This window comes from Rhizobacter sp. (genome assembly GCF_035702065.1).
Taxonomy (GTDB): domain Bacteria; phylum Pseudomonadota; class Gammaproteobacteria; order Burkholderiales; family Burkholderiaceae_C; genus Rhizobacter.
This window is the reverse complement of record NZ_DASSRA010000463.1, coordinates 1-41,059: the sequence shown is the minus strand read 5'-3', so window position 1 is coordinate 41,059 and position 41,059 is coordinate 1. Positions and strand designations below refer to the sequence as shown.

Genomic DNA, 41,059 nt, shown 5'->3' with positions numbered 1-41,059 from the left:
GTTGACCGGCACCACCAGTGGGTTGTCGACCTTCAGCAGGTAGTCGTCGCCCTGTGGATGGCCCGAATCAGCCATCTCGCGGTGTGTGACGTCGAGCGTCGACAGAAAGCCGACGCCCTCGCCCTCGCCCTTCAGGTAGTCGTAGCCCCACTTCCACTGGATGCCGGTGGCCTTGATGGTGAGGTCGGCGGCGCTGGTGTCCTTCATCGCCACCACGGCCTTGGTGGCCGGCAGCGCCATCAGGATCACGATGATGAAGGGAACGACCGTCCAGGCGATCTCGACCTTCACGCTCTCGTGGAAGTTGGAAGCCTTGTGGCCCTTGGACTTGCGGTGCTTGAAGATCGAATAGAACATCACGCCGAAGACGGCGAAGAAGATGATCAGGCAGATGATCATCATGAAGTAGTGCAGGTGCTGCTGCTCGGCGGCGATCTTGGTGACCGGCGGATGCAGATCCAGCTGATTGACCGCCGGACCACCCGGCAGGTTGTTGACGGCCATCGCAGCGGAGGTGGCCAGCGCGGCGCTCATCGCCAAGCTGAACTGCCCCACTCTCTTGCAGAGAGACTGGCAAAGTGATTTCGTCATCTTCATCATGGTCGTTTCAGTTTTCAAGATTCGCATCGATGCCAGCACGCGGCGCTGCCGAGGGCGCAAAAAACGCCGGCAGTGGACTGGATGCATGTGTGCTGTCGCGTCGGTGCACCCAGTTCACGGCCATTCGGCCCGACCTTCGACCCGCGTTACCGACAGCGAGCCCCGGGTGAACCTGCATTTTTCAAGCCCACAAGTTTAACGCAGGCTTTTGGGCGGACGAGCCCGGCTCAACCCCGGGGTGACTTTGTCCGCACCATGGCGCGCATGTCGTCGAGCGAAACCGTGGTCTCTGCGCTCAGCGGAACTCGCGGCGCCGCCTTGAAGGCATGGCCATAGGCCACCTCGAACTGCATGTGAATGCGGCCGTCGGGCGCCGCCAACCCAGCCAGTTCCGCCAGCAGGCGCTCACGCCAGCGCGGGGTACGCAGACCAGCGAAGCGCTCGGGCGAGGCATTGGCGCCGAGGGTGCGCAACTCGCGCAGAAAGGCCTCCGGGCCATCCCAGCTGAGGCTCAGCACCTCCTGGTCCATCACCGGGTCGGCAAAGCCGGCGTGCACGAGCATGTCGCCCAGGTCGTGCATGTCGACCAGCTCGGCCATGGCCGGCGGCCAACCCAGGCGCTGGTACAGATTGCGCAGTTCATGCAACGTCCCCGGGCCCAGGCAGGAGAACATGACGAAACCGTCGACCGCCAGGGCGCGCTGCCAGCGCGCGATGAGGGCCGCCGGGTCGACCGAAGCGTGCAGCATCATGTTGGCCCATACCAGTTGCACGCTTCCCGCAACCACCTCATCGGGGCCCAGCACCTGCGGTGCCGCTCCACGCCACCGCTGGGGTGACCACCAGGGCGCCTTGGCCGCCTGCCGGCTGCGCTCACGCAGTGCATCGGTAGGCTCGACGATGAAGCGGCCCGCTTCCGGGTAGGCCTTGGAGAGCGCAGCCCCGCCGGCCCCGCCGAAGGACCACCACTCGAGCACCGCCTGCGGTTGAAGGCGGATGATCTCGAGCCGCTCGGCCATGCGGCGCGCCACTTCGGCATGCAGCCAAGGTGCTTCGTCGGCAAGGGCCAGCCGCCTCAGACACGCACGCACGCTCATCACATCGAGGTGTCGTGTCGTGGAGGCGGAAGGCTCGCTCATGGGAGGCGGAAGTATATTGACCCGATGCTTTTCACGCGCCTCCTTCAGCACGTCCCCAGCCTCTGCGCGGTATGCCGCAGCTGGGGCAAGCAGGCGTTCTGCTCCGCCTGCACGGCCCGCTTTGCGCAAACGGTGCCACGCTGCGAACGCTGCGCACTTCAGGTACCTGCTGGCGTGCGCCTGTGCGGCGCCTGCCTGACCGACCCGCCCAGCTTCGACCAGGCGCTGGCCGCCGTGGACTACGCCCATCCGTGGTCCACCCTGATCCCCCAGTTCAAGTTCCACGAAACCCTGGACCTCGCACCCGCACTCTCGGCCCTGCTCGCCGACGCGCAGCGGCGCAGTGGCGCGCTTCCACCACCGCTCGTACTGCCCGTGCCACTGAGCCCGCAGCGCCTGCGCGAGCGCGGGTTCAACCAGGCCTGGGAGATCACGCGCCGATTGGCGCACGTTCTGCACCTGAAAGCCGACGCAGGCCTGCTGTTGCGTGTGAAGGACTCGCCGCACCAACTCGCGCTGCCGCCCGAGCAGCGTGCAGCCAACGTGCGCAATGCCTTTGCAGTCGAACCGCTGCGCCTGGCTGAACTGAAAGGCCGCGCAGTCGCCGTGGTCGACGACGTGATGACCACCGGCGCCACCTTCGGCGAGATCGCGCGCGTGCTCAAGCAGGCCGGCGCGTCACGCGTCGAAGCCTGGGCCCTTGCGCGCACGCCGCGGCCGGCAGGGTAGCGCCGACAATCCGGCCCATGTTCAACATCGTCCTGGTTCATCCCGAGATCCCGCCGAACACGGGCAACGTCATCCGCCTGGCGGCCAACACCGGCTGCAGCCTGCACCTGATCGAACCGCTGGGCTTCTCGATGGACGACCGCCTGCTGCGCCGCGCCGGCCTCGACTACCACGAGTACGCGCCGGTGCAACGCCATGCGTCGTGGGACGCGTTCCTGGCCGCCGTCCGGCCCGACACCACGCGCCTGTTCGCTTTCACCACACGCGGCAGCCAGCCCTTCTCGGCCATGGCCTGGCAGGCTGGCGACTGGCTGGTGTTCGGGTCGGAAACAGCCGGCTTGCCCGCCGCGCTGCGCGACAGCTTTGCCCCGGCCCAGCGGGTGCGCCTGCCCATGCGTGCCGGCCAGCGCAGCCTGAACCTCAGCAACACCGTGGCTGTCGCGGTGTTCGAAGCCTGGCGTCAGAACGGCTACGAAGGCGGCGCCTAGGACAGGAGCGAAGCGACTGGGGGTTCAGTTCTCGCGTCGCGCGTCGCGCGACATCAGCTCCTGGATCGCCTGGCGCGGGCTGATGCGGCCTTCGAGCACACGCACCACCGCATCGGTGATGGGCATGTCGACGCCGCAGGTCTGCGCGCGGTGCAGCACCGTCGCGGCGCAGGCCACGCCTTCGGCCACGTGGCCCAACTCCTGAAGGATCTGCGCCAGCGGCAGACCTTGCGCCAGCAGCAGGCCGACCTTGCGGTTGCGCGACAGGTCGCCGGTGGCAGTGAGTACCAGGTCGCCCAGGCCGCTCAGGCCCATGAAGGTCTCGGCGCGTGCGCCGAGTGCGGTGCCCAGGCGCGTCATCTCGGCCAGCCCGCGGGTGATCAAGGCAGCGCGCGCGTTGAGCCCGAGCTGCATGCCGTCGGCGATGCCCGTGGCGATCGCCATCACGTTCTTGACTGCGCCACCCACTTCCACGCCCACCGGGTCGCTGGAGGCATAGATGCGCAGGCTGTCACTGTGGAAGGCCTCGACAGCGCGCTCGCACAAGGCGGCATCGGTGCTGGCGGCCACCAAAGCGGCCGGCTGACCGCGGGCCACCTCCAGCGCAAAGCTCGGCCCCGAGAGAATGCCCACGCTGGCGCCACCCGGGTGCACCGCACGCGCCACCTCGTGACCCAGCAGACCGGTGCCTTCCTGGAAGCCCTTGCACAGCCAAAGCACGCCCTCGGCATCGGCGGGCAAGCGCTGCAGCATCTCGGCCAGGCCGGCCATGGGTGTGGCGATGACGATCAGGCCGCCGCGGGCATGTGCCACGGCGGCATCGAAATCGCTCGTGATCTGCAGGGCGGCCGGCAGCTTCACGCCAGGCAGGTAGCGCGCGTTCTCGCGCGTGTGCTGCATCTGGCGGCCTTGCTCTGCATCGCGCACCCACAGCATGGTGCTGTGGCGTGCCGCCGTGCTCACCGCCAGCGCCGTGCCCCAGGCGCCGGCACCCAGCAGTGTGAGGTTCATCGCGTGGGAGCGACGATCAGTTGAGGTTGGCAGGCGCGGCGCCACCGTTGGCGGCGGCTGCTTGCTGCTGTTGCTGTGCCTCGTACATGGCCTGGAAGTTCACCTCGGCCAGCACCACCGGCGGGAAGCCGGCGCGCGTGCACACGTCGGAGACGATGGCACGCAGATAGGGGTAGACGATCTGCGGGCAGGCAATGCCGATGATGGGCTGCAGCTGCTCATCGGGAATGTTGCGGATCTCGAAGATGCCGGCCTGCTTGGCCTCTACCAGGAACAGGGTCTTGTCGTTGACCTTGGTGGTCACGGTGGCGGTCACGCTCACCTCGAAGATGCCGTCTGCCACCGGGTTGGCGGCCAAGCCGAGGTTGATGTCGACCTGGGGCTGGGCCTGCTCCAGCAGGATCTGCGGCGAGTTGGGTTGCTCCAGCGACAAGTCCTTCAGGTAGACGCGCTGGATCTGGAACACGGGAGTGGCGGGGGTCTGGTCGGCCATGGTTGTCTCGCTGATTGAATGTGGGTGCCGCGCACCGGTTGTGCGGGCTGAACCGCGGATTATGTCCGACGGGCACGACTGCCCCTCGCCCATGGATACATGGTCGATCCCCCGAGGGGACCCGGCCTGGCTTGGGGCGGCCCGGCGCGGCGGCCGGAACCCGGTTCAGGCGCCCTGCAGCAGGGGCATCAGGCCTCCCCGCTGGTCGAGCGCCACGAGGTCGTCGCAGCCGCCGACATGGGTGTTGCCGATGAAGATCTGCGGCACGGTGCGCCGGCCGGTGATCTCCATCATCGTGGTGCGCTGCGAGGGATCGAGGTCGACACGCACTTCCTCGATGCTCTCCACGCCGCGCTGCTTGAGCAGCGCCTTGGCCCGGATGCAAAAGGGGCACACGAGCGTGGTGTACATCTTGACCGCTTGCATGAACTCGAACTCCGCGTCAGGCCGACTTCTCGACCGGAAGGTTGGCTTCGCGCCAAGCCTTCAGGCCACCTGCCAGGGCCCTTGCGTTCTCGAAGCCCAGCTTGCGCAGGATAGCCACGGCCCGCGTGGCGCGTGCGCCGGTGCTGCACACCACCACCAGCGGCAAGGCCTTGTTCTTGGGCAGATCGTTGCCCGATTCGAGCTTGCCCAGCGGCACGTTCTTGGAGCCACCCGCATGGGCAGCAGCGAACTCGGCGGGCTCGCTCACGTCGATGATCACCGCGCGCTCGCGGTTGATCAGGTTCACGGCCTCGGAGGGCGACAGCGCACCACCCTGCCCCGCCGCACGCAGGCGCGGCCATGCGAGCAAACCACCCGAAATCAGGGCCACGGCGATCAGGTACCAGTTGTCGAGAAAGAATTTCACGGAAGTAGCCCAGGGGTTGGAGGCAAAGGGCGAATTATAGAATTAGGCCCTTTCCCGACTGCCCTGCGCTGCGCGCCCTGCCCTGCCATGTACAAACTCGTGCTCATCCGCCACGGCGAATCGACCTGGAACCTCGAAAACCGCTTCACCGGCTGGGTCGACGTGGAGCTCACCCCCACCGGTGTCGAGCAAGCCAAGCAAGCCGGCCGTCTGCTCAAGGAAGCCGGCTACGACTTCGACGTGGCCTACACCTCGGTGCTCAAGCGCGCCATCTGGACGCTCTGGCACACGCTCGACCAGATGGACCGCACCTGGCTGCCCGTGGTGCACCACTGGCGCCTGAACGAGCGCCACTACGGCGGCCTGCAGGGCCTGAACAAGGCCGAGACCGCCAAGCAGTACGGCGACGAGCAGGTGCTCATCTGGCGCCGCAGCTACGACACCCCGCCGCCGCCTCTGGCCGCCGACGCGCCGCTCAGCCAGCGGGGCGACATCCGCTACGCCAAGCTCAAGCCCGAAGAGATTCCGCTCACCGAGTGCCTGAAGGACACCGTGGCCCGCGTGCTGCCGGTCTGGAACGACAGCATCGCCCCCGCCATCAAGGCCGGCAAGCGCATCGTGGTCGCCGCGCACGGCAACAGCATCCGCGCGCTGGTGAAGTACCTGGACAACATCGCCGACGACGACATCGTGGGAGTGAACATCCCGAACGGCATCCCGCTGGTGTACGAGCTGGACGCCAACCTCAAGCCGATCAAGAGCTACTACCTGGGCGACGCTGAAGCGGCCGCCAAGGCCGCCGCGGCAGTGGCCAGCCAGGGCAAGAAGGGCTGACGAAGCTCAGTGCAGCAGGCGGTGCCGCGTCCACGCGGTGCCTCGCATGCGCTTGCGAAAGAGGATGTTGCGCACGATCCAGTCGGCGAACATCCCCAGCCACACACCGACCACGCCCAGACCGCACACGATGCCGAGCACATAGCCGGCACCGATGCGCAGGCCCCACATCGTGGAGCTGCCCACCAGCAGGCCGTAGCGCGTGTCGCCCGCGCCGCGCAGGCCGGCAGGCAGCACCCACGAACCGGCCCAGGCCGGCATGAACACGCAGCTGAGCGCGATCAGCCAGGCGGCCTGGCTGGTGACTTCTGCGTTGTTGCCGAACAGCCCCGCCAGCCACCACGAGAACGGCAGCACGATGGCCGCCAGGGCCGACAAGGACCAGTTGGCGCTGCGGATCACGCGGCGCAGCACGAGTTGCGCCGCCCCCGCCCGCCCCGCACCCAGGCGCATGCCTACCAGCGTGGTGGCCGCCACGCCGAGCGCCGTGCCCGGCGTATTGACGAAGGCGCTGACGTAGAAGGCGATGAAGTTGGCCGCCATCGCCGTGGTGCCGAGGCCCACCACGATGGTCTGGGTGACGATCTTGCCCAGGTGGAAGAACGACGACTCCAGCGCGGCCGGCCAGCCCACCTTGAGGATGGACTGGATGAAGCCCTTGCGCACCGGCCAGCCGGCCGCATGCTCGGCGCCCTGCTTCAAGGTAGGCCACAACGCGAGGAGCACCAGCGCCACGCCGGCGCAACGCGCCAGCAGCAAGGCCGCACCGGCGCCATTCACGCTGCCGCTCTCGCCGCGCATGAAGATCGCGGCCATGACGATCTGCGACACCGCCATCACCACCTGCACCCGCATCGCAGTGTCGGTGCGGGCCATGCCGCGCAGCACGCCACAGCTCACGAGCACCAGCGACGTCGCCATGCCGGCCACGATCACCCAGCGGAAGTAGCGGTCGGCCTGCACCTTCACCGCCTCTTCGGCACCGGGCAGCACCAGGGCGATCCACAGGCCGCGGGTGTTCCACAGCAGCAGCGCCACACCCACGCCGGCACACAAGGCCAGCGAGAGCGCACTGAAGGCCACCGAACGCAGGTCATCGCGGCGACCTGCCCCCACGCAATGGGCGACCGTCACGGTGGCACCGATGGCGAGCCCCCCGTAGATGGCGATCAGCAGGAAGTTGAGCGCGTCCATCATGCCGATGGCGGCGACAGACGCAGGCCCGAGGTGGCTCGCCATCGCCATCACCACGGTGCCGGTGAGCACCAGGGCCATCTCCTGCAGCAGCACCGGCCCGGCCAGGCGCCACACGCCACGCGGGCGGTCGAAGCGACGCCGCCACTGGTGGCGGACCCAGCGCAGGTGCGAAGCGATGGCAGGCGAGTTCAAGCGGATCAACTTAGCTCAAGCCCGGTGACCCGCGCTGTCACCTGGAGCAACCGGCGTCAGCCGGCGTGCGATTCGTACACCAGCACCGCCGCGGCCAGGTCTTCCAGGGCCGTGCCCACCGACTTGAAGACCGTGCGCTCCGTCACGGACAGGCGCCCCGGTGCTTGGCCGCGGCACAGCCGTGCGAGCGTGCTGCGCACCTCGGCCGGCGCGAACACCCCGCGCGAGATCGGCCCCAGCAGTTCGCCGCTCTTGTGCCACGCCTCTTCGGTGTCGACGTGCAGGCTGGCACCGCGGAAGCAATCGTCGTCGGCCTCGCGCATGGCCGGCGTGAAGCTGCCGATGAGGTCGAGGTGGCTCCCGGCGTGCAGCCAAGCGCCGTGCACCACCGGCTCGGTGGCCAGCGTGGCACAGCTCACGATGTCGGCCTGCGCCACGGCGGTGGCCAGGTCGCCCACCGCGCTGGCCGCGATGCCATGTTCGCCGAGGCGTGCGGCCAGTTGCTGCGCCGACGCTGCGTTGCGGCTCCACACGGCGAATTGTTCGATCGGCAACACACTGCGATACGCCTCGGCCAGCAGGCTGGCCACGCGACCGGCGCCGATCACCAGCAGGCGGCGCGCATCCGGCCGTGCGAGGTAAGACGCCGCCAGCGCGGACGCTGCCGCGGTGCGCCGCGACGTGATCTCGTCGCCGTCCATCTGCGCCAGCGGCACGCCGGTGCGGGCGTCGTAGAGCAGGTAGGTGGAGTGCAGGCCGGGCAGGCCCTGGCGCGAGTTGCCGGGCGCGATCATCACGGTCTTGAGGCCGAAGTAGCGGCCCGCTTGCCAAGCCGGCATGACCAGCACGGTGAGATCGGCGGCACCATCGACCGGCAGCGTGTGCACGCCACGCGCGGGCACCTCGCAGCCCTCGGCGAACATCTTCGCCAGGGCCGGCACCAGGCGGTCGAAGCCCAGTGCAGCACGGGTGGTGGCGGTATCGAAGAGTTTCATGGGTGGCGCTCAGCGAAGTGACTGTGACACACTGCCCGCGATGCACGTGAAGAAGACAACCACCACCCGCAAACGCGGCTTCACCCTGACCGAAGTGATGGTGGTCGTGGCCATCATCGCCATCCTCGCGCTGATGGCCGTGCCCAGCATGCAAGGCAAGTACGTGCGCGAGCAGATCGCCGAGGGCGTGCAACTGGCCAAGATCGCCAAGGACCCCGTGGCCCTGGCCTGGACGGCCACCAAGACCCTGCCCGACGACAACACCAGCGCCGGGTTGCCGGCACCGGACAAGATTGTCAGCAACGTGGTGAAGTCGGTCACCGTGGAAGGCGGCGCGATCCACATCGTGTTCGGCAACCGCGCCAACGGGGCACTCAAGGGCAAGACGCTGTCGCTGCGGCCCGCCGTGGTGGAAGACGCTCAGATCGTGCCGGTCGCCTGGGTCTGCGGCCACGCGCGCGCACCCGAGAACATGCGGGCGATGGGCGCGGACAGGACCGACATCACCAACAACTACCTGCCGCTCAACTGCCTTTGACGCGCGCCTTTCAGTGCGCGGCGGCCGGCTTCTCGCCGAAGGCCAGTTCAGCCGCGATGCGCCCGCGCACCAGATCCGACAGCTCGCGCCGTTCGTGCTCCGCGGTCGACAGGGCCGGCAGCAGCGCCACGCGCACCCGCAGTCGCCGAGCCCGCACCACCTGCCACAGCGAACTCACGAGCGTCGTGTCGCCCACCCACACCACGGCGCGGCTGGGTTGCGAATCGGCATCGGCGTAGCTGAGTGCCACCGGCTGCACCGGCGTGCGCGTCGACACCGCCGACTGCAGCAGGTTGGCATGGAAGGGCAGCAGCGAACTGCCGTCGCCGGTCGTGCCCTCGGGAAACATCGCGACCGTGTCACCGCGCGTGAGCGCATCGGCAATCTGGTGCACCACACGCAAGGCATCGCGCTTGCGTTCGCGCTCGATGAACAAGGTGCCGCCGCAGGCGACCAGCCAGCCCAGCACCGGCCAGTGCCGCACGTCGGCCTTGGACACGAAGCGCGCCGGGCTCACCGCATTGATGGCCAGAATGTCGAGCCAGGAGATGTGGTTGGCCACCAGCAGCACCGGCCCGGCATGCGGCACGCCGCTGCCTTCGACCTCCATGCCCAGCGCACGGGCCATCTGCGCGCACCAGCGGCCGGTCTGCTCCATGCGCTTGTCCGGGCCAATGAAGGGAAAGATCAGCGCACAGCGCAGCAGGCCGGCGCCGATGCGCAGCACGCACCAGCCCAGGCGCCACAGGCCTCGCAGGGTTCTCAGCACCGTGTTCAGTCCGTCTCGTGCGCGACGTGGCCGCCCACCAGCGTGTAGCGCACACGGCCCGGCAGTTCATAGCCGGCAAAGGGCGAGTGCTTGCCTTGGCTCTTCAGGGCGGCCGGCTGCACCGTCCAGTGCGCCTTCGGGTCGAACACGCACACGTCGGCCACACCCCCTTCGACCAGGCGGCCGGCGCTCGACGCCAGCGAGCCCAGCGCATCGCCCAGCACGCGCACCGGGTCGCAGCTCACGGAAGCGATCGCCTTGCGCAGGCCCACCCCCTGCTCCTCGCCCCACTTGAGCGCAAGGCTCAACAGCAGCTCCAGGCCGGTGGCCCCGGGCTCGGCTTCGGCAAAGGGCAGGTTCTTGGCGTCTTCGTCGACCGGCGTGTGGTCGCTGACGAGTGCATCCACCGTGCCATCGGCCAGCGCGGCACGGATCGCATCGCGGTCGCGCTGCTGGCGCAGCGGCGGCGTGAGCCGCATGGCGGCGTTGAAGTAGCCGATGTCGACGTCGGTGAGGTGCAGGTGGTTCACGCTCACGTCGCAGGTGACGGCCAGGCCCTCGGCCTTGGCCTGGCGCACGAGCTCGATGCCGGCGGCGCTGCTGATGCGGCACAGGTGCACGCGCGCGCCCGTCACGCGCATCAGCTCGAAGATGGTGTGCAGAGCAATCGTCTCGGCGATCACCGGAATGCCCGCCAGGCCCAGGCGCGTAGCGAGCGCGCCGCTGGCGGCCACGCCCTTGCCGAGGTAGGCGTCTTGCGGCCGCAGCCACACGGCGTAGCCGAAGGTCGATGCGTACTGCAGCGCGCGTTGCAGCACCATGGTGTCAGCAAGCGCCACGTCGGCCTGCGAGAAGCCCACGCAGCCGGCTTCGGTGAGCTCGGCCATCTCGGTGAGCACTTCGCCGGCCAGGCCGCGCGTGAGCGCACCCAGCGGGTAGAGGTGCGAGTGGTTGAGGTTGCGCGCGCGGAACTTGAGCATCTCGACGAGGCCAGGCTCGTCGAGCGTCGGGTCGGTGTCGGGCGGGCACACGAGGCTGGTCACGCCGCCGGCCACAGCGGCGGCCATCTCAGACTCCAGCATGCCCTCGTGCTCGTGCCCCGGCTCGCGCAGGCGAGCGGCCAGGTCCACCAGGCCAGGCGCCACGATCAACCCACTGGCGTCGATCGTGCGCGTCGGGCGGAACTCGGGGCTCACCGCGCCCAGCGAGACGATGCGGCCCGCGGCCACCGCGACGTCGGCAATCTCATCTCGCCCGCTCGCCGGGTCGAGCAAGCGACCGTTCTTGATCAGGAGCTTCATGTGTTCTTGTCTCTCCTCAGGCGTTGTTGCCGGCGATGGTGGACATGACGGCCATGCGCACCGCGATGCCAAAGGTGACCTGCGGCAAGATCACGCTCTGCTTGCCGTCGGCCACCGACGAGTCGATCTCCACGCCGCGGTTGATCGGGCCCGGGTGCATCACGATGGCGTCGGGCTTGGCGTGCGCGAGCTTCTCCTGCGTGAGGCCGTAGTTCTTGAAGAACTCGCCGGCGCTGGGCAGCATGGCGCCGCTCATGCGCTCGTTCTGCAGGCGCAGCATGATGATCACGTCGGCACCCTTGATGCCTTCGACCATGTCATGGCACACGCGCACGCCCATCTCCTTCAGGTCGCCCGGCACCAGGGTCTTGGGGCCGACGGCGCGGATCTCTGGCACGCCCAGCGTGGTGAGTGCGTTGATGTCGGAACGCGCCACGCGCGAGTGCACGATGTCGCCGACCACCGCCACCGTGAGGTTGGTGAAGTCCTTCTTGTAGTGGCGGATGGTGTACATGTCGAGCAGGCCCTGCGTCGGGTGCGCGTGGCGGCCATCTCCGGCGTTGACCACGTGCACGTGCGGCGCGCAGTGCTGTGCAATCAGGTAGGGTGCGCCGCTCTCGCTGTGGCGCACCACGAACATGTCGGCGTGCATGGCCGACAGGTTGGCGATGGTGTCGAGCAGGCTCTCGCCCTTGGCGGCGCTCGACTTGGCGATGTCGAGGTTGATCACGTCGGCCGACAGCCGCTTGGCCGCGATCTCGAAGGTGGTGCGCGTGCGCGTGCTGTTCTCGAAGAAGAGGTTGAACACGCTCTTGCCGCGCAAGAGCGGCACCTTCTTGACCTCGCGGTCGTTCACGCTCAGGAAGGTGCCGGCGGTGTCGAGGATGTTGTGCAGCACCTGGCGCGGCAAGCCTTCGATGGAGAGCAGGTGGATCAGCTCGCCGTGCTTGTTGAGTTGCGGGTTTCGCGTCATCAAGCCTCCTTGTGTTCTTGAATGTCGAAGCTGAAGCGGCCGTCGTCGCTGCGCGCCAGGCGCAGCTTGTGCTCCTTGGGCAGGGTGATGCGTGCGGCGGAATAGGCCGGGTGGATGGGCAGCTCGCGACCGCCGCGGTCGACCAGCACCGCCAGCGTCACGCTGGCCGGCCGGCCGAAGTCGAACAGCTCGTTGATCACTGCACGCGTGGTGCGGCCGGTGTAGAGCACGTCGTCGATCAGCACGATGGGCCGGCCGTCGATCTCGAACGGCAGCTTGGTCGGGTCGGCACTGCTCATGCCGCGGGAAGAAAAGTCGTCTCGGTGCAGGGCGCTGGAGATGACGCCGATTTCGCCGGGCAGCTTCAGGTCACGCTGCAGGCGCTCGGCCAGCCAAGCTCCGCCGGACCAGATGCCCACCAGGGCCGAACCGGGTTGCAGCAGGCCGCGCACGCCGGAGAGCAGGTCGGCGTACAAGGCCTCGGCGTCTAGGTGCAAGGTCGTCATGGCAAGTCTTTCAGGAACTGCTCCAGGATGATGGCCGCCGAGGCGGCGTCCACATCGCTGGCGCCTTGGGCGTGGGCCTCGGTGGTGGTGTAGCGCTCGTCCACCTCGTGCACCGGCAGCTTGAAGCGGCCATGCAGCTGGCGGGCGAAGCGTTGCGCGCGGGCGGTATTGTCGTGCGCCGCACCATCGGGATGGAAGGGCACACCCACCACCAGCGCGTCGGGTTGCCATTCGGCAATCAGGGCGCCCAGCGCGGCGAAGCGGGCGTCGCCCTCGGCAGCCACCGTCTTGAGCGGCGTGGCCGTGCGCGTGAGGGTGTTGCCGCTGGCCACACCCACGCGCTTGGTACCGAAATCAAAAGCGAGAAATGAGCGGGGGGTTTGGTAGGGCTGAGCCGCAAAGCTCATGCGTGCCCCGCCTCTTGACTCAGCATGCGTGGATCGATCCCCAGCAGCGACAGCGCCTTGTCGTAGCGCTGCTCCACCGGGGTGTCGAAGATGATGCCCGGCTCGGCGCTCACGTTGATCCAGCCGTTGCGGCCGATCTCTTCTTCGAGCTGGCCGGCGCTCCAGCCGCTGTAGCCGAGCGTGACCAGGATCTTCTTCGGGCCTGCGCCGTTGGAGAGCGCTTCCAGCACGTCCTTGCTGGTGGTCATCTCCAGCCCGCCGGGGATCTGCAGCGAGGAGTTGTAGTGGCCGCCTTCGTCGCCATCACCACCCAGGCGCTCGTGCAGCACAAAGCCGCGCTCGGTCTGCACCGGGCCGCCGAAGTAGACCGGGGCCTCGGCCAGATCGGCGCGGTCGAGCGTGAGCTCGACCTTCTCGAACAGGTTCTTCAGCTTGATGTCGATCGGCTTGTTGATCACCAGGCCGAGCGCGCCCTTGTCGGTGTGCTCGCACATGTAGATGACCGCACCGGCGAAGGTGTCATCGGCCATGCCGGGCATGGCGATGAGGAACTGATTGGTGAGGTTGATCGCGGCACCGGGCATGGGGCGCATTTTATTCCTGCGGCACACTGCTCCGATGGAAAAGGTTTTGGATTCGGCCCTGGTCTGGTTCCGGCGCGACCTGCGCGCCTGCGACCACGCCGCCCTGTTTCATGCATTGAAGGCCGCCCGCAAGGTGTGGTGCGCTTTCATCTTCGACCGCGAGATCCTCGACGCCCTGCCTCGTGCCGACCGGCGTGTCGAGTTCATCCACGACAGCCTGGCCGCGCTCGACGCCGACCTGCGCCGCTTGCAGCCCGAAGGCGGACTGATCGTGCGCCACGGCCTGGCCATCGACGAGCTGCCGCACCTGGCCGCCCAACTGCACGTGCAGGCGGTCTACGCCAACCACGACGACGAGCCCGCGGCGCTTGCACGGGACAGCCGGGTGCGCGGCGCGCTGGCCAACATCGGCATCGCGCTGCACACCAGCAAAGACCACGTGGTCTTCGAGCGCAGCGAAGTGCTCACCGCCAGCGGCACGCCGTTCAGCGTGTTCACGCCCTACAAGAACGCCTGGCTGAAGAAGCTGGAGCCGTTCTATGTGAGCGCCTACCCCGTCGAGAAGTACGCCACCAGCCTGGCCGCATTGCCTGACGGGGTGCGCGCAGGCGTGCCCCTGCTGACCGAGATCGGCTTCGAGGCGACCAACCTGCACGAGATGAAGCTCGGCGCCGGCAGCGCAGGCGCGCACGAGATGCTGGCCGACTTCCTGCCGCGCATGGACCGCTACGGCGACACACGCGACTTCCCGGCGGTGAAGGGGCCGAGCTATCTGTCGACGCACCTGCGCTTCGGCACGGTCTCGATCCGCGAACTGGCGCGGGAGGCAGCCACCCGCATGCACCACGGCTCCAGCGGCGCGGCGACCTGGCTGTCGGAGCTGATCTGGCGCGACTTCTATCACCAGGTGCTACACCACCACCCGCACGTGGTGAGCGCGAGCTTCAAGCCCGCCTACGACGCCATCCGGTGGGAGCACGGCAAGCAGGCCGAGGCGCACTTCAGCGCCTGGTGCCAGGGCCGCACCGGCTATCCGCTTGTCGACGCGGCCATGGCGCAGATCAACCAGACGGGTTACATGCACAACCGCCTGCGCATGGTCGTGGCGAGCTTCCTGGTGAAGGATCTCGGCATCGACTGGCGCTGGGGCGAGCGCTACTTCGCCGAGAAGCTCAACGACTACGACCTCGCTGCCAACAACGGCGGTTGGCAATGGGCCGCCTCCACCGGTTGCGATGCGCAGCCGTACTTCCGCATCTTCAACCCGGTGAGCCAGAGCGAGAAGTTCGACGCCACCGGCAAGTTCATCCGCCGCTACCTGCCGCAGCTGGCGAAGCTGCCGGACAAGGCGATCCATGCGCCCTGGCTGGCGCGGCCGATCGAGCTGGCAGAAGGCGGTGTGCGCCTGGGTACCGACTACCCCGAGCCCATCGTGATGCACGAGGAAGCGCGGCAAAGAACGCTGGAGCGCTACGCCGTGGTCAAGCAAACGAAGTGAAGCGATCCATCAAGCAACGCCCGTGGATCCGGCTCTGCCGGTCCACCAGGCGGCGCCCCTCGGGGGCAGGAGCGCAGCGCGCTGGGGGCTAAAAGAGCTCCACGTCGCCGATCTTGGATTCGTCTTCCAGGTCACCGCGCGCCACCAGCTCCGCATGGCTTTGCACCTGGTTGCGGCCGTGGCCCTTGGCGAAGTACACCGCCCGGTCGGCGCGCTCGAAGGCCGCGCTGGGCGCGTCGCCCGGCTTGACCTCGGTGAAGCCGATGCTGATGGTGATCTGCCCCACCTGCGGGAACGGGTAGCTGGCGGTGTTGCTGCGCATACGCTCCAGCGCCAGCGCCGCATCCTGCTCAGAGGCGCAGCGCATCAGCACCACGAACTCTTCGCCACCGAAGCGGTAGAGGCGGTCATGGAAGCGGAAGCTGCTGCGCATCAGGCGCGACAGCAGCAGCAGCACTTCGTCGCCGATCAGGTGGCCATAGGTGTCGTTGACCGACTTGAAGTGGTCAATGTCGATCACCCCCAGCCAGTGCCGGTGCACGCTGGGCTCCTGGCGGCGGCTGTCGTTGACCACCGCGACGGCCCCGCTGGGCTCGCTGGTGGCCTTGAGGAAGCTCTCGTCGAAGGTCTTGCGGTTGAGCAAGCCGGTGAGCGTGTCGCGCTCGCTGTAGTCGAGCAGCGCCTGGAAGTTGCGGTAGATGCGCAGGATGCTGCCCACCATGCGGCGCGACTCGTCCTTCAACGGCTCGGCGGTCTCGATCTCCATCACACCCACGACCTCGCGGTCGGTGCTGACGGGGAACAGGCTCAGGCTGTGGCGGCCCGGCACGGTGACGACCACGGCCTGGCCCTTCAGGGCCTGCATGCGCTCGGGGAAGAGGTCCAGCGGCGGCAGTGTCTCCACGTCGGCCCACACGGGGTCGGCGGTGGCCACCGCGTCGTGCTCGCCCAGGCGGGCGCGGGTGATCCAGCGTTCGTTGCCGGCCTCGCCCACACAGCGGAAGATCGTGACGGCGCGCGGGTGCAGCATGTCGCGCAGGGCCCCCACCAAGGTCACGTCGAGGATGTCTCGGTCCCGAAAACCTGTCAGTTCGGCGAGATGTTCGACTAATTCAGACATTGGAAGGGTACCGCCAGGCGAGACATGCGCTCGCCTAGACCGCCGTTGGCATGGCCGTGTAGCGGCCGATCAGTGCCAGCAAGTCTTCTTCGGAGTACGGCTTGCCAAGGTAGTGATCAACGCCCAGTTCGGCTGCGTAGTCGCGGTGCTTCTGCGCGATGCGCGAGGTGATCATGATCACCGGCAGGCCACGCAGGCGCGCATCGCCGCGGATGTTGCGCACCAGGTCGAAGCCGTCCATGCGCGGCATCTCGATGTCGCTCAGCACCACTTGCGGAAGGTCTTCAGCCAGGCGCTCCAGCGCTTCGATGCCGTCCTTGGCCAGCACGACACGGTAGCCCTCGCGCACCAGCAGGCGCTGGGTCACGCGGCGCACGGTGAGCGAATCGTCGACCACCAGCACCAGCGGCGCGAGTTGCACGGCCGGCTCTTCCTCGGCGACCGGCAGCAGCGGCTCGTGCGACGACGCGCCGAGCGAGGCAACCGTGGCGGCTCGGGCGCTTTCGCCATACAGCGTGGCCAAGGCCACCGGGTTGTAGATGAGTGCCACCGAGCCCGAAGCCAGCAGCGTCATGCCGGCGAGACCTGGCAGGCGCGACAGCTGCGGCCCGAGGTTCTTCACCACCACTTCCTGCGTGCCCAGCACTTCGTCGACGTGCAAGGCAATGCGCTGTTGCGCACTGCGCACCACGATCACCGGCCGGGTGCGGCCAACCATTTCCTGGCTGCGCGGCCCTTCCTGCAGGAGCGAGCCGAACCAGAAGAACAGCAGCGAGCGCTCGCCCAGCGGGTAGGAGCCGCTGGCGTAGGCCGCCTCCAGTTCCTTGGTGCTGGCACGGCGCACGATCTCGATCAGCGTGGCCGGCAAGGCCACGACGGTGGTGCCGCAGCGCACCATCACGACCTGCGTCACGGCGGTGGTCAGCGGCAGCACGAGCTTGAAGCTGGTGCCCTGGCCAGCGGCGGTGGCAGTCTCGATGCGGCCGCCCATGGCGTTCACTTCGGAGCGCACCACGTCCATGCCCACGCCACGGCCGGCGAGTTCGGTCACCGTGTCGGCGGTCGAGAAGCCGGGAGTGAAGATCAGGTTGGCCAGGTCGCCTGCGCCGTGCTGCTCATTGGCCTGGATCAGGCCCATGGCGAGGCCCTTCTCGCGGATGCGCTGCAGGTTGAGGCCGGCGCCGTCGTCGCGGAACTCCACGCCGACTTCGTTGCCTTCCTGGTGGACCGCCACCACGATGTTGCCAGCGGCGTCCTTCCCCGCTGCGGTGCGCGCCTCAGGCGTTTCGATGCCGTGCGTCACGCAGTTGCGCAGCAGGTGTTCGAAGGCCGGCGTCATCCGGTCGAGCACGCCTCGGTCGATTTCGATCGAGCCGCCGACGATGTCGAGACGCACCTGCTTGCCGGTTTCCTTGGCCGCCTGGCGAACCACGCGATACAGACGGTCGGAGGTGCTTTCGAACTCGACCATGCGGGTACGCAGCAAGTCGTCTTGCAGGTCGCGCGTGAGTCGGGCCTGGGCGGCGAGTTCGTCTTCCGTCGTTTCCAGCGTGCGCGTGAGCGTGCGCTGCACCGTGGCCACGTCGTTCACCGACTCGGCCATCATGCGGGTGAGTTCCTGGAAGCGCGTGAAGCGGTCGGACTCCAGCGGGTCGAAGGTCTCGTGGGCGGCCTTCGCGGCTTCCTGCCGCGAGATCATCTGCGTTTCGGCCTGGAACTCGATGTCGCGCAGCTGCAGGCGCAGACGCTCCAGGTTGTCAGTCAGGTCGCCCAGCGAACCGCGGATGTTGCCCACCTCGGCCTCGATCCGCGAGCGCGTGATGCTCACCTCACCGGCCTGGTTGACCAGACGCTCGAGCAGCGGGCCTCGCACGCGTACCGCGGCGTTGGATGCGCCGACGTTGCGGTCGGCCGCGGTCTGGACCTGAGCCTCGGCGCCGGAGGCGGCAAAGCGCGACCAATCGACGTCACGCGTCGATGATGATGCAGCGGCAGAGCCAGCAGGAGCGGGTGCCGCGGCCACGGGAGCCACGGGCGCTTCAACCGGTGCTTGCGGCGCCGGTTGTTGCGGCTGCACCAGCTGCGTGGTGGCAATGGGTGCCAGCACGGGCGCCACAGGCGCGGGCGCAGGAGCAGCCACCACCGGTTGGGGTTCGTCGAGCGCGGCGTGCACCGAGTCTTCTGCCTCGGCATAGGCCTGGGCGTCGCGCGAACGCAGCGCCTCGAAGGTGGCCGACAACGCATCAGAGCGTGCCTGCAGGGCTTCGACATCTGCCGCGCTTGCCACCGGCTGTGCCAGCAGGTGCTCGATCAGCGTCTCCAGGCGGTGGGCCATTTCACCCAGCCGCATCGCGCCGGCCAGACGGGCACCGCCCTTGAGCGTGTGCAGGGTGCGCATGCAGGCCGCGGCCGGGCCGTTGTCCGTCGGGCGGCGGGCCCATTCGCGCAGCTTGGAGTCGAGTTGCGGCAACAGTTCTTCGGCTTCTTCCTCGAAGATCGGGAAGAGTTCGGCGTCGACCGCATCGACGGCGTCGATGTCGTCTTCACCATCGAGCGCATCGGCACGCACCGGGGCGGCACGGGCCGGCTCGACGGGCAGAGGGGCCAGGGCCTTGAACTCGGCCTGGCCGAGCGCACCGGTGTGGGTGTCCAGGCCACCGAAAGAGCTGTCGACGTGGGCGACCAGCGCTTCGGAGTTGGCCACCGTCAGCGGTGCCGGGCGCGAGCTGCGAGCCAGCGGCTCGGGCGGCGGCGCCGCGACGACCTCGGGCTCGGGCAGCGGCTCAGGCTGCAGCTCCGGTTCGGGCTCAGGCAACGGAGCCAACGCCTCCTCGACCGGCGCATCGGCGGCATTGACCGCTTCGAGGCGGCGTGCCGAACTGATCTCGTGCTCGGCCAGGCGTTGCAGCAGTTCCGGTGCCACCGGCTTCAGGAAGCCGGCCGCGAACTGGTGCAGCAGGCGGCGGATCTCTTCGGCGGCATCGACGAACAGTCGTGCTTCGTCAGGCGTGCCATGGCCGATGGCGTGCGAGCGCATCAACGCATGCTCGACCAGGCGCGACAGGTGCGACAGGTCGGCAAAGCCCACCGTGGCGGAACTGCCGGCCAGCGAATGGGCCAGCGCAATGGGCACTTCGCCAATCGGGCGATGCAACTCCATGCCCCACTCGGCCACGTCGGTGGTCAGGCGGCGCGAGAGCTCGTCGGCCTCATTGAGGTAGATGTTGAACAGCGGGATGCTGATGCGCAGGTCGCCGACCACCTTGACCTGGTCGTCGTCGGAGGGCGTCGGCGTTGCCGGTGCAGGCTCTTCCACCTGCGGCGCCGGCGCGGCTTCAACCACCGTCGGGGCGTCGGCGGCGGCAAACAGCTTGTCGTCGAGGTCGAGTTCGATCATCTCCACCGACTCGGCGGTGGGGAGCAGATCTTCAGTGGCTTGATGGGGCTCGACGACCGTCGGCGCATCGAAAGCCTGCAGCACGTCGGCTGCCGGCAACTCAACGGGCGGGGTCGCGGCCTCGGGGGCCGCCAGGGGTTTTGGGTCGTCGAACGATCCCAGGTCGAGGTCAAAAGACAGCTCCGGCATGGCAGCCGGGGCACTGACAGGTGCCGGGGCAGGCACAGGTTCGGCAGCTGGTGGCAGCACCAGATCCTGCGCGCTCGGGATGTCGGCAGGGAACGAGAGCGACATCATCGGCAGGTCGGCCGCGGCCGAAGGCACGATGGACGGCACCGGCTCGCCACGCGACAGCGCGTCGGCCGCAGCCTTCACCGGCGCGGCACTGAAGGCGCCCGGCTGCTGGACGGCAATCGCTTCGACCCAGTCGCTGAAGTAGCTCAGTGCGTTGTCCGAGAAACCGAGCAGAGCCGGATCGGCCGCCTTCTGTTCGGCCAGCCAGCTGTTGTAGAGCTGCTCGCAGACCCAGCCGGCGTCGCCGAATTCCTTCAGCCCGACCATGCGCGAGCTGCCCTTCAGCGTGTGGAAGGCGCGGCGCACCGTGGTGAGCTGCTCCAGGTTGGCCGGCGAATTGGTCAACTGCGCCAGGGCACCTTGAGCGGTCTCGATCCCTTCGCGCGCTTCCTCGAGGAAGATCTCGCGCATCTCGGGGTCGTCGCCGAGGTCGGTGGCCATGCTCGTGGGCGTGGGCACCAGCGGCTGCGGAGCCGGTGGCGGGGCCTTGGGCACAACGGGCGCTTCATCCAGCGGGATCGGCTCGCTGGCGGTGTGGACGAAGTCCGCCAGGGCTTCAGAAAGCTGCTCGCGCGCGGCGGCAACCTGGGCCGGGCCGGCGGCGTGTTCGATGGCGTTCTGGGCCTGCGCCACGGCGGCTTGCAACTCGGGCTGCGCCGCGGCCTGCGCTTCGTGCGACAGGTGTTCCAGGTTGCGCGTGACCTCGTCGAGCGGCACGCGGTCGCTCACGGCGGCAAACGCCAGCGACTGGGCCTGTTCGATCAGGCGCGGTTCGACCGCCTGCACTGTGGGAACCACCAGGTTGGAGGCATTGCGCGCGGCGGCGCTGCGGCCCATCAGCGGGCTGAGCGTGCCGGCTTGCGCGTCGAACACGAACAGCGACTTGGCCATCTGCGGCTGCACGCTGAGCATGTCGATCAGGAAGCCCAGAGCGCCGAGGTTGCTGGCCAGGCGGTCGAAGGTGCCCGACTGCACAACCTGCTGCGGGTCGACGTCGGTAGCGAGCAGGCCATCGACGTCGTCGCGCATGCGCAGCACGGCATGTGCGGCCTGGTCCATGCCCAGCACCGACAGCACGCCGCGCATCGAACCCATCAGGCCCGGCACCGGAGCCAGGGCATCGCGCTGCGTCGGGTTGCGGAAGAACTGGTCGATGTGCTTTTCGGCCTCGGAAAGCGAGTGGCGAAGTTCCTGTACCACGCTGCCCATGGTCTGGCGGTCGGACACGCGGCGGTACAGCTCCTCCATCCACGCTTCGAGCGGGTCGGGGGTGTGGCCGGCGCGCACCGAGGCAATGCGCTGGGCCAGGCGACGTACGCGCTGGCCTTCGTCGGGGCTGTCGAAGTCGCCGTCTTCCAGCGAGGCTTCGAGGTACAGCACGCTGGTGGCCACTTCCATCGCCAGCGCCGGCTGCGGCGCGGCGCCGGCCTGCTGGGTCTGGTTGACGGCATGGCCCAGCTCGTCGGCGAGCAACTCGCCGTTGGGGTAGAGGCGCTTGAGCGAATCGCCGACCAGGGAGAACTGCTCGGACAGCCCGCTCAGGCGGTGCATTTCACCGCCGGCAATGGCCGACCAGACGTCCTTGGCGCTGGCCACGCGCTTGCGCGCCTGCGCGATCACGGCCGGGTCGAAGCGGCCCAGGCGGTTGACTTCATAGTCGGCCGGCACGTACTGCGCGAGGCCATAGGCTTGGCGCACCGCGGCCAGGCGCGGGGCCTTGCGGCCATCGCCGGGCGATGCGCTCTGGGCGCAGAAGAAGAGCAGGTCTTGCGCAAGACGCTCGGAGACATCCGACTCGCCGCGCTCGAACACACGGAACTGGGCCAGCAGGCGCGAGGCAACACGCTTGCTGAACAGGTCCGCCTTGAGGAAGCCCTGGCCCTGACTTTCGAAGAAGGCAGCCGCCAACTTCCACAGGGTCGATGCCGGCATGCTGGACGCACCGGCGCCCAGGCCAGCACAGATGTCGCTCATGGCCAGCGCCGCCTTGGCGTTCTGGCCGCGCATCAACAGCAGCAGTTGTTTCTCGAGGGCAGCGCGCGCTGTTTCGTCGGCCGCCTGCGGGGTCACGCCCTTTTCATGGGCGAGATCGAGCCAGCGCCAGTCGACGGTCCACAGGTCGGCCGGGTGGACACGCTCGGCACCCGCCAGCGTCTGCACGGCCTGGTAGCGCGGGAACAGGGCAAGCGGCGACACCGGCTTGCCCGACAGCATGCGCTGCAGGTAGTCGAGCAAGGCGAAAGAGGCCAGCTCGATGGTTTCGACATCGGCAGCGGTCAGCTTGTCGGGCTTGGCGACAAAGCGCTGCACGGCGGCTTCGCTCGCACGCAGCACCACGGCCACAGACGGCAGCCCGACCAGTTCGAGCGCACCGACGCCTTGATGGATCTGCTGCCGCGCACTGCGCAGCACGGCCGGGTCGACGGCGTCGACATCGGATCCGCTGACCGATTCGCTCTCTTTGACGAAACGGCGCAGGGCCTTGTGGGCGTTGTCGAGCGAGCGGCGCAGCTCTTCATGCACCCACGCCAACGCACTGAGGTCGTCGCTCATCTCGCTCATGGTGTCACTCGTCGTCGCGTGGCTGTCCATCCGATACCTTGTGTCGAGTCAGGGGCTGCGGCCCATCAGGCCGCAGGCGCTGTGTATCAACCGATCTTGAACCGGGCGACCGACTGCTTCAGTTCTTCAGCAGTACGGGACAGTTCGCGCACCATCTGGGCCGTGGAACGCGTACCTTCACCAGTTTGCTCCGTCACCGCAAAAATGTGCTGGATGTTGGCTGCCACCACGTTGGCCGATTCGGCTTCGCGGGATGCCTGGTTGGAAATCTGCGAAATCAGGTCGGCAAGCTGGCGTGACACGCGGTCGATGTCGCCGAGCGCGTTACCTGCCGCGTCAGACAGTCGGGTACCTTCCACCACACCCTGCGTGGAGCGCTCCATGGCGCCCACCGCGTCCTGGGTGTCGGTCTGAATGGTCTTCACCAGGGCCGCAATCTGGCGCGTTGCATCGCCGGAGCGTTCTGCAAGCCGCTGCACTTCTTCCGCAACCACCGAGAAGCCCCGGCCGGCTTCACCGGCCGATGCGGCTTGAATGGCAGCGTTCAGTGCCAGCACGTTCGTCTGTTCCGTAATGTCCGAAATCAGTTCGGTGATTTCACCAATCTCCTGCGACGACTCGCCGAGTCGCTTGATCCGCTTGGATGTCTCCTGGATCTGGTCGCGGATCGAGTTCATACCGCCGATCGTGTTCTGCACAGCCGTCAGACCCGACTCGGCAGCTTGCAGCGATTGACGCGCCACCTGGGCGGTTTGCTGGGCTTGTGCCGACACTTCGTTGATTCGGCCTGCCATCTGAAGCACCGACTCGCCGGTTTCGCGAATCTCGCGCAGCTGTTCGTCGGAGGCTGCCAGCAGTTCGGTCGACGTGGCTTCCACCTGCTGCGTCGTTTCGGTCACCCGGCCTACCGTGCCTTGCACCTGCGACACCAGGGTACGCAGTTCTTCCACCGTGTAGTTCACCGAGTCGGCGATGGCGCCCGTGATGTCCTCGGTCACGGTTGCTTGCTGTGTCAAGTCACCCTCAGCAACCGTCTGCAGTTCGTTCATCAATCGCAAAATGGCGGCCTGGTTGGCGTCGTTGACGCGCTTGGCTTCCTGTTCCTGGCGTTCTGCTTCGAGCTGCTGGGCCTTTGCCAGCGAGGCGCGTTGGGCCTGGTCGTTCACGTACAACTTCAGCAGACCGGCACCGCCGGCGGCCAGCAAGATTGCGAACAGCAGCAGGGCCACCAGGGCCACGCGGCTGAAGCCGGTTTCCGAACCGAGGCGGTCCTGCACTGTTTCCAGGCCCTTACGCAGCGGTTCGCTGTCGGCAATGATCGATGCCTGGGCTTCACGCGCAGACACCAGACCTTGCAGGTTGCCCAGAATCGAACCGGCTTCCGTGCGGGTCTCTTCGTACTGCTTCAGCAGGGCTTGCAGACGCTCCTTGGTCTGGGCGTCCTTGGTGCCCGGCAGGCGCAGCTCCTGGTTGCCGTTGAGCAGACCGTCGGCGATTTCGCGGAAGGAGTTCAAGTCCTTGCCGAGCAAGAACACGGCTTCGGGCGACACGCCTTCCATGGTCAGGAACTCGTTGGCCGACTTGCCGATACGCTGCGTCAACATCACCAACTGGCCCACGGCCGACAGTTCGGCCGGCGAGGCCTCCTGCTGCAGCTTGAGCGACGACACCGTCTCGGCGATTTCCAGCAGGTCGGACGACTGGCGGTTGATGGTGCGAAGTGCCTTGCCCACCTGCGTCAGGATCTTTTCCTGGCCCATCACGGTGTTGGCGTTCTTCTCGGCGCGGTCCACCAGCGGAACCATCGGTGCCAGAGATTCCTGCACCGACGATGGCGCAACGTTGATGTTGTCGTCACCCTTGGCCAGGCCGCGCACGCTCTTGGCGAGCACTTCGGTACTTTCCTTCACCTCCGGGAACGCCTGCGGGCTGCCGATCAGCGCCTGCGACACCGACTTTGCAAGACGCTGCGACTGCATCAACGCCTGACCGGAAGCCGCCACCTGGGCAGAGCCCTTGGCCGCGGAGTTCAAGGAGTAGATCGTCATGCCGATCAGGCCCAGCAGGCCGAGACCCACCAGGCTCAGCAAGATACGCTGCTGGGTGGCGACGGGCTGGTTGCCGATCAGCGGCAAGCCAGTGGCGCCGGGAGCGTCTTCGCTGCCGGGTGGCAGGCGCGTTTCGGAGAAGTCGGCGATCTCGGAGGGAGCGGCCTCGGTGATGATGGACGAATCCATGTGCACCGTGCGTGCCGTCGCGGCGTCTGCGGGGGCCGCATTCGCTGCGGCGCCATCGAGAACCGGACGGTCGAGGGCGATGACGTCGTCGAGCGGGATCACCGAGTTGTCGGCGTCCAGCTCGTTGGAGCGGTCGCGGCCCTTGCCCATGCCTTTGATTTTGTCCAGGAAGCTCATATGTTCCTCGTTCCGTCTTAGCTCAATGTGACTGTCAGAAAGCCTTGGCGCCCAACGCGCGTCAGCCCGCGATCTTCAGAAATGCAGACTCGTTGGCGAGCGCAGCGAGGTTCAGCTCGCGCCACAGCCGGTTGTTCTCGTCCCGGTAGTGCACGCCCACGAAGGACGGCCTCGGCTGGCCATCGTCGGCCTGGGCGGTCAGTTGTTCCAGGCTGCGCAGACCAGCCAACCGGTCGACCATCACGGCACAGTTGATGTTCAGGTCGTTGTTGAAGGCCACGAACCACGACTGGTCGCGGCCCTGCTCCTGCTGCTGCGTGCGGACACCGAGAAAGCCGGCCAGGTCGACCACGCCGTGCAGGCGGCCGCGCAGGTTGGCCACACCCATGAACCAGCGGCTGGTGTAGGGCACCGGCATGGCCGGCGCGAAGGGGAAGATTTCACCGGCTTCCTGCAGAGGAAACAGGAACCCGTGGCCTCCACACTCCACGGCCAGCCAGGACTTGCCGCGTTCTTGCGTACGCGCCACCTTGAGCTTTTCAGCCAGGCGGCTCTGCAGTTCGCGCAATGCTTCCTTATTGGCCATTCACACCTGCCTGCAGAACGTGGAGGGTTGGGTGGAGGGTTTGCATTCGCCGTGCGGGGTTGGGTGGATGCGGATCAGTCGAACGCTTTGATCTTGGCGATCAGCTCGTCGGCGTCGACCGGCTTGACGATGTAATCGCGTGCGCCCTGGCGCATGCCCCACACCTTGTCGGTTTCCTGGTTCTTGCTGGTGCACATGATCACCGGCACGTCGACGAAGCGCGGGTCGCGCGTGATGGCGCGGGTGAGCTGGAAGCCGTTCTGGCCGGGCATCACGACGTCCATCAGGATCAGGTCGGGCTTTTCCTCGCCCAGGCGGCGCATGGCATCTTCACCGTCTTCGGCCGTGCGCACCGTATAGCCACGCTTGGTCAGCAGTTCAGACATGAAGTGGAGTTCGGTCTTCGAATCGTCCACCAGCAGAATTTTCTTGATTGCCATCGCTCGTTACTCCATCTCGGCCGGCCCTCAACGGTGGCCGGCCACATACTCAATCTGATCGCCGATGCTGCTCAACGACTTGCAGCAGCTGGTCCTTGGTGAAGGGCTTGGTCAGGTAGGCCTCGGAACCCACCATGCGGCCTCGTGCCTTGTCGAACAGGCCGTCCTTGGACGACAGCATGATCACCGGCACGGCGGAAAACTTGGGGTTGCGCTTGATGATGGCGCAGGTCTGGTAGCCATCGAGGCGCGGCATCAGGATGTCGCAGAAGATCAGATCGGGCGCGTGGTCGTTCACCTTGGACAAGGCGTCAAAACCATCCTCGGCCAGCAGCACCTGATAGCCGCCTTGCTTCAGAAAGATCTCTGCGCTGCGGCGGATCGTGTTGCTGTCGTCGATGACCAGCACCTTGATGCCTGCAGGGGCTTCGTTGCTCACCAGGTTGTCTCCTCAACGACTGCGGTAGGCACAGGCCGATCCGAAGATCAGATCTGCACCATTTCAAAATCTTCCTTGCGCGCGCCACACTCTGGACACGTCCAGTTCATGGGCACAGCTTCCCAAGGGGTTCCGGGCGCGATGTCGTGGTCAGGATCGCCGGCGGCTTCGTCATAGATCCAACCGCAAATCAGGCACATCCATGTACGCACCGCACTAGCGTCTTTGCTCACGTTTATTCTTTATCGCGTCACTACAATGAGAAAAGATTGTAGCCACGCAAAATCCCGAAAAGGCGTTAGTTTGTGGGCACATACGCCACTTTCCTCACATTTTTCTAGAAGTGCTGGCAAACCGGCATCTTCAGATGGACGCCCCCATGACCACCGACGTCAACCCCACAGAAACCGCCCCTGAGGCCGCCCAGGACAGCCCGGCGCCTGCCTGCGTGATGACCTTCAATGCCAGCGACCCGAGCGGGGCTGGCGGACTGGCCGGTGACGTGGTCACCATCGCCGCCATGGGCGCCCATGCCTTGCCGGTGGTCACGGCCGTGGTCCTGCGCGACACCGCCGAGGTGTTCGACCACAGCGCCATCGACGCCGACGTGGTGGTCGAGCAAGCACGCAGCATCCTCGAAGACGTGACCATCGCCGCCTGGAAGGTGGGCTTCCTGGGTTCGGCCGAGGGTGTGAGCGCCGTGGCCGAAGTGCTGTCCGACTACCCCGACGTGCCTCTGGTGGCCTACATGCCCAACCTGTCATGGGTCGAAGAGGACGACCAGCAGGCCTACCTCGATTCCTTCCGCGAGCTGGTGCTGCCTCAGACCGAGGTGCTGGTCGGCAGTCACCAGACGCTGACCAACTTCCTGCTGCCCGACTGGAGCAGCGAACGCCCGGCCTCGCCGCGCGAACTGGCCGTGGCGGCCTCGCAACATGGCACCCGTTTCGTGCTGGTGACGAGCGTGCCGCTGCCCGACCAGTTCCTCGACAACGTGCTGGCCTCGCCCCAGGGCGCCATCACCGGCGAGAAGTTCGAGCGCTTCGAGGTGAGCTTCGTCGGCGCCGGTGACACCTTGTCGGCCGCGCTGGCTGCCTTGCTGGCCGCCGGGAGCGAACTGCACTCCGCCGTGGGCGAGTCGCTTGCCTTCCTCGACCAGGCGCTGGACGCGGGCTTCCGCCCCGGCATGGGCAACGTGATCCCCGACCGCTTCTTCTGGGCCCTGCCCCCGGGCGAAGAAGGCGAGGGCGGCCCCGAGGCCGATGGCGACGAACAAGCTCCCAAGGATCCGCGCCATGTCCACTAACGCCGCCCTCTTCGAGCGCGCCCAGCGTGTCATCCCCGGCGGCGTCAACTCGCCGGTGCGCGCCTTCAAGGCGGTCGGCGGCACGCCGCGCTTCATCGCTCGCGCCGAAGGCCCCTACATCTTCGACGCCGAGGGCAAGCGCTACATCGACTACATCGGCTCCTGGGGGCCGATGATCCTCGGCCACGGCCACCCAGCCGTGCTTGAGGCGGTGCAGAAGGCCGCGCTCGAAGGCTTCTCCTTCGGCGCCCCCACCGAACGCGAGATCGAGCTGGCCGAGGAGATCCTGAAGCTCGTGCCCAGCATGGAACAGGTGCGCCTGGTCAGCTCGGGCACCGAGGCCGCCATGAGCGCGATCCGCCTGGCGCGCGGCGCCACCGGGCGCAACAAGCTCATCAAGTTCGAAGGCTGCTACCACGGCCACGCCGACGCCCTGCTGGTGAAGGCCGGCTCGGGCCTGGCCACCTTCGGCCACCCCACCAGCGCCGGCGTGCCGGCCGAGGTGGTGCAGCACACGCTGGTGCTCGAATACAACCACATCGGCCAGCTCGAAGAAGCCTTCAAGCTGCACGGCGCCGACCTCGCCTGCGTGGTGATCGAGCCCATCGCCGGCAACATGAACTTCGTGCGCGCCAGCCTGCCCTTCATGAAGCGCTTGCGCGAGCTGTGCAGCCAGCACGGCGCGCTGCTGGTGTTCGACGAGGTGATGACGGGCTTCCGCGTCGCCCTGGGCAGCGCGCAGAGCGTCTACGCCCGCGCCCTGCCCGGCTTCGAGCCCGACATGAGTGTGTTCGGCAAGGTGATCGGCGGCGGCATGCCGCTGGCGGCCTTCGGCGGCAAGCGTGCCGTGATGGAGAAGCTGGCCCCGCTGGGTCCGGTCTACCAGGCCGGCACCTTGTCGGGCAACCCGGTGGCCACGGCCTGCGGCCTGGCCACGCTCAAGCAGATCCAGAAGCCGGGCTATTTCGAGGCCCTGGCAGCGAGCACGCGCCAGCTGGTCGATGGCCTCTCCGCGGCGGCCAAGGAGGCCGGCGTACCCTTCATCGCCGATTGCGAAGGCGGCATGTTCGGCTTCTTCTTCACCGACGCATTGCCGCAGAACTACGCCACCGTGATGGCCACCGACAAGGAGCGCTTCAACCGCTTCTTCCACGGCATGCTGGAGGCAGGCATCTACCTGGCGCCGGCACTCTACGAAGCGGGCTTCGTCAGTTCGGCGCACAGCAGCGCCGACATCGCGGCCACGCACGCCGCTGCGCGACAGGTCCTGCGCACGCTCTGACGCGTCGGCCGGTCAGGCAGGCGACGAGCGCAAGCCGTAGGCCTTACCGCCGACGAACAGGTATTCCACGCGCAGCACCGGCTCGCCCTTCTCTTCGGCGAAGGCGTAGCCCACCACCGACAAGAGCGTGCCGGGCTTGATTTCGGCCACCTTCCACGCTTCCATGCGGCTGAGTGGTGCCAGCTCCAGCTCCCACACCTTGTCGCTGCGCCTGGGCAGCTGAGCCTTGGCAAGGATGGCCGGGCCGTCGAGCCGCGCGCTTTGTGCCGGCACGGCACGCCGGGCCAGGTCGCCCGGCAGGGCCAGCGGTGTCGCCACCTCCAGCATGACCTCGGCATGCGGGTTCTGCCAGACCACTTTGGTGGCGCGGCCTTCGAGGTACAGCGGGCGCTCGGCATCGAAGCTGCTCCAGCCATGGTGAGCCCGTGCAGGCAGCACGAAGCCGGAGGCACCAGCTACCAGAAACACGCGTCGTTGCATGAGACCTCCTTCACGTGGTGTCAGGCGTAGGCGATGAATCGCCCGCAGGCTACGACAAGCACCCAAAGCCCCAGCGACAGCGCGGTCTGCAGCCGCGCCGTGCGGTCGACCTTGTCGAGCCCGCCACGCAGATGAAAGAGCAGCGCGTTCACGCCGGCAACCAGCAGCAGGCTCATCTTGGCGAGCAAGGCACGATTGCCTTGCAGCTCGTCCCACTGGCCGGCCAACATCAGGCTGCCGGTGGCGGCAGCCAGCGCAAAGCCGCAGACCGTCACGCGCAGCGCGAGCCGCGCCAGCGGGCGCACCGGCAGTTCCAGCCCCAGGCCCCACACCCGCAACTCGAACAGCGCCAGGCTGCCCAGCAGCAGCGCAATGCCCAGGATGTGCAGCACTTCAAGCAGGGGATAAGCCCATGGATGCGTAGTGATCCAAGCCATGGATCGATTGTGATGGGCTCCTAGAATCGAGCCCATGCACATTCACATTCTCGGCATCTGCGGCACCTTCATGGGTGGCCTGGCCGCCCTGGCGCGCGAAGCGGGCCACAAGGTCACCGGATGCGACGCCGGCGTCTACCCACCAATGAGCGACCAACTGCGCGCGCTCGACATCGAACTCATCGAAGGCTGGAACGCCGACCAGCTCGCCCTGAAGCCCGACCTCTTCGTCGTCGGCAACGTGGTCTCACGCGGCAACCCGCTGATCGAAGCCATCCTCGATGCCGGCCTGCCTTACACCAGCGGCCCGCAATGGCTGTCCGACAAGGTGCTGCAAGGCCGCCACGTGCTGGCCGTGGCCGGCACGCACGGCAAGACAACCACCACCTCGATGCTCGCGTGGATGCTCGATCAGGCTGGCCTGGAGCCCGGCTTTCTGGTCGGCGGGGTGCCGCAAAACTTTGGTGTGTCCGCACGCCTCGGCAAGGGCAAGGCTTTCGTGATCGAGGCCGACGAGTACGACACCGCCTTCTTCGACAAGCGCAGCAAGTTCGTCCACTACCGCCCGCGCACGGCCATCCTCAACAACCTCGAGTACGACCACGCCGACATCTTCCCGGACCTGGCGGCCATCGAGACGCAGTTCCACCACCTGGTGCGCACCGTGCCCGCGGCCGGCCGGCTGGTGGTCAATGCACGCGAGGAGTCGCTGCAGCGCGTGCTGGAGCGAGGCTGCTGGAGCGAGGTCGTGCGCTTCGGCACCCGCAAGGAAACACCCGGTGCCCTGCGTGCCCGCGGTGAGCCGCATGCCTTCGATGTGCTGCGCGGCAGCCTGAAGATTGCGCGCGTCGACTGGCAGCTGCTGGGCGAACACAACCAGCTCAACGCGCTGGCAGCCATCGCGGCGGCCGAGCACGTGGGCGTGTCGCCGGAAGTCGCCGGCCAGGCGCTGGCCAGCTTCGAGAACGTGCGCCGCCGCCTGGAGCTGCGCGGCGAGGTGAACGGCGTGAAGGTCTACGACGACTTCGCCCACCATCCCACGGCCATCCACACCACGGTGAACGGCCTGCGCCGCAAGGTCGGCCTGGACCGCATCCTGGCGGTGTTCGAGCCGCGCTCCAACACCATGAAGCTGGGCGCGATGAAGGCGCAGCTCCCTTGGGCGCTGGAAGAGGCCGACCTGTCGTTCTGCCATCAAGGCAACCTCGGCTGGGATGCCCGCGAGGCGCTGTCCCCCATGGGCGACAAGGCCGTCGTCGCCGACAGCATCGAGGCCTTGGTCGCCGCCGTGCGCAAGGTCGCCCGCCCCGGTGACCATGTGCTGTGCATGAGCAATGGCGGCTTCGGCGGTATCCACGAGAAGCTGCTGACGACCCTCGCGAACCTCAACAGCTAGCTAGCTCCGCTGCATGGAAGCACGCAGCGCTTCGGTCAGCTGCGACAGGCTGTCCTGCAGGTGGGCTCGGCTTTCGACCGACAGGCTGCCGTTGGCCGCCGCGTGCCTCAGCTGCGCCTGCAGGTCGACGGCATTCATCCGCATCAGGCTGAGGGCATCGGGCGGCAAGCTGCCCGCGCCCCGCGTCAGCAGGTTCTGCATGCGCCGCAGGTGCTCGCGCTGCAGGTTGCGGCGCAGGCGGTCGATCTCCTTGCCGGACTTGAGCTCGCTCCACACGGCGTTCTGCAGGGTGCTGTAGACCTCGGCCAGCGAGATGATGTTGCGCCGCTTGGCGTCGCTCACGTAGGACGGCAGGTCGATCAGGCGCGAGGCCGTGCCGGGGCTGAGCAGGCGGTCCATCGCAGTCGTCTGCAATGACAGCACCGTGGCCGGGATGCTCACCGGTCCGCCGCGATCCCACTCGTTGTAGTCGGGCGAGAGGCTGGCGATGAACTCCGGCTTGAAACGGAAGCTGTCGGCATTGAACACCCCCGTGGCCAGGACCTGCAGCGCCTCGCGCTGCTTGGCCGGCTCCACCGGCACGTAGGCCGCGCGCTGGGTGGTGCCGGGCAGGTCGCGCACGGTGTACATGCCGCCCACGTACTTGCCCACGAGTTCCGTCGCGCGGCCGAGCTGGCGGAAGCCGCTCAGCAGCACGCGGCGCTGCCGCGTGGCTTCGTCGCCGGGCTGCGGCCCACGCTCCTGCACGCGCTGCCACAGCTCGCGCGAGAGCTGCAGCCGCTTCACGTAGTAGGCCAGCGGGTCGTCGCCCAGGTCGAAACGGTTCACCAGCGGGTCGATGCCGTCGTTGCCCACCCCACCGGCCTCAGCGTCGTCGGCATAGGCGAGCAGCGGGTCGGTGCTGCGCGAGGCAATGCGGGCGAGCTCGGTGGTCTCGTTGGCGGCGTCGATCGGCTTGTAGGCGTATTCGATGGCCCAGTAGTCGTAGGAGCCGAGGGTGGCGTTGACCATGCGGCCCTGCTTCTCGCCGCGCAACGCCAGGTTGAAGCCCACGTAGTCCATCACCGAACCGGAGAGGCCGTACTTGTCGGTGAGCGCCTTGTCCTGCAGCGCGGTGCGGCTCACCACCGTGGAACCCTTGAAGTTGTGCTTCAGGCCCAGGGTGTGGCCGACCTCGTGCATGACCGTGTCCTTGATGACCGACTGCACGAAGGCCTCGGCCTCGGGGCTGTCCGGTGCAAGGTCGCCGCGCGCTTCGAGCAGGTCGAGCGCGAAGTCCATCTCGGCGGCCGCCTCCTCGGCGTAGTTGCAGTACGCGGCCTCGCCCGGGTGGTTCCGCAGCGAGAGGCGTGCGGGTGCGCTGCGGCCCACGTCTTCGGAGATGAAGCGCCGCGAGGTGCGGCCGAACACGTCGCTCATGCCGATGTCGGCGTCGATGATCTCGCCGGTGCGCGGGTCGGAGTGGTTGGGCCCGATGGCGAAGCCGACGTCAGAACCGACGAACCAGCGGATGGAGGCGTGGCGGCCGTCCATGTTGTCCCAGTCGGCGTCGTCGGCCTGCTGGCGCACGACGATGGCGTTCTTGAAGCCGATCTTCTCGAAGGCCTTGTTCCACTCCAGCACGCCGGCCTCGACCGACTTGCGGTACTGCGGCGGGATGTTCTTGTCGAGCCAGTAGACGATGGGCTGCTTGGGTTCGGACAGCTCGGCCGCCGGGTCGGCCTTCTCCAGCCGCCAGCGGTTGATGTAGTGCAAGCGCGGGTTGGCCTTGAGGTCGGTGCCGAGGTCGGTCACGACGTCGAAGAAGTGGCCCAGCCTCGGGTCGGTCTTGCGCGCCGCCATTGGTGCTTCGGGCAGCTTGGTGAAGCTGTAGACGAAGCCGACGAACATGCTGCGCGGATCGGGTGTGGTCGACGGCGGTGGTGGCACGGGCACCGGGCTCGGCACCAGCGGCGGTGCCGGGATGCGCGGGGTGGCGAAATGCATGCGCGCGTTGACGGTGGTGATCTCGTCGCTCACGCGCGTCTTCTCGAAGAACGAGTTGCCGCGGTCGAGCGCAAAGGGCAGACGGAAGGCCTGCTCGATGCGCGTGGAGTAGCCCGGGATGTCGGTCAGCAGGAAGCCGGCGTCGATCAGCACCGACTTGCGCTGCGGGTGGGGCTGGCTGGCGATGGCCGCGGAGCCGAGCAGGCTGTGCGAGAAGCCCTGCTCCACCGCCGCCTTCATGGCCGCGGTGCCGCTCACGTAGCTGGTGTTGAGCGCGATCAGCTGCATCTGGTTGGTGCCGATCTTGCGGAAGCTGGCCAGCCACGACGGCCCCATCTGGCTCGCATACAGGCCGCGTTCGCCGACCGAGCTGGCGATGTTCACCGACAGCAGGAAGGGCTGGTTCAGGCGCTCGGCGGGGATCTCCAGCCAGATCTTGTCGTCCTTGCGCCAGACGGGCACGAAGCCGGCCTGCTGGGTGGCGTCTTTCACGACCTCGTCGAAGGGCTTGGGCTGGCCGGGCTCAGGGGGGCGCGCCGCAGCCGCGCCCGAAGCAGCCGATGCCGCGGGCGCTGCCGCGGCGGCACGGCCCACCGGCGCGGGCACGGCCGCGCTGTTGGCGGCGGCCACGGGCGTGGGCTTGGGGCTGGGGCTGGGGCTGGCGCTGGCGCTGGAAGCGTCTGGCCCCGGAAAGGCACAGGCCTGGAGCAGCAGCACGGAGGCAATGGCCCAACCCAGCGGGCGAGATGCGTTCGGTTCGTTCAAGGGAGAGTCCTCGGGGCCTGGCAGGTGAGATGAATTCAGTTTAGGTTCGATCGGCAGCCGCTCCAGCCTGGGGGCAATCCGGAGCCACCGGCGGACTGGGGCAAACTTCACGCCCCCGCTTCGAGCCGGCGCACGCCGGCCAGTTCCACGCCCGCACCATGCCGCCCACCCACCTGCTCTACCTGCACGGCTTTCGCTCGTCGCCCCAGTCGGCCAAGGCACGGCGCATGGCCGCCTGGATGACCGAGCACGCCCCCAAGGTGACCTGGTGGTGCCCGCAGCTGCCGCCTTCGCCGCGCGAAGCCATCGAGATGCTGATCGATGGCGTGCGCCACTGGCCGCGCGACCGGATGGCCATCGTGGGCAGCTCGCTGGGCGGCTTCTACGCCACCGTGCTGGCCGAACGCCTGGGCTGCCGCGCCGGCCTCATCAACCCGGCCGTCGACCCGGCGCGTGACCTGGCGCGCCACATCGGCGAGACGACCGCCTGGCACAGCGAGGAGCGCTTCTTCTTTCTGCCGGCCTACGTGGACCAGCTGCGCGAGATGACGCCGGCCGAGCTGGCCCGGCCGGAGCGCTACTTCGCCATCGTCGCCACCGGCGACGAGGTGCTCGACTGGCGCGAGATGAGCGCGCGCTACCGCGGCTGCCACCTGCGCATCGTCGAGGGCAGCGACCATGCCCTGTCGGATTTCGACACGCATTTGCCGCATCTGTTGCACTTCCTGGGGTTGGCGCCCTCCCCCTGATCCGCACCTGATAATCGCGGCCATGTACGCATTGTTTGATGACGCCGGCAAGTTCCTCGCCGGCCGCGTGATGACCGAGGGCGAAGGCTCGATGCAGATCGAGCTCGATTCCGGCAAGCGCGTGAAGGTGAAGACGGCCAACGTGCTGCTCAAGTTCGACAAGCCCAGCCCGGCCGAGTTGTTGTCCGACGGCCAGCGCCTGGCGCAGGAGATCGACCTCGACCTCGCCTGGGAATTCGCGCCCGACAACGAGTTCGGCTTCGCCGACCTGGCGCGCGACTACTTCAACGACAAGGCCAGCGTCGCGCAGCAGGCGGCGGCGCTGTTCCGCCTGTTCGAGGCACCGCACTACTTCCGCCGCATGGGCAAGGGACAGTTCAAGAAGGCCCCCGAAGAGATCGTGAAGGCCGCCCTGCTGGGCATCGAGCGCAAGAAGCAGATCGCCGCGCAGATCGAGACCTGGGCACAGGAGCTGAAGGCTGGGCAGTGCCCGGCGCCGGTACGCGAGCAGCTCTACAAGATCCTCTTCAAGCCCGACAAGAACGCGGCCGAGTACAAGGCGGTGGTCGAGGCGGCCAAGCAGTCGCAGCGCGCGCCGCTCGACCTGCTGAAGGCAGCCGGCGCCATCGACTCGCCCTACCAGTTCCACTGGCGGCGTTTCCTGTTCGAGAACTTCCCCAAGGGCACGGCCTTCCCGGCGCTGCAGGCACCCGCCGTCAAGGAAGCCCTGCCGCTCGCGCCGGTGCAGGCCTTCTCGATCGACGACTCGGCCACCACCGAGATCGACGACGCGCTCTCGGTGCAGGGCCTGGGCAGCGGCACCGTGGTCTTCGGCATCCACATCGCCGCACCCGGTCTCGCCATCACGCCCGATGGCGCCATCGACAAGGTGGCGCGCGACCGGCTGTCCACCGTCTACATGCCGGGCTACAAGCTGACCATGCTGCCCGACGACGTGGTGCAGGCCTACACCCTGCTGGAAGGGCGCGACTGCCCGGCGGTGTCGCTGTACGTGAGCCTTGACGAGGCCACGCTGGCGGTCAAGAGCAGCGAGACCCGGCTGGAGCGCGTGCCCATTGCGGCCAACCTGCGGCACGACCAGCTCGATGCAGTGATCACCGAGGCCTCGCTGACCGGCGAGGCGCCTGCGAGCTACGCCTTTGCAACTGAGCTGGCCTTCGCCTTCCGCCTGGCCCGGCACCTCAAGGCAGCCCGCGAAGTGGTGCGAGGCAAGCCCGAATCGTTCAACCGACCCGACTACAACTTCCGCCTCGAAGGCAACGACGGCGCCGAGCCCAAGGGCCATGAGCGCGTGCTGATCAGCACCCGCACCCGCGGCGCCCCGCTCGACCTGATCGTGGCCGAGGCCATGATCCTCGCCAACAGCACCTGGGGCGGCTGGATCGCCGACAACGGCGTGCCCGGCATCTACCGCAGCCAGGCCAGCATGGCACCAGGTGTGAAGGTGCGCATGGGCACCAAGCCCGCGCCGCACGCCGGCATGGGCGTGGCGCAGTACACCTGGGCCACTTCGCCGCTGCGCCGCTACGTCGACCTGGTAAACCAGTGGCAGATCATTGCCTGCGCCCGCCACGGTCGCACCGCGGCGCTGGCCGCGCCGTTCAAGCCCAAGGACGCGGCGCTGTTCTCCATCATCTCCGGCTTCGATGCCGCCTACACCGCGTACAACGGCTTCCAGTCCGGCATCGAGCGCTACTGGACGCTGCAGTACCTGACGCAGAACGGCATCACCGAGCTCGACGCCGCCGTCATGAAAGATGGCCTGGTGCGTGCCGACACGCTGCCGCTGGTGTTCCGCGCCGTGGGCACCGAGTCGCTGCCGCGCGGCGCGCGCGTGCGGGTGCGGGTGACGGGCACCGACTTGCTGACGCTGGACCTGCACGCCAGCTTGCTGGCCCGCCTCGACGACCCGACCACCTCGGCCGACGACGCCGTGGTCGAGGACTCCGAGATCGAAGAAGCCAGCGCCGGCCCACTCACCTTGGCGATCGACGTGGCAGACGACGCCCCAGCAGCCCCGAGCGAGGAGCCCGCGGTAGCATCTGCGCCCTAGCCCATGCTGAAGAAACTCTCCGCCCTGCAGATTGCGCTGACCACATCCGTCGCCGTGCACGCGGTGCTGCTGTTCGCATGGCAGGCGGTAGACCCGGAAAGCTTCAACCGCACCTTCGAAGACACGCCGCTGGAGGTGATCCTCGTCAACTCCCGCGGCAACGAAGCACCCACCAAGGCACAGGCCATCGCCCAGCGCAACCTGGCCGGCGGCGGTGATGTCGACCGCGGGCGCGCCACCTCACCGCTGCCGAGCGCGGCGCTCACCGAGATCGGCGATTCGGCCGACGACGCACGCAAGCAGATCGAGCAACTGCAGGAAACCCAGCTGCAGCTGCTGGCCCAGGTGCGGCGCGAGCTGGCCACCTTGCCGCAGCCCGACCCCAAGCGCGACCGCGGCAACCCGCAAGACCGCGCCCAGGAAGAGCGCCGCAAGCAGCTGCTGCAGCTGCTGGCCGAGATCGAGAAGCGCATCAACGAAGAGAACGCACGGCCCAAGAAGCGCTACATCAGCCCGTCCACGCGCGAAGAGGTCTACGCCATCTATTACGACCAGCTTCGCCGCAAGATCGAAGACCGCGGCACGCGCAACTTCCCCGAGTACCAGGGCAAGAAGCTGTACGGCGAACTGGTGATGATCATCACCGTGGACTCGGCCGGCCGCATCGTCGAAACCGAGATCGTGCAGGCCTCGCAGTCCAAGCTGCTCGACAAGCGCGCCGTCTCCATCGTGCGAGCGGCCGCGCCCTTCGGCAACTTCTCCACCGCCATGAAGAAGCAGGCCGACCAGCTGGTGATCCCCACGCGCTTCCGCTTCTCGCGTGAAGACGGCTTCGAGACCTCGGTCACCGCGCCGGTCAAGAACTAGAACTCCATGGACCGTTACGTCGTGGCCGGCAACCCGGTCGAGCACAGCCAATCGCCTTTCATCCACGCGCAGTTCGCCGAAGCGACGGGCCAGTCACTCGACTACGGCCGGCTGCTGTGCCCGCTGGATGGTTTTGCGCAACAGGTGAAGGCCTTCGCCGCCGCCGGCGGGCGCGGCTGCAACGTCACCGTGCCGTTCAAGCTGGAAGCCTTTGCCCTGGCTGCCAGGCGAGGCGAACGTGCCACGCTGGCCGAGGCGGCCAACGTGCTGAGCTTCGAGGACGATGGCTGGGTGGCCCACAACACCGACGGCATCGGCCTGGTGCGCGACATCGAACGCAATGCCGGCGTGCCGCTGCGCGGCCGTCGCGTGCTGCTGATCGGAGCCGGCGGCGCCTCGGCCGGAGCGTTGGGGCCACTCATTGAATCCGCCCCCGCCGAGCTGGTGGTGGCCAACCGCAGCATCGACAAGGCACTGGCCCTGGTGCAGCGCCACGCCGCCCTGGCCTCGCGGCACGGCACCACCCTCGCCGCACGCTCGCTGGCAGACTGCGGCGCGGCTTTCGACGTGGTCATCAACGGCACCGCGACCAGCTTGCAAGGCGCAGACATCCCGGTGGCCGCCACGGCGCTGAAGCCGGGTGGCCTCGCACTCGACATGATGTACGGCCCGGCCGCCGCCGGCTTCATGGCCTGGGCCACGCGACACGGCGCGCATGCCCGCGACGGCCTGGGCATGCTCGTCGAGCAGGCGGCCGAGGCCTTCTTCATCTGGCGTGGTGTTCGCCCCGAGACCGCACCCGTGCTGGCTGCCTTGCGCAGCCGTTTGGCCACCAAGCCATGAAGGCCCTCTGGCATCACGGCATCCGGGTGCTGGGGCTGATCGTGCTCTCGGCGCTCGCGCTGCAGCTCTACTTCGCGGCCCGGGTGGGCCTGATGGCGGTGGTCGACCCGCAGTCCACCACCTTCCAGCGCTCGGAGATGCGCCGCATCGTGGCCGAGCAGCACCAGCTGCTGTGGAGCCAGCAGTGGGTCGACCAGGACCGCATCTCCGACCACCTCAAGCGCGCCGTCATCGCCTCCGAAGACGCCAGCTTCGTCGAGCACAGCGGCGTGGAATGGGATGCGCTCGAGAAGGCCTGGGAGAAGAACCTGCGCGCCGAGGCCCAGGCCGAGAAGATCAATGAGCGACAGGCTCGCCAGGCGGCGCGCAGTCAGAAGCCGGTGCCGCCCAAACCAGCCGCCACGCCCAAGATCGTGGGCGGCTCCACCATCACCCAGCAGCTGGCCAAGAACCTTTTCCTCGCCGGCGAGCGCAACCTCGCGCGCAAGGGCCAGGAGTTCGTCATCACCTTCATGCTGGAGGCACTGCTGAGCAAGCGGCGCATCCTGGAGATCTACCTCAACAACGTGGAGTGGGGCGAAGGCCTGTTCGGTGCCGAAGCCGCCGCGCGCCACTACTTCCATGTGAGCGCCAGCCAGCTCGGGAGCTTTGCCGCGGCGCGGTTGGCAGTGATGCTGCCTGCCCCCAAGCGCTTCGAGAAGCGGCCCGCCTCGGCCTACGTGATGGGCCGCGCCTCGACCGTTTCAGCCCGCATGGGCGCCGTGGAATTGCCCTGAGCGGCCGTCGCCCCTTCAGAATCCAGCCCATGAATCCCCACCTGAGCGCCGAACTGGCGAGCACTGCCGCGCGCCTGATCGTCGAAGAAGGCATGGAGTACGGCCCCGCCAAGCGGCGTGCCGCCAAGCTGCTGGGCAAGCAGGGCGTGCGCTCGGTCGACCTGCCCGGCAACGACGAGATCGAAGACGAGGTGCGCAGCTACCTGCAACTCTTCTGCGCCGACACCCAGCCGGGCGAACTGCGCGCGCTGCGCGAGGTGGCGGCGCTCTGGATGGAACGGCTGCAGGCCTTTCGCCCGCACCTCACCGGCGCCGTCTGGCGCGGCACGGCCACCCGGCTGAGCAGCGTGCACCTGCAGCTCTTCTGCGACGACTCCAAGGAGGCCGAGATCGCCCTGATCGACAAGCGAGTCGACTACGACGTGGGCACGGTCAACGGCCCGCGCGGTGAACCCATCGACGTGCTCAGCCTGAGCAGCATGAGCGCCGAACTCGGCGAGCCGGTGACCGTGCATCTGAGCATCCTCGACCACGACGACCTCCGCGGCGCGCTCAAGCCCGATGCACGCGGCCAGTCCGAACGCGGTGACCTGGCCGCGCTGCGGCGCCTGATGGAGGCTGCATGAACCGCCGCTTGGCACTCACTGCCGGCATTGCCGTGACGGCCGCCGCCGCCGGCGCAGGCTTCGCCTGGTGGCGTGGCGCCCGCGGCACGGCCCTCACCGAAGCCGAACAAGCTTTGTGGACACAACGCTTCGAGCAGCCCGGCGGCGGTGAGATCGTGATGGCGCCGTGGCAGGGGAAGCCGCTGGTGCTCAACTTTTGGGCAACCTGGTGCGCGCCTTGCGTCAAGGAGATGCCGATGCTGGACGCGTTCCACCGCCAACACCAGGCCAACGGCTGGCAGGTGGTGGGCCTGGCAATCGACGGCCCGACGCCCGTACGCGAGTTTTTGACCAAGGTGCCTGTCGGTTTCCCCATCGGCCTGGCCGGCTTCATAGGTGTAGATTTGGCGCGCTCGCTCGGCAACGAACGGGGTGGCCTGCCGTTCAGCGTGATCTTCGATCGCCGCGGCGCGGTCGCTTTCCGCAAACTGGGCATCCTCGAGCCCGCCGAATTGACCCATTGGGTCGCCCAATTGGGCTGAACGCATTTATTTGGCTTTTTGCGCTGAACGGTACTCAAAACGCGTAAAGTTCAGCCTTTGTTTTTGAAGCCACCCCCCGGTTCATGCAAGTTCTCGTCCTTCACGGCCCCAACCTCAATCTGCTCGGCACGCGCGAGCCGCAGGTCTATGGGTCGACGACTTTGGATCAGATCAATGCTGAACTGCAGCAGATCGGAGCCGATGGCGGCGCCACCGTGGTGACCTTCCAAAGCAACCATGAGGGCGCGCTGATTGACCGTGTCCATGCCGCCCGGCTCGATGGAACGGCCTTCATCGTCATCAACCCGGGCGGGCTCACCCACACCAGTGTGGCCTTGCGCGATGCGCTGGCCGGTGTAGCCATCCCGTTCATCGAAGTGCATTTGTCGAACGTCCACCGCCGTGAGCCGTTCCGTCATCACTCCTATTTTTCAGATCTCGCCGAAGGCGTGATCGTCGGGCTGGGCGCCGATGGCTACCGCCTTGCCCTGGGTCAGGCGCTGAAGCGCGGCCCGCAGAGCCGGCCCCAGAAGCCGGCTTGAGCTCGCTCGACCGGCCGCTTTCGCGCAGCCGGCTTGCACATTACAACGAC

At 67.6% G+C, this 41,059-nt stretch carries 40 protein-coding genes; 16 read left to right on the top strand and 24 right to left on the bottom strand.

Features of this window, described 5'->3' with window-relative positions; genetic code table 11:
- On the bottom strand, positions 1-534 hold a 534-nt coding region (locus VFL64_RS20515), incomplete at its 3' end, for a cytochrome c oxidase subunit II transmembrane domain-containing protein (protein ID WP_489542238.1).
- Positions 535-827: 293 nt separating this feature from the next.
- Positions 828-1,739 carry a class I SAM-dependent methyltransferase gene (locus tag VFL64_RS20510; protein WP_489542237.1) on the bottom strand — a complete coding sequence of 304 codons (912 nt, stop codon included), beginning with the start codon at positions 1,737-1,739 and terminating at the stop codon, positions 828-830.
- A 24-nt stretch (positions 1,740-1,763) separates the two neighbouring features.
- Between VFL64_RS20510 and VFL64_RS20505 the strand changes: the two genes are divergently transcribed.
- Both VFL64_RS20505 and trmL read left to right on the top strand, forming a co-directional pair.
- On the top strand, positions 1,764-2,468 hold the full coding sequence (locus VFL64_RS20505; protein ID WP_489542236.1) for a ComFC family protein: 705 nt from the start codon (positions 1,764-1,766) through the stop codon (positions 2,466-2,468).
- A gap of 17 nt (positions 2,469-2,485) precedes the next feature.
- Entirely contained in the window at positions 2,486-2,956 is a 471-nt protein-coding gene (gene trmL, locus VFL64_RS20500) for a tRNA (uridine(34)/cytosine(34)/5-carboxymethylaminomethyluridine(34)-2'-O)-methyltransferase TrmL (RefSeq protein WP_489542235.1), read from the top strand.
- 24 nt (positions 2,957-2,980) lie between these two features.
- Here trmL and VFL64_RS20495 read toward each other — a convergent pair whose 3' ends face one another.
- From VFL64_RS20495 to VFL64_RS20480, 4 genes are all read right to left on the bottom strand, one after another.
- Positions 2,981-3,967, bottom strand: a complete 987-nt coding sequence (locus VFL64_RS20495) for an NAD(P)H-dependent glycerol-3-phosphate dehydrogenase (protein WP_489542234.1) — start codon at positions 3,965-3,967, stop codon at positions 2,981-2,983.
- 16 nt (positions 3,968-3,983) lie between these two features.
- On the bottom strand, positions 3,984-4,460 hold the full coding sequence (gene secB / locus VFL64_RS20490; protein ID WP_489542233.1) for a protein-export chaperone SecB: 477 nt from the start codon (positions 4,458-4,460) through the stop codon (positions 3,984-3,986).
- Between the two features lie 165 nt (positions 4,461-4,625).
- Positions 4,626-4,886, bottom strand: a complete 261-nt coding sequence (gene grxC, locus VFL64_RS20485) for a glutaredoxin 3 (RefSeq protein WP_489542232.1) — start codon at positions 4,884-4,886, stop codon at positions 4,626-4,628.
- Positions 4,887-4,902: 16 nt separating this feature from the next.
- Positions 4,903-5,313 (bottom strand): rhodanese-like domain-containing protein, encoded by a 411-nt coding sequence (locus VFL64_RS20480; protein WP_489542231.1) that lies wholly within the window; start codon positions 5,311-5,313, stop codon positions 4,903-4,905.
- A gap of 87 nt (positions 5,314-5,400) precedes the next feature.
- On the opposite strand from VFL64_RS20480, the gene gpmA reads away from it, so the two are divergent.
- Positions 5,401-6,147 (top strand): 2,3-diphosphoglycerate-dependent phosphoglycerate mutase, encoded by a 747-nt coding sequence (gpmA, locus tag VFL64_RS20475; protein ID WP_489542230.1) that lies wholly within the window; start codon positions 5,401-5,403, stop codon positions 6,145-6,147.
- 6 nt (positions 6,148-6,153) lie between these two features.
- Here the strand turns inward: gpmA and VFL64_RS20470 are convergent, their stop codons facing one another.
- Together VFL64_RS20470 and lhpI are read right to left on the bottom strand one after the other, a co-directional pair.
- Complete coding sequence (locus VFL64_RS20470) at positions 6,154-7,536, bottom strand: MATE family efflux transporter (RefSeq protein ID WP_489542229.1); 1,383 nt, start codon at positions 7,534-7,536, stop codon at positions 6,154-6,156.
- A 56-nt stretch (positions 7,537-7,592) separates the two neighbouring features.
- On the bottom strand, positions 7,593-8,531 hold the full coding sequence (gene lhpI / locus VFL64_RS20465; RefSeq protein WP_489542228.1) for a bifunctional Delta(1)-pyrroline-2-carboxylate/Delta(1)-piperideine-2-carboxylate reductase: 939 nt from the start codon (positions 8,529-8,531) through the stop codon (positions 7,593-7,595).
- A gap of 46 nt (positions 8,532-8,577) precedes the next feature.
- On the opposite strand from lhpI, the gene VFL64_RS20460 reads away from it, so the two are divergent.
- Complete coding sequence (locus tag VFL64_RS20460; protein WP_489542227.1) at positions 8,578-9,069, top strand: pilin; 492 nt, start codon at positions 8,578-8,580, stop codon at positions 9,067-9,069.
- A gap of 10 nt (positions 9,070-9,079) precedes the next feature.
- On the opposite strand, the gene VFL64_RS20455 is transcribed toward VFL64_RS20460, so the two are convergent.
- The 6 genes from VFL64_RS20455 to VFL64_RS20430 are packed head-to-tail and all read right to left on the bottom strand — an operon-like array spanning position 9,080 to position 13,609.
- The gene (locus VFL64_RS20455; RefSeq protein ID WP_489542226.1) at positions 9,080-9,838 is read right to left on the bottom strand and encodes a lysophospholipid acyltransferase family protein; all 759 of its coding nucleotides are present in this window, start codon (positions 9,836-9,838) and stop codon (positions 9,080-9,082) included.
- Between the two features lie 5 nt (positions 9,839-9,843).
- Positions 9,844-11,139, bottom strand: a complete 1,296-nt coding sequence (locus VFL64_RS20450; protein ID WP_489542225.1) for a dihydroorotase — start codon at positions 11,137-11,139, stop codon at positions 9,844-9,846.
- Between the two features lie 16 nt (positions 11,140-11,155).
- A complete protein-coding gene (locus VFL64_RS20445; protein ID WP_489542224.1) occupies positions 11,156-12,112 on the bottom strand; it encodes an aspartate carbamoyltransferase catalytic subunit in 957 nt (318 codons plus the stop codon).
- Positions 12,112-12,618: a bifunctional pyr operon transcriptional regulator/uracil phosphoribosyltransferase PyrR gene (pyrR, locus tag VFL64_RS20440; protein ID WP_489542223.1), complete on the bottom strand. Its 507-nt coding sequence runs from the start codon at positions 12,616-12,618 to the stop codon at positions 12,112-12,114. Before pyrR ends, VFL64_RS20445 begins: the two co-directional genes overlap by 1 nt.
- Positions 12,615-13,025 (bottom strand): Holliday junction resolvase RuvX, encoded by a 411-nt coding sequence (gene ruvX / locus VFL64_RS20435; protein ID WP_489542222.1) that lies wholly within the window; start codon positions 13,023-13,025, stop codon positions 12,615-12,617. Before ruvX ends, pyrR begins: the two co-directional genes overlap by 4 nt.
- Positions 13,022-13,609, bottom strand: a complete 588-nt coding sequence (locus VFL64_RS20430) for a YqgE/AlgH family protein (protein ID WP_489542221.1) — start codon at positions 13,607-13,609, stop codon at positions 13,022-13,024. Before VFL64_RS20430 ends, ruvX begins: the two co-directional genes overlap by 4 nt.
- A gap of 34 nt (positions 13,610-13,643) precedes the next feature.
- Between VFL64_RS20430 and VFL64_RS20425 the strand changes: the two genes are divergently transcribed.
- Positions 13,644-15,107, top strand: coding sequence for a cryptochrome/photolyase family protein (locus tag VFL64_RS20425; RefSeq protein WP_489542220.1), 1,464 nt, complete (start codon positions 13,644-13,646; stop codon positions 15,105-15,107).
- A gap of 88 nt (positions 15,108-15,195) precedes the next feature.
- On the opposite strand, the gene VFL64_RS20420 is transcribed toward VFL64_RS20425, so the two are convergent.
- The 7 genes from VFL64_RS20420 to VFL64_RS20390 all read right to left on the bottom strand — a co-directional run bounded on the left by VFL64_RS20420 (position 15,196) and on the right by VFL64_RS20390 (position 26,559).
- Positions 15,196-16,164 (bottom strand): GGDEF domain-containing protein, encoded by a 969-nt coding sequence (locus tag VFL64_RS20420; RefSeq protein WP_489542219.1) that lies wholly within the window; start codon positions 16,162-16,164, stop codon positions 15,196-15,198.
- Positions 16,165-16,261: 97 nt separating this feature from the next.
- Complete coding sequence (locus VFL64_RS20415) at positions 16,262-22,480, bottom strand: hybrid sensor histidine kinase/response regulator (protein ID WP_489542218.1); 6,219 nt, start codon at positions 22,478-22,480, stop codon at positions 16,262-16,264.
- A gap of 86 nt (positions 22,481-22,566) precedes the next feature.
- A complete protein-coding gene (locus VFL64_RS20410; protein ID WP_489542217.1) occupies positions 22,567-24,894 on the bottom strand; it encodes a methyl-accepting chemotaxis protein in 2,328 nt (775 codons plus the stop codon).
- A gap of 61 nt (positions 24,895-24,955) precedes the next feature.
- A complete protein-coding gene (locus VFL64_RS20405; protein WP_489542216.1) occupies positions 24,956-25,480 on the bottom strand; it encodes a chemotaxis protein CheW in 525 nt (174 codons plus the stop codon).
- Between the two features lie 74 nt (positions 25,481-25,554).
- Positions 25,555-25,920, bottom strand: coding sequence for a response regulator transcription factor (locus VFL64_RS20400; protein WP_489542215.1), 366 nt, complete (start codon positions 25,918-25,920; stop codon positions 25,555-25,557).
- Between the two features lie 49 nt (positions 25,921-25,969).
- A complete protein-coding gene (locus tag VFL64_RS20395) occupies positions 25,970-26,359 on the bottom strand; it encodes a response regulator (protein WP_489542214.1) in 390 nt (129 codons plus the stop codon).
- Between the two features lie 47 nt (positions 26,360-26,406).
- Positions 26,407-26,559, bottom strand: a complete 153-nt coding sequence (locus VFL64_RS20390; protein WP_309725513.1) for a rubredoxin — start codon at positions 26,557-26,559, stop codon at positions 26,407-26,409.
- Between the two features lie 179 nt (positions 26,560-26,738).
- Here VFL64_RS20390 and thiD point away from each other — a divergent pair, with 179 nt between their 5' ends.
- Entirely contained in the window at positions 26,739-27,665 is a 927-nt protein-coding gene (gene thiD, locus VFL64_RS20385) for a bifunctional hydroxymethylpyrimidine kinase/phosphomethylpyrimidine kinase (protein WP_489542213.1), read from the top strand.
- Positions 27,655-28,947, top strand: a complete 1,293-nt coding sequence (hemL, locus tag VFL64_RS20380; protein ID WP_489542212.1) for a glutamate-1-semialdehyde 2,1-aminomutase — start codon at positions 27,655-27,657, stop codon at positions 28,945-28,947. The genes thiD and hemL overlap by 11 nt, the downstream gene beginning before the upstream one ends.
- 12 nt (positions 28,948-28,959) lie before the next feature.
- Here hemL and VFL64_RS20375 read toward each other — a convergent pair whose 3' ends face one another.
- Positions 28,960-29,427 (bottom strand): DUF6152 family protein, encoded by a 468-nt coding sequence (locus VFL64_RS20375; RefSeq protein WP_489542211.1) that lies wholly within the window; start codon positions 29,425-29,427, stop codon positions 28,960-28,962.
- A 20-nt stretch (positions 29,428-29,447) separates the two neighbouring features.
- Positions 29,448-29,864 (bottom strand): hypothetical protein, encoded by a 417-nt coding sequence (locus VFL64_RS20370; protein ID WP_489542210.1) that lies wholly within the window; start codon positions 29,862-29,864, stop codon positions 29,448-29,450.
- Between the two features lie 34 nt (positions 29,865-29,898).
- Between VFL64_RS20370 and mpl the strand changes: the two genes are divergently transcribed.
- Positions 29,899-31,260 (top strand): UDP-N-acetylmuramate:L-alanyl-gamma-D-glutamyl-meso-diaminopimelate ligase, encoded by a 1,362-nt coding sequence (gene mpl, locus VFL64_RS20365; RefSeq protein WP_489542209.1) that lies wholly within the window; start codon positions 29,899-29,901, stop codon positions 31,258-31,260.
- On the opposite strand, the gene VFL64_RS20360 is transcribed toward mpl, so the two are convergent.
- On the bottom strand, positions 31,261-34,011 hold the full coding sequence (locus VFL64_RS20360) for a zinc-dependent metalloprotease (RefSeq protein ID WP_489542208.1): 2,751 nt from the start codon (positions 34,009-34,011) through the stop codon (positions 31,261-31,263). It lies immediately after the preceding gene.
- Between the two features lie 158 nt (positions 34,012-34,169).
- Here VFL64_RS20360 and VFL64_RS20355 point away from each other — a divergent pair, with 158 nt between their 5' ends.
- The 8 genes from VFL64_RS20355 to aroQ all read left to right on the top strand — a co-directional run bounded on the left by VFL64_RS20355 (position 34,170) and on the right by aroQ (position 41,009).
- Positions 34,170-34,760, top strand: coding sequence for a YqiA/YcfP family alpha/beta fold hydrolase (locus VFL64_RS20355; RefSeq protein WP_489542207.1), 591 nt, complete (start codon positions 34,170-34,172; stop codon positions 34,758-34,760).
- A gap of 22 nt (positions 34,761-34,782) precedes the next feature.
- On the top strand, positions 34,783-36,834 hold the full coding sequence (locus VFL64_RS20350; protein WP_489542206.1) for a ribonuclease catalytic domain-containing protein: 2,052 nt from the start codon (positions 34,783-34,785) through the stop codon (positions 36,832-36,834).
- Between the two features lie 3 nt (positions 36,835-36,837).
- Positions 36,838-37,701, top strand: coding sequence for an energy transducer TonB (locus VFL64_RS20345; RefSeq protein ID WP_489542205.1), 864 nt, complete (start codon positions 36,838-36,840; stop codon positions 37,699-37,701).
- A 6-nt stretch (positions 37,702-37,707) separates the two neighbouring features.
- Positions 37,708-38,544 (top strand): shikimate dehydrogenase, encoded by an 837-nt coding sequence (gene aroE / locus VFL64_RS20340; protein ID WP_489542204.1) that lies wholly within the window; start codon positions 37,708-37,710, stop codon positions 38,542-38,544.
- Positions 38,541-39,320, top strand: coding sequence for a transglycosylase domain-containing protein (locus VFL64_RS20335; RefSeq protein WP_489542203.1), 780 nt, complete (start codon positions 38,541-38,543; stop codon positions 39,318-39,320). The genes aroE and VFL64_RS20335 overlap by 4 nt, the downstream gene beginning before the upstream one ends.
- Positions 39,321-39,349: 29 nt before the next feature.
- Positions 39,350-39,946, top strand: a complete 597-nt coding sequence (locus tag VFL64_RS20330; RefSeq protein ID WP_489542202.1) for a hypothetical protein — start codon at positions 39,350-39,352, stop codon at positions 39,944-39,946.
- Positions 39,943-40,467, top strand: coding sequence for a TlpA family protein disulfide reductase (locus VFL64_RS20325; RefSeq protein WP_489542201.1), 525 nt, complete (start codon positions 39,943-39,945; stop codon positions 40,465-40,467). Before VFL64_RS20330 ends, VFL64_RS20325 begins: the two co-directional genes overlap by 4 nt.
- A gap of 83 nt (positions 40,468-40,550) precedes the next feature.
- The gene (gene aroQ / locus VFL64_RS20320) at positions 40,551-41,009 is read left to right on the top strand and encodes a type II 3-dehydroquinate dehydratase (protein WP_489542200.1); all 459 of its coding nucleotides are present in this window, start codon (positions 40,551-40,553) and stop codon (positions 41,007-41,009) included.
- The last annotated feature ends 50 nt before the right edge of the window (positions 41,010-41,059 follow it).

Coding starts and splice junctions, on each gene's coding strand:
- VFL64_RS20510 (WP_489542237.1), bottom strand. CDS start 1,739: ATGAGCGAGCCTTCCGCCTCCACGACACGACACCTCGATGTGATGAGC.
- VFL64_RS20505 (WP_489542236.1), top strand. CDS start 1,764: ATGCTTTTCACGCGCCTCCTTCAGCACGTCCCCAGCCTCTGCGCGGTA.
- trmL (WP_489542235.1), top strand. CDS start 2,486: ATGTTCAACATCGTCCTGGTTCATCCCGAGATCCCGCCGAACACGGGC.
- VFL64_RS20495 (WP_489542234.1), bottom strand. CDS start 3,967: ATGAACCTCACACTGCTGGGTGCCGGCGCCTGGGGCACGGCGCTGGCG.
- secB (WP_489542233.1), bottom strand. CDS start 4,460: ATGGCCGACCAGACCCCCGCCACTCCCGTGTTCCAGATCCAGCGCGTC.
- grxC (WP_489542232.1), bottom strand. CDS start 4,886: ATGCAAGCGGTCAAGATGTACACCACGCTCGTGTGCCCCTTTTGCATC.
- gpmA (WP_489542230.1), top strand. CDS start 5,401: ATGTACAAACTCGTGCTCATCCGCCACGGCGAATCGACCTGGAACCTC.
- lhpI (WP_489542228.1), bottom strand. CDS start 8,531: ATGAAACTCTTCGATACCGCCACCACCCGTGCTGCACTGGGCTTCGAC.
- VFL64_RS20450 (WP_489542225.1), bottom strand. CDS start 11,139: ATGAAGCTCCTGATCAAGAACGGTCGCTTGCTCGACCCGGCGAGCGGG.
- VFL64_RS20445 (WP_489542224.1), bottom strand. CDS start 12,112: ATGACGCGAAACCCGCAACTCAACAAGCACGGCGAGCTGATCCACCTG.
- pyrR (WP_489542223.1), bottom strand. CDS start 12,618: ATGACGACCTTGCACCTAGACGCCGAGGCCTTGTACGCCGACCTGCTC.
- ruvX (WP_489542222.1), bottom strand. CDS start 13,025: ATGAGCTTTGCGGCTCAGCCCTACCAAACCCCCCGCTCATTTCTCGCT.
- VFL64_RS20430 (WP_489542221.1), bottom strand. CDS start 13,609: ATGCCCGGTGCCGCGATCAACCTCACCAATCAGTTCCTCATCGCCATG.
- VFL64_RS20425 (WP_489542220.1), top strand. CDS start 13,644: ATGGAAAAGGTTTTGGATTCGGCCCTGGTCTGGTTCCGGCGCGACCTG.
- VFL64_RS20415 (WP_489542218.1), bottom strand. CDS start 22,480: ATGAGCGAGATGAGCGACGACCTCAGTGCGTTGGCGTGGGTGCATGAA.
- VFL64_RS20410 (WP_489542217.1), bottom strand. CDS start 24,894: ATGAGCTTCCTGGACAAAATCAAAGGCATGGGCAAGGGCCGCGACCGC.
- VFL64_RS20405 (WP_489542216.1), bottom strand. CDS start 25,480: ATGGCCAATAAGGAAGCATTGCGCGAACTGCAGAGCCGCCTGGCTGAA.
- VFL64_RS20400 (WP_489542215.1), bottom strand. CDS start 25,920: ATGGCAATCAAGAAAATTCTGCTGGTGGACGATTCGAAGACCGAACTC.
- VFL64_RS20390 (WP_309725513.1), bottom strand. CDS start 26,559: ATGTGCCTGATTTGCGGTTGGATCTATGACGAAGCCGCCGGCGATCCT.
- thiD (WP_489542213.1), top strand. CDS start 26,739: ATGACCACCGACGTCAACCCCACAGAAACCGCCCCTGAGGCCGCCCAG.
- hemL (WP_489542212.1), top strand. CDS start 27,655: ATGTCCACTAACGCCGCCCTCTTCGAGCGCGCCCAGCGTGTCATCCCC.
- VFL64_RS20375 (WP_489542211.1), bottom strand. CDS start 29,427: ATGCAACGACGCGTGTTTCTGGTAGCTGGTGCCTCCGGCTTCGTGCTG.
- VFL64_RS20370 (WP_489542210.1), bottom strand. CDS start 29,864: ATGGCTTGGATCACTACGCATCCATGGGCTTATCCCCTGCTTGAAGTG.
- mpl (WP_489542209.1), top strand. CDS start 29,899: ATGCACATTCACATTCTCGGCATCTGCGGCACCTTCATGGGTGGCCTG.
- VFL64_RS20355 (WP_489542207.1), top strand. CDS start 34,170: ATGCCGCCCACCCACCTGCTCTACCTGCACGGCTTTCGCTCGTCGCCC.
- VFL64_RS20350 (WP_489542206.1), top strand. CDS start 34,783: ATGTACGCATTGTTTGATGACGCCGGCAAGTTCCTCGCCGGCCGCGTG.
- VFL64_RS20345 (WP_489542205.1), top strand. CDS start 36,838: ATGCTGAAGAAACTCTCCGCCCTGCAGATTGCGCTGACCACATCCGTC.
- aroE (WP_489542204.1), top strand. CDS start 37,708: ATGGACCGTTACGTCGTGGCCGGCAACCCGGTCGAGCACAGCCAATCG.
- VFL64_RS20335 (WP_489542203.1), top strand. CDS start 38,541: ATGAAGGCCCTCTGGCATCACGGCATCCGGGTGCTGGGGCTGATCGTG.
- VFL64_RS20330 (WP_489542202.1), top strand. CDS start 39,350: ATGAATCCCCACCTGAGCGCCGAACTGGCGAGCACTGCCGCGCGCCTG.
- VFL64_RS20325 (WP_489542201.1), top strand. CDS start 39,943: ATGAACCGCCGCTTGGCACTCACTGCCGGCATTGCCGTGACGGCCGCC.
- aroQ (WP_489542200.1), top strand. CDS start 40,551: ATGCAAGTTCTCGTCCTTCACGGCCCCAACCTCAATCTGCTCGGCACG.